This is a genomic window from Cobetia sp. MMG027 (assembly GCF_027947415.1).
Taxonomy (GTDB): Bacteria; Pseudomonadota; Gammaproteobacteria; order Pseudomonadales; family Halomonadaceae; genus Cobetia; species Cobetia marina.
The window spans coordinates 1-57550 of record NZ_JAQJIO010000005.1 but is presented as its reverse complement, the minus strand read 5'-3'; the positions used below and the strand labels follow the sequence as shown (position 1 = coordinate 57550).

The 57550-nt window shown below is 63.6% G+C and carries 51 protein-coding genes (1 of these 51 cut by a window edge); 28 read left to right on the top strand and 23 right to left on the bottom strand.

The annotated features are described in order from the left end of the window. The 6 genes from ugpA to PJK54_RS07700 form a co-directional block, all read left to right on the top strand. A protein-coding gene (gene ugpA / locus PJK54_RS07725) for a sn-glycerol-3-phosphate ABC transporter permease UgpA (RefSeq protein ID WP_077371440.1) crosses the window boundary here: on the top strand, nt 1-189 show its 3' portion. Its footprint begins 687 nt before the window's first position; only the last 189 of its 876 coding nucleotides appear in the window; the start codon falls outside the window, past its left edge; the stop codon is at nt 187-189. Continuing rightward, entirely contained in the window at nt 189-1034 is an 846-nt protein-coding gene (ugpE, locus tag PJK54_RS07720) for a sn-glycerol-3-phosphate ABC transporter permease UgpE (protein WP_077371437.1), read from the top strand. The genes ugpA and ugpE overlap by 1 nt, the downstream gene beginning before the upstream one ends. Before the next feature lie 131 nt (nt 1035-1165). Continuing rightward, nucleotides 1166-2275 carry a sn-glycerol-3-phosphate import ATP-binding protein UgpC gene (locus tag PJK54_RS07715; RefSeq protein WP_077371434.1) on the top strand — a complete coding sequence of 370 codons (1110 nt, stop codon included), beginning with the start codon at nt 1166-1168 and terminating at the stop codon, nt 2273-2275. A gap of 192 nt (nt 2276-2467) precedes the next feature. After that, nucleotides 2468-3259 carry a glycerophosphoryl diester phosphodiesterase gene (locus tag PJK54_RS07710; protein WP_077371431.1) on the top strand — a complete coding sequence of 264 codons (792 nt, stop codon included), beginning with the start codon at nt 2468-2470 and terminating at the stop codon, nt 3257-3259. A gap of 7 nt (nt 3260-3266) precedes the next feature. Continuing rightward, nucleotides 3267-4052 (top strand): DeoR/GlpR family DNA-binding transcription regulator, encoded by a 786-nt coding sequence (locus PJK54_RS07705; RefSeq protein WP_170877338.1) that lies wholly within the window; start codon nt 3267-3269, stop codon nt 4050-4052. A 55-nt stretch (nt 4053-4107) separates the two neighbouring features. Continuing rightward, complete coding sequence (locus PJK54_RS07700) at nt 4108-4917, top strand: HAD-IIB family hydrolase (protein ID WP_077373084.1); 810 nt, start codon at nt 4108-4110, stop codon at nt 4915-4917. A gap of 189 nt (nt 4918-5106) precedes the next feature. Here the strand turns inward: PJK54_RS07700 and trpC are convergent, their stop codons facing one another. From trpC to PJK54_RS07675, 5 genes are all read right to left on the bottom strand, one after another. Next, nucleotides 5107-5934: an indole-3-glycerol phosphate synthase TrpC gene (gene trpC / locus PJK54_RS07695; RefSeq protein WP_077371425.1), complete on the bottom strand. Its 828-nt coding sequence runs from the start codon at nt 5932-5934 to the stop codon at nt 5107-5109. Next, a complete protein-coding gene (gene trpD / locus PJK54_RS07690) occupies nt 5934-6980 on the bottom strand; it encodes an anthranilate phosphoribosyltransferase (protein ID WP_077371422.1) in 1047 nt (348 codons plus the stop codon). Before trpD ends, trpC begins: the two co-directional genes overlap by 1 nt. Before the next feature lie 75 nt (nt 6981-7055). Further along, on the bottom strand, nt 7056-7691 hold the full coding sequence (locus tag PJK54_RS07685; RefSeq protein WP_077371419.1) for an anthranilate synthase component II: 636 nt from the start codon (nt 7689-7691) through the stop codon (nt 7056-7058). A 322-nt stretch (nt 7692-8013) separates the two neighbouring features. After that, complete coding sequence (gene trpE, locus PJK54_RS07680) at nt 8014-9501, bottom strand: anthranilate synthase component I (RefSeq protein WP_077373081.1); 1488 nt, start codon at nt 9499-9501, stop codon at nt 8014-8016. 107 nt (nt 9502-9608) lie between these two features. After that, nucleotides 9609-10256 (bottom strand): phosphoglycolate phosphatase, encoded by a 648-nt coding sequence (locus PJK54_RS07675; RefSeq protein ID WP_077373077.1) that lies wholly within the window; start codon nt 10254-10256, stop codon nt 9609-9611. Between the two features lie 466 nt (nt 10257-10722). Between PJK54_RS07675 and PJK54_RS07670 the strand changes: the two genes are divergently transcribed. Next, nucleotides 10723-12024, top strand: coding sequence for an NAD(P)/FAD-dependent oxidoreductase (locus PJK54_RS07670; RefSeq protein WP_077371416.1), 1302 nt, complete (start codon nt 10723-10725; stop codon nt 12022-12024). A 79-nt stretch (nt 12025-12103) separates the two neighbouring features. Here PJK54_RS07670 and PJK54_RS07665 read toward each other — a convergent pair whose 3' ends face one another. Further along, nucleotides 12104-12460, bottom strand: a complete 357-nt coding sequence (locus PJK54_RS07665; RefSeq protein ID WP_077371413.1) for a GIY-YIG nuclease family protein — start codon at nt 12458-12460, stop codon at nt 12104-12106. A 7-nt stretch (nt 12461-12467) separates the two neighbouring features. Beyond that, a complete protein-coding gene (gene rpe / locus PJK54_RS07660; protein WP_077373074.1) occupies nt 12468-13175 on the bottom strand; it encodes a ribulose-phosphate 3-epimerase in 708 nt (235 codons plus the stop codon). A gap of 368 nt (nt 13176-13543) precedes the next feature. Here rpe and ggt point away from each other — a divergent pair, with 368 nt between their 5' ends. The 3 genes from ggt (at nt 13544) to PJK54_RS07645 (ending at nt 17372) form a co-directional block, all read left to right on the top strand. Further along, the gene (gene ggt / locus PJK54_RS07655) at nt 13544-15214 is read left to right on the top strand and encodes a gamma-glutamyltransferase (protein ID WP_254696590.1); all 1671 of its coding nucleotides are present in this window, start codon (nt 13544-13546) and stop codon (nt 15212-15214) included. Nucleotides 15215-15346: 132 nt separating this feature from the next. Beyond that, nucleotides 15347-16612 (top strand): MFS transporter, encoded by a 1266-nt coding sequence (locus tag PJK54_RS07650; protein ID WP_258038144.1) that lies wholly within the window; start codon nt 15347-15349, stop codon nt 16610-16612. A 157-nt stretch (nt 16613-16769) separates the two neighbouring features. Continuing rightward, nucleotides 16770-17372, top strand: coding sequence for a YajG family lipoprotein (locus PJK54_RS07645; RefSeq protein ID WP_077371405.1), 603 nt, complete (start codon nt 16770-16772; stop codon nt 17370-17372). 139 nt (nt 17373-17511) lie between these two features. Here PJK54_RS07645 and tmpT read toward each other — a convergent pair whose 3' ends face one another. Both tmpT and PJK54_RS07635 read right to left on the bottom strand, forming a co-directional pair. After that, entirely contained in the window at nt 17512-18195 is a 684-nt protein-coding gene (gene tmpT, locus PJK54_RS07640) for a thiopurine S-methyltransferase (protein ID WP_077371402.1), read from the bottom strand. 70 nt (nt 18196-18265) lie between these two features. Beyond that, the gene (locus PJK54_RS07635; RefSeq protein WP_307722825.1) at nt 18266-18952 is read right to left on the bottom strand and encodes a TIGR04211 family SH3 domain-containing protein; all 687 of its coding nucleotides are present in this window, start codon (nt 18950-18952) and stop codon (nt 18266-18268) included. A gap of 810 nt (nt 18953-19762) precedes the next feature. On the opposite strand from PJK54_RS07635, the gene miaB reads away from it, so the two are divergent. The 6 genes from miaB (at nt 19763) to PJK54_RS07605 (ending at nt 26656) form a co-directional block, all read left to right on the top strand. Continuing rightward, on the top strand, nt 19763-21112 hold the full coding sequence (gene miaB / locus PJK54_RS07630; RefSeq protein ID WP_077373068.1) for a tRNA (N6-isopentenyl adenosine(37)-C2)-methylthiotransferase MiaB: 1350 nt from the start codon (nt 19763-19765) through the stop codon (nt 21110-21112). Nucleotides 21113-21313: 201 nt separating this feature from the next. Continuing rightward, the gene (locus PJK54_RS07625) at nt 21314-22447 is read left to right on the top strand and encodes a PhoH family protein (protein ID WP_373996114.1); all 1134 of its coding nucleotides are present in this window, start codon (nt 21314-21316) and stop codon (nt 22445-22447) included. A 122-nt stretch (nt 22448-22569) separates the two neighbouring features. Then, nucleotides 22570-23184 carry an rRNA maturation RNase YbeY gene (gene ybeY, locus PJK54_RS07620; protein ID WP_181013916.1) on the top strand — a complete coding sequence of 205 codons (615 nt, stop codon included), beginning with the start codon at nt 22570-22572 and terminating at the stop codon, nt 23182-23184. A gap of 128 nt (nt 23185-23312) precedes the next feature. Beyond that, the gene (locus PJK54_RS07615; protein WP_077371396.1) at nt 23313-24221 is read left to right on the top strand and encodes an HlyC/CorC family transporter; all 909 of its coding nucleotides are present in this window, start codon (nt 23313-23315) and stop codon (nt 24219-24221) included. Between the two features lie 87 nt (nt 24222-24308). Continuing rightward, the gene (gene lnt, locus PJK54_RS07610) at nt 24309-25838 is read left to right on the top strand and encodes an apolipoprotein N-acyltransferase (protein WP_077371393.1); all 1530 of its coding nucleotides are present in this window, start codon (nt 24309-24311) and stop codon (nt 25836-25838) included. Nucleotides 25839-25903: 65 nt separating this feature from the next. Beyond that, nucleotides 25904-26656: a YdcF family protein gene (locus PJK54_RS07605; RefSeq protein WP_077371390.1), complete on the top strand. Its 753-nt coding sequence runs from the start codon at nt 25904-25906 to the stop codon at nt 26654-26656. A gap of 95 nt (nt 26657-26751) precedes the next feature. On the opposite strand, the gene PJK54_RS07600 is transcribed toward PJK54_RS07605, so the two are convergent. Further along, a complete protein-coding gene (locus PJK54_RS07600) occupies nt 26752-27966 on the bottom strand; it encodes a tetratricopeptide repeat protein (RefSeq protein WP_077371387.1) in 1215 nt (404 codons plus the stop codon). Beyond that, nucleotides 27966-28520, bottom strand: a complete 555-nt coding sequence (locus PJK54_RS07595) for a zinc ribbon-containing protein (protein WP_077373062.1) — start codon at nt 28518-28520, stop codon at nt 27966-27968. Before PJK54_RS07595 ends, PJK54_RS07600 begins: the two co-directional genes overlap by 1 nt. Before the next feature lie 416 nt (nt 28521-28936). On the opposite strand from PJK54_RS07595, the gene leuS reads away from it, so the two are divergent. The 4 genes from leuS (at nt 28937) to PJK54_RS07575 (ending at nt 33886) form a co-directional block, all read left to right on the top strand. Next, nucleotides 28937-31537 carry a leucine--tRNA ligase gene (gene leuS, locus PJK54_RS07590; RefSeq protein WP_271302609.1) on the top strand — a complete coding sequence of 867 codons (2601 nt, stop codon included), beginning with the start codon at nt 28937-28939 and terminating at the stop codon, nt 31535-31537. A gap of 182 nt (nt 31538-31719) precedes the next feature. Beyond that, the gene (locus tag PJK54_RS07585) at nt 31720-32289 is read left to right on the top strand and encodes an LPS-assembly lipoprotein LptE (RefSeq protein WP_077371380.1); all 570 of its coding nucleotides are present in this window, start codon (nt 31720-31722) and stop codon (nt 32287-32289) included. 145 nt (nt 32290-32434) lie between these two features. Further along, nucleotides 32435-33493: a DNA polymerase III subunit delta gene (gene holA / locus PJK54_RS07580; RefSeq protein ID WP_271302608.1), complete on the top strand. Its 1059-nt coding sequence runs from the start codon at nt 32435-32437 to the stop codon at nt 33491-33493. 42 nt (nt 33494-33535) lie between these two features. Next, the gene (locus tag PJK54_RS07575) at nt 33536-33886 is read left to right on the top strand and encodes a DUF6482 family protein (RefSeq protein ID WP_271302607.1); all 351 of its coding nucleotides are present in this window, start codon (nt 33536-33538) and stop codon (nt 33884-33886) included. Nucleotides 33887-33974: 88 nt separating this feature from the next. On the opposite strand, the gene PJK54_RS07570 is transcribed toward PJK54_RS07575, so the two are convergent. From PJK54_RS07570 to fadB, 3 genes are all read right to left on the bottom strand, one after another. Next, nucleotides 33975-34907 carry an amidohydrolase family protein gene (locus PJK54_RS07570; RefSeq protein ID WP_077371374.1) on the bottom strand — a complete coding sequence of 311 codons (933 nt, stop codon included), beginning with the start codon at nt 34905-34907 and terminating at the stop codon, nt 33975-33977. Between the two features lie 193 nt (nt 34908-35100). Then, nucleotides 35101-36279 (bottom strand): acetyl-CoA C-acyltransferase FadA, encoded by a 1179-nt coding sequence (fadA, locus tag PJK54_RS07565; protein ID WP_136938374.1) that lies wholly within the window; start codon nt 36277-36279, stop codon nt 35101-35103. A 94-nt stretch (nt 36280-36373) separates the two neighbouring features. Then, nucleotides 36374-38524 (bottom strand): fatty acid oxidation complex subunit alpha FadB, encoded by a 2151-nt coding sequence (fadB, locus tag PJK54_RS07560; RefSeq protein ID WP_077371369.1) that lies wholly within the window; start codon nt 38522-38524, stop codon nt 36374-36376. A gap of 410 nt (nt 38525-38934) precedes the next feature. Here fadB and PJK54_RS07555 point away from each other — a divergent pair, with 410 nt between their 5' ends. Both PJK54_RS07555 and slyA read left to right on the top strand, forming a co-directional pair. Beyond that, nucleotides 38935-40047 carry a DUF5924 family protein gene (locus PJK54_RS07555; RefSeq protein ID WP_271302606.1) on the top strand — a complete coding sequence of 371 codons (1113 nt, stop codon included), beginning with the start codon at nt 38935-38937 and terminating at the stop codon, nt 40045-40047. Nucleotides 40048-40225: 178 nt separating this feature from the next. After that, a complete protein-coding gene (slyA, locus tag PJK54_RS07550; RefSeq protein WP_077371363.1) occupies nt 40226-40672 on the top strand; it encodes a transcriptional regulator SlyA in 447 nt (148 codons plus the stop codon). 143 nt (nt 40673-40815) lie between these two features. On the opposite strand, the gene PJK54_RS07545 is transcribed toward slyA, so the two are convergent. Beyond that, entirely contained in the window at nt 40816-41364 is a 549-nt protein-coding gene (locus PJK54_RS07545) for a hypothetical protein (protein ID WP_077371360.1), read from the bottom strand. Between the two features lie 247 nt (nt 41365-41611). Here PJK54_RS07545 and PJK54_RS07540 point away from each other — a divergent pair, with 247 nt between their 5' ends. After that, nucleotides 41612-42064 (top strand): universal stress protein, encoded by a 453-nt coding sequence (locus PJK54_RS07540; protein ID WP_077371357.1) that lies wholly within the window; start codon nt 41612-41614, stop codon nt 42062-42064. A gap of 88 nt (nt 42065-42152) precedes the next feature. Here PJK54_RS07540 and PJK54_RS07535 read toward each other — a convergent pair whose 3' ends face one another. Further along, the gene (locus tag PJK54_RS07535) at nt 42153-44090 is read right to left on the bottom strand and encodes an ATP-binding cassette domain-containing protein (RefSeq protein ID WP_077371354.1); all 1938 of its coding nucleotides are present in this window, start codon (nt 44088-44090) and stop codon (nt 42153-42155) included. Nucleotides 44091-44420: 330 nt separating this feature from the next. On the opposite strand from PJK54_RS07535, the gene PJK54_RS07530 reads away from it, so the two are divergent. Both PJK54_RS07530 and PJK54_RS07525 read left to right on the top strand, forming a co-directional pair. Beyond that, a complete protein-coding gene (locus tag PJK54_RS07530) occupies nt 44421-45380 on the top strand; it encodes a TatD family hydrolase (protein WP_077371351.1) in 960 nt (319 codons plus the stop codon). A gap of 59 nt (nt 45381-45439) precedes the next feature. Continuing rightward, the gene (locus PJK54_RS07525) at nt 45440-46006 is read left to right on the top strand and encodes a hypothetical protein (RefSeq protein ID WP_240704190.1); all 567 of its coding nucleotides are present in this window, start codon (nt 45440-45442) and stop codon (nt 46004-46006) included. 92 nt (nt 46007-46098) lie between these two features. On the opposite strand, the gene PJK54_RS07520 is transcribed toward PJK54_RS07525, so the two are convergent. The 5 genes from PJK54_RS07520 to PJK54_RS07500 form a co-directional block, all read right to left on the bottom strand. Further along, nucleotides 46099-47835, bottom strand: coding sequence for a DEAD/DEAH box helicase (locus PJK54_RS07520; RefSeq protein ID WP_442870674.1), 1737 nt, complete (start codon nt 47833-47835; stop codon nt 46099-46101). A 228-nt stretch (nt 47836-48063) separates the two neighbouring features. After that, nucleotides 48064-48600: an HPP family protein gene (locus tag PJK54_RS07515; protein ID WP_169477178.1), complete on the bottom strand. Its 537-nt coding sequence runs from the start codon at nt 48598-48600 to the stop codon at nt 48064-48066. Nucleotides 48601-48755: 155 nt separating this feature from the next. Further along, the gene (locus PJK54_RS07510; protein ID WP_240499590.1) at nt 48756-50558 is read right to left on the bottom strand and encodes an ABC transporter permease; all 1803 of its coding nucleotides are present in this window, start codon (nt 50556-50558) and stop codon (nt 48756-48758) included. Nucleotides 50559-50697: 139 nt separating this feature from the next. Further along, nucleotides 50698-51744 (bottom strand): Fe(3+) ABC transporter substrate-binding protein, encoded by a 1047-nt coding sequence (locus PJK54_RS07505; RefSeq protein ID WP_077371346.1) that lies wholly within the window; start codon nt 51742-51744, stop codon nt 50698-50700. Nucleotides 51745-51984: 240 nt separating this feature from the next. Next, complete coding sequence (locus PJK54_RS07500; protein ID WP_077373049.1) at nt 51985-52602, bottom strand: elongation factor P hydroxylase; 618 nt, start codon at nt 52600-52602, stop codon at nt 51985-51987. Between the two features lie 461 nt (nt 52603-53063). Here PJK54_RS07500 and PJK54_RS07495 point away from each other — a divergent pair, with 461 nt between their 5' ends. Continuing rightward, a complete protein-coding gene (locus tag PJK54_RS07495) occupies nt 53064-54467 on the top strand; it encodes an MATE family efflux transporter (protein WP_240499759.1) in 1404 nt (467 codons plus the stop codon). Between the two features lie 322 nt (nt 54468-54789). Continuing rightward, the gene (locus PJK54_RS07490; RefSeq protein WP_077371340.1) at nt 54790-55524 is read left to right on the top strand and encodes a hypothetical protein; all 735 of its coding nucleotides are present in this window, start codon (nt 54790-54792) and stop codon (nt 55522-55524) included. 11 nt (nt 55525-55535) lie between these two features. On the opposite strand, the gene tusA is transcribed toward PJK54_RS07490, so the two are convergent. Further along, complete coding sequence (gene tusA, locus PJK54_RS07485; protein ID WP_077371338.1) at nt 55536-55781, bottom strand: sulfurtransferase TusA; 246 nt, start codon at nt 55779-55781, stop codon at nt 55536-55538. A gap of 59 nt (nt 55782-55840) precedes the next feature. Here tusA and PJK54_RS07480 point away from each other — a divergent pair, with 59 nt between their 5' ends. Next, on the top strand, nt 55841-56125 hold the full coding sequence (locus PJK54_RS07480) for an antibiotic biosynthesis monooxygenase family protein (protein ID WP_077371336.1): 285 nt from the start codon (nt 55841-55843) through the stop codon (nt 56123-56125). Between the two features lie 139 nt (nt 56126-56264). On the opposite strand, the gene rlmM is transcribed toward PJK54_RS07480, so the two are convergent. Further along, nucleotides 56265-57338 (bottom strand): 23S rRNA (cytidine(2498)-2'-O)-methyltransferase RlmM, encoded by a 1074-nt coding sequence (rlmM, locus tag PJK54_RS07475; RefSeq protein WP_103751373.1) that lies wholly within the window; start codon nt 57336-57338, stop codon nt 56265-56267. Nucleotides 57339-57550: the final 212 nt, after the last annotated feature.

The following is a 57550-nucleotide window of genomic DNA, read 5'->3' as shown; positions in this document are numbered from 1 at the left end:
ACCATCGATGCCACCACCTCGGGTGGTCCGGGCGGCTCGACGCGCACCCTGGTCTACAAGGTGTATGAAGACGGTTTCGTCGGTCAGGATCTGGGGTCGAGTGCCGCCCAGTCGGTGTTGTTGATGGTCATCGTCGGCGTGCTGACGCTGATCCAGTTCAAGTATGTCGAGAAGAAGGTGCAGTACTGATGCGCTACAACCGTCCCGGGCTTGATATCGCAAGCCATGCGCTCTTGATCGTCGGCTGCGCGCTGTTCTTCCTGCCGGTGTGGATCGCCTTCAGCGCCAGCACCCACGAGATGGGCGACCTCTACTCCAACGTCGCCCCCATCTGGATAGGCGAGGCAGGATTCGACAACTACCGCCACCTGCTGGAAGACCCCGTCAGCAGTCTCGGCGCCGACGTGATGACCCTGCTGTTCAATTCGATGCTGATGGCACTGGGCATCGCCATCGGCAAGATCATCATCTCGGTACTGGCGGCCTATGCGATCGTGTTCTTCGAGTTCCGCTTCCGCAAGCTGTGCTTCTGGCTGATCTTCATCACCCTGATGTTGCCGGTGGAGGTGCGCATCCTGCCGACCTTCAAGGTGGTGGCCGACCTCAACATGCTGGACAGCTATGCAGGCCTGATCCTGCCGCTGATCGCCAGCGCTACAGCGACCTTCCTGCTGCGCCAGTTTTATCTGACCATCCCGGCCGAACTGGTCGAGGCGGCACGCATCGATGGCGCCGGGCCGTGGCGCTTCCTCAAGGACATCCTGCTGCCGCTGTCGAAGACCAACATCGCGGCACTGTTCGTGATCATGTTCATCTACGGCTGGAATCAGTACCTGTGGCCGCTGCTGATCACCACGGATGCCGACTACCTGACCATCGTCGTCAGCCTCAAGCGCATGCTGACCACCGGCGACGGCCTGGTGCCGTGGCAGGACGTCACCGCCACCACGCTGCTGGCCATGGGGCCGCCGGTGCTGGTGATCCTGTTCATGCAGCGCTACTTCATCAAGGGGCTGGTGGACAGCGAGAAGTGACCTCCTCTCGCCCCGGCACCTCGTGATTCGCGCCCATTTTACCTGACGCCTTGCGCCCGGCCACCTGATTCCGTTCCGCCGTGATGGGCCGCTCTCACGCCTGTCACGGCACCGCTTTGGATATTCATCTCATGGCAACACTGACACTCAAGCAGCTCAAGAAGCAGTACCCCAATGGCTACCAGGCCCTGCACGGCATCGACCTGGAGTTCGGTGAGGGCGAGCTGATCGTCATCGTCGGCCCTTCCGGGTGCGGCAAGTCCACCCTGCTGCGCACCCTGGCGGGGCTCGAGGATATCTCCGAAGGCGATCTGGAGATCAACGGCAAGCGCGTCAATGACCTGGAGCCCGCCGAGCGCGATATCGCGATGGTGTTCCAGAACTATGCGCTCTACCCGCACATGAGCGTGTTCGACAACATGGCCTACGGCCTCAGGAACCGTCGCACGCCCAAGGACGAGATCCAGCGTCGCGTCAGCGAGGCCGCCGAACTGCTGGGTCTGACCGAACTGCTCGACCGTCGTCCCAAGCAGCTCTCCGGCGGTCAGCGTCAGCGTGTCGCCATGGGGCGCGCCATCGTGCGCAAGCCGCAGGTATTCCTGTTCGATGAGCCACTCTCGAATCTCGATGCCAAGCTGCGCGTGCAGATGCGCCTCGAGATCCGCCGCCTGCAAAAACGCCTCAAGGTCACCTCCGTCTATGTCACCCATGACCAGACCGAGGCCATGACCCTGGCAGACCGCCTGGTGGTGATGAATGGCGGCCACGTCGAACAGTTCGGCACGCCGATGGCGCTCTATGACCGACCCGCCAGCCAGTTCGTCGCCGGCTTCATCGGCTCGCCTGCCATGAACTTCCTGAGCGCCACCCGTACGGAGGCAGGCCTCTCGCTGCCCTGCGGCGCGCGCCTGGCATTGCGACCGGCGGCCAGAGAACACGAGGCGACTCCCATGGACGCCGCACTGACGTTGGGCATCCGCCCGGAACATCTCGAGGTTCTGCAGCCGGACAGCCCGCTGCCACCGGGTGCCGCGGAGCTTGTGGCCCGCATCGAGCTGGTCGAGCCACTGGGCGCGGACACCCTGGCGTACTGCCGACTGGACGGCCAGGCGGAGCCGCTGGTGGTGAGACTGGACGGCGAGCATGCCGTCGCCGAGGAGCAATGCCTGCGCCTGGCCATTCCGCCTGCACGCGCGCATCTGTTCGGTGCGGATGGCAAGCGCCTGACAACTCACGAGTGATGGAGCACCTGGCCTGCGCACGAGTCGCCACAGCGAAACCTGCAGCAGGACCTGGAGCGGAACCTGTCGCGAAAGGCACATGCACACAAAAGTGATTGCCCCCGTAGCGTCATCATCGGATGGTAACAAGGACACGCCGGGTGCTCGTCCTGACGCGTCGAGCCTGACACCATCCACCAACGAGGTTCATCGATGTCATCATCTTTCTCCCACGGCACATCACTTGCATTGCCAATGACCATCGCTCACCGCGGGTTGTCCGCCTATGCGCCGGAAAACACGCTCAGCGCCATTCGCGCCGCCCACGAGGCCGGCCACCAATGGGTGGAGCTGGATGTCCAGCTGCTCAAGGATGGCACTCCTGTCATCTGGCACGATGCCAGCGTCAATCGTTGCTCCGATGGGCGTGGGCGGCTGAGAAACCTGGATCTGGCAGCGGCCCGGGCGCTGGATGTGGGCAGCTGGTTCAGTGCCCGCTTTGCCGGGGAACGCATGGCGACACTCGAGGAAGCCCTGGCATTGATCGCCTCGCTGGGCATGGGGCTCAATCTCGAGCTCAAGCTGAGTCCGGGGCACGACACTCGAGCACTGGTCGAGAAAGTCGTGCCCCTGGCGGTCGAGGCGCTGCCCGTCGGGCGACTGATTCTCTCGTCATTCGACCCGCAAGCCCTGCGCATGAGCCGGGAACGTGACGGCAAGGTGATGATCGGGCTGCTCTACGACGCCATTCCCGATGACTGGGAGGCATTGGCCGAGGACGTGCAGGCAGTCACCGTACATGCGGACTGGCGTGCACTGACACGTGTCGCGGCAAGTCGCGTCACGGCCACCCAGCGCAAGCTGCTCTGCTACACGCCCAACGATGCCGCGGCCTTCTCCCCTCGCTGGGCCTGGGGGGTCAGTGCCGTCATCAGCGATGACCCCGGTATCTTCTCCGAGCAGGACCTTGCGCAATCTCCCTGTACCGAACGCACCTTGTCGTGAGATCGCCATGAGCCAGTCACTGGAGACATTGAGCCCGCGCCAACTGCGCATTCTCGAGCGCCTGGCGCGGGACGGCCAATTGAGCGTCGAGCCGCTGGCCGTGGACTTCGAGGTCACACCGCAGACCATACGCCGCGATCTCGGCGTGCTGTGTGATCTCGGACTGGCGCGACGGCGTCATGGCGGCATCGAACGTCCGCTGGGTGGACACAATCTGGGCCACACCCAGCGCAGCATGCTGGCAAGACCGGCCAAGCAGGCCATGGCGGCCCAGGTCGTCGCCGAGATACCCGATGGCGCCTCGCTGGCACTGGGAATCGGCACCAGCGTGGTGGCTGTCGCCGAGGCACTGATCGCCCGGCGCGGCCTGCGCGTGATCACCAACAACCTGCAGGTGGCACAAGCGCTTTCCAGCCACCCGGATGTCAGCGTGCAGCTTGCCGAGGGCCAGCTTCGCTCTCGGGATCTCGATGTGGTCGGCAGCGCCACCGTGGCCTTCTTCACCCGACATCAGGTGGACATCGCCGTGCTGGGATGTGGCGGGCTGGATGCCGAGGGGCTGCTGGATTTCGACCCTGAAGAGGCCGCCGTCAGTCGCGCCCTGCTCAGGCATGCCAGACGCCGCATCCTGGTCACCGATGCCAGCAAGTGGGGGCGTGCCGCCATGTGCCGGATCGGCCCGCTCACCGATATCGATCTGCTGATCACCGACAGCCCCCCACACGCCAGCGAGCACCAGATGGCGTTGACCGAGGCGGAGGCTCACTCACTGCAGGTGATGTACCGCCAATGAATCACCCAGCCCCCGCCCCTGTGGCCCACCGCTCACGAGGATGATCGGAATCACCATGCAAGCCTTCGCTCACTGCCCAGCCACCACCCTGTCCGGCATTCGCTACCTGCTGACCGACATCGATGACACCCTCACCCGGGAAGGGCGACTCAATGCCTCGACATTGGCGGCACTCGAGCGTCTGGAAGCAGCCGGCATCAAGGTCATTCCGGTCACGGGCGGCTGTGCCGGCTGGTGCGATCATATCGCCAGGGCCTGGCCAGTGGCCGCCGTGATCGGGGAGAACGGCGCCTTCGCCTTTCAGCGCCAGGGGCAGCGGATACTCACGACCTGGTGGGAGGACGAAGCACGCCTGCGCGCGCGTCAACGCCATGTGATGACGGTGGCGCGCCAGCTGCTGCTCAATCACCCCCAGGCCGCGCTGGCCCAGGACCAGCCCTTCCGCTACGCGGATGTCGCGGTGGACCACTGTCAGGCCGTCAGCCCGCTGTCGCAGGCACAGATCCACGCCATCATCGCCGGCTTCACGGCCGCCGGCATTCAGGCGCGTGCCAGCTCCATCCATATCAATGCCTGGCAGGGTGACTTCGATAAGGCACGCATGGCCGTGCGTGTCCTGACCGAGACCTTCGGACTGGACCGCATGCAACTGGAACAGGAGGTGATGTACGTCGGCGATGCTCCCAATGACGCGCCGATGTTCGCTACCTTCCGGCATACCGTGGGCGTCGCCAATATCCTCAAGCATCGTGCAGCGCTGGGCTGGGAGCCCGCCTGGCTGACCCGCCACGGTCATGGCGCCGGGGTCGAGGAAATCGCCGATGCCCTGCTCGGGTCACATGCGGCCATCGACAGCGGACACTGAGACTGCCGAGCGGCTGCACTGGTCGTACTGAGCCTGTCAGACCGAGTCCTTCGAGCTGAGCCCGTCGAACTGTGCCCGTCGGACTGAGCTCACCAAGCTTGACCTGGTGACATAAAAAAGCCCGTCTCGGCATACCGAGACGGGCTTTTGTTATCTTCAAGATAACAATGTCAACAAAGAACAGACTGCCTACTGTGGAAAGAACAGCCCACGCAAGCCTTCACCTGGGTCTTCGAAGCGCATGAAGGCCTCGCCCACCAGGAAGCCGTGGACACCACGGTCACGCATCTTCGCCACATTTTCACGGGTGTGGATACCTGATTCGGTCACGACGCGCACTCCCGATGGCATGTCGGTCAACAGGTCCAGCGTCGTCTCCAGTGAGGTCTCGAAGCTACGCAGATCACGGTTGTTGATTCCGACCAGCTCGATCCCCAGCGCCAGCGCACGCTTGAGCTCATCGCCATCATGCACCTCGACCAGCACATCCATGCCCAGCTCTCGTGCCTGATCATGCAGAGCACTCAGGCGTGCATCGTCCAGTGCCGCGACGATCAGCAGAATACAGTCGGCACCGATGGCACGCGCCTCGAGCACCTGATAGGGATGAATGATGAAGTCCTTGCGGATCACCGGGATCGAGACGGCGTCGCGCGCCTCGATCATGAAGTCCTCATGCCCCTGGAAGAAGTCGGCATCGGTCAGCACCGACAGGCAGGCAGCGCCGGCCTGCTCATATGCCACGGCGATCTCGGCCGGCGCGAAGTCTTCACGAATCACGCCCTTGGAGGGAGAGGCCTTCTTCACCTCGGCGATGATGGCCGGCTCACCGCGATCGATCCGAGATGTCAGCGCCTTGATGAAACCACGCGGCGCGCTCTGCTTCTCGATCAGCGCCTGAAGATCCGCCTCGCCCACCGCCGCACTGCGCTCGGCGATCTCCTCTTCCTTGCGCGCCAGAATTCTGGCCAGGATGGTCGGCAGCGCCTTGTCAGTCGTCTGTTGCTCGGTACTCATCAGCGGGTCGCTCCTTCATCATTGACCTGGGCGTAGACACGGGTGAAATCGGCAAGCTCCTTCATCTTCTCGAAGGGCAGCTTGCTGGCCTGCACGTCCTCGGCAATATTGACGCCTTCCTTGAGACTGTCTGCGATACCGGCCACGTACAGGGCCGCGCCGGCATTGAGCGCCACGATATCGCTGGCCGGCCCCTCGTCTCCGCGCAGTGCCTGCTGCACCAGCTTCAAGCTGTCGGCAGACGTCGCGACTGCCAGCGAATCCAGCGACTGGCGCGCGATACCGAAGTCTTCCGGCGCGATGCGGTATTCGCGGATCTCGCCATCCTTGAGCTCATTGACCAGGGTCGGCGCCGCCAGCGAGATCTCGTCCAGACCGTCATCGCTGTGCACCACCAGCACATGCTCGGCCCCGAGACGCTTGAGCACCTCGGCCATCAGCGGCACCAGCGCGGGGTCATACACGCCGAGCACCTGACGGGTAGCGCCAGCCGGATTGGTCAGCGGACCCAGGATGTTGAACATGGTGCGCACCCCCATCTCGCGACGCGGACCGATCACATGCTTCATGGCAGCATGATGATTGGGCGCGAACATGAAGCCGACCCCGATATCATCGATGCAGCGCGCGACCTGTTCGGCATTCAGTGCCAGATGGATGCCAGCCGATTCGAGCAGATCCGCACTGCCGGACGACGAGGAGACACTGCGGTTGCCATGCTTGGCCACATGCCCACCGGCCGCTGCCACGACGAAACTTGCGGCAGTGGAGACATTGAACAGATTGGCCCCATCTCCGCCGGTACCCACGATGTCCACCGCATCGGTGGCGCGCACCGTGACTCGCGCCATCAATTCACGCATCACCTGCGCGGCAGCGGCCAGCTCATCGACCGTCTCGCCTTTCATCGACAGGGCCATCAACAGTGCCCCTATCTGCGCCTGGGTTGCCTCGCCGGTCATGATGGCCGTCATGACCGCATGAGTGTCGTCGTAGCTCAGGTGCTGGCGGCGCATCACGGCGCCAATCGCCTCACGCATCTGCATGTTGTGTCTCCGCAGACGCCAGCCTCGGCGGCTGACGCATGAAAATGAAATATGACTCTTGCGATCTGCATCCGCTCAAGCGGCTTTCTCGACCTCGCCGCGACGCAGGAAGTTAGCCAGAAGCTCATGACCCTGCAATGTGAGGATCGACTCGGGGTGGAACTGCACACCCTCGACATCCAGCTCGCGGTGGCGCAGCCCCATGATCAGCTGCGGGGTGACATCGTCATCTCCCGTCCAGCTGGTGACGACAAGACACTCAGGCAGGCTGTCGCGCTCGACGACCAGCGAGTGATAACGCGTGACTTCCAGCGGCTCGGCCAACGCGGCGAAGACGCCACTGTTGTCGTGATGGACGGCGGAGGTCTTGCCATGCATCACCTGAGGGGCACGCACCACCTTGCCACCGTAGACCTGACCGATGGCCTGATGGCCGAGACAGACCCCCAGGATCGGCAGCTTGCCGGCAAAGTGACGGATGACGTCCAGGGTAATCCCGGCCTCATTGGGCGTGCACGGCCCCGGCCCCAGCACCAGATGCGTGGCACCGAGCGCCTCGATCTGCTCGAGCGTGATGGCGTCATTGCGCACGGTCAGCACTTCGGCCCCAAGCTCGCTCAGATACTGGACGATGTTGTAGGTGAAGCTGTCAAAGTTGTCGATCATCAGCACGCGTGGCGCGCTGGCGTCCTGCGAAGTGAATGCCTGCATGGTCAGTGTCCATTCTCGGGAGCGGATCCGTGCCGTGATTCACCGGCCTGCCCGCCCTCCTTTGGTGTCGTTCCCGCCGTCCAGCAACAAAAATGCCGCCCTGGTCGGCGGCATTCTTCTGGTCGTACGTCCTCGAACTTCAGACATGCGAAAGCCGCCCCGTTTTCAGGAGCGCCACCACTGCTGGCTGAGGTCGTGCGGGTTACGTAGCGTCATGGGTCAATAGTGCGTTGAGCCGTTGGGAGTGTCAATCACATGCGACATTGCAGGGAGCGGCCCCGCAAGGCCGCCGGGCCACTCCCTGTCGTGCATGGCGCGGCATTCAGTCCAGGTTGTCCAGGCCACGCTCCGCCATCGCCACGGCACGGAACAGCGCACGCCCCTTGTTGAGGGTCTCGTCCCACTCGGACTGCGGGACGGAATCCGCGACCACCCCGGCACCGGCCTGGACGTGAAGCACCTGATCCTTGAGCACGGCGGTACGGATCGCGATCGCGGTATCCATGTTGCCGTGCCAGGAGAGATAGCCCACCGCACCCGAGTAGATGCCACGCTTGACCGGCTCCAGCTCGTCGATGATCTCCATGGCGCGAATCTTCGGCGCGCCGGACAGCGTGCCCGCCGGGAAGGTGGCACGCAGCACGTCCATCGGCCCCAGCCCTTCCTTCAGCTTGCCGGTGACGTTGGAGACGATGTGCATGACGTGGGAGTAGCGTTCCACCACCATCTGGTCCGTCACCTTGACGCTACCGGTCTGACTGATGCGCCCGGCATCGTTGCGGCCCAGGTCGATCAGCATCAGGTGCTCGGCGATTTCCTTGGGGTCCGAGAGCAGATCCTTCTCGAGCGCCAGATCCTCCTCTTCGGTGGCACCGCGTACGCGCGTCCCGGCAATGGGACGCACCGCGACTTCACCATCCTCGAGACGCGAGAGAATCTCGGGCGACGAGCCGATGACGTGATGGTCATCCAGATTGAAGAAGAACATGTACGGCGAGGGATTCAGACTGCGCAGCGCACGATAGAGATCCAACGGCGCGGCACGGTAGGGAATCGACATGCGCTGGGACGGCACGCACTGCATGACATCACCGGCCAGCACGTATTCCTTGATTTTCTCGACCGCGCCCTTGAAGCCTTCCTCGGTGAAGCCGGAAGTGAAATCGGTCTCCTGGACCGGATCACCGCCGGTGCCGGGGCTGACGGTATTCAGCGTGGCGCTGCGCAGCTGGATCTCGAGGCGCTCGAGACGCTCGCAGGCTGCCTCGAAGGCATTGGGTGTCTCGGGGTCGGCATGGGTCAGCAACGTCAGGCGGCCAGAGAGATTGTCGAAGATCACCAGCTCGTCGGCCACCATCAACAGGATATCCGGCACGCCCAGCGGGTCCGGCTTCTCGACGCCCCGCAGGCGCGGTTCGATGTAGCGCACGGTGTCATAGCCGAAGTAGCCGACCAGCCCGCCATTGAAGCGCGGTGCGCCCTCGATGACCGGCACCCGGAAGCGCGTCTGGAACTGCTCGATCCACTCGAGCGGATCTTCCACCTCGGTCATGCCGGTCTGCTCGCCATTGACCAGATGCGCCACGACCTGACCACGCACCTCGATGCGCTCACGGCACGGCAAGCCGATGATCGAATAGCGCCCCCACTTCTCGCCGCCCTGCACGGACTCCAGCAGGAAGGTCCACGGCATGTCAGCCAGCTTGAGATAGGTGGACAGCGGTGTGTCGAGGTCCGCCAGCACGTCACGAGTAACGGGAATGCGGTTGTAGCCTGCCTCGGCCAGTTCAGCGAAGTGTTGTGGGGTCATCATGACCTGCAGTTCCTTCCACGGAGGGGGCGTTGCCGGTACGCGACCGGCTTGTCTGGCGTCAGTCTATCATCGCGTGCCGGTGGCGGCAGCGCTGTCTGGCAGGCTCAGCCTGCGACGACCAGCTCGGCCAGGGACTCGACGATGTGATCCGGATGACTGCGCGCGATCGGCTCACCGTGGTTGTAGCCGTAGGGCACCGCCAGCGTCCGGAAACCGGCGGCGCGACCTGCCGCGATATCGTGACGTGAATCCCCGACCATCAACGCCTCCCGCGGCGCGACCCCCAGGCGCTCGGCCGCGAACAGCAACGGCGCGGGGTCCGGCTTGCGCGTCGGCAGGCTGTCGCCGCCCAACGCCAGCGCGAAGTGTTCCGCCAGCGAGAAATGCGAGAGCAGCGGTTCGATGAAGGTTTCCGGCTTGTTGGTGATCAGCACCACGACCACACCGGCCTGGTGCAACCCCTCCAGACAGTCACGCGCACCCGGATATAGCCGTGTACGCGAGCTGGGGTCCGCGGCGTAATGCGCCAGGAAGCACTGATGCGCGCGCTCGACCCGCGTCAGATCATCCGTCGCCAGACCATGCGCCTCAAGCGCTCGCTCCACCAGCACCCGCGCGCCATTGCCGACGAAGTCGCGCACGCGGTCTTCCCCGAGTGCCGACAAGCCTTCATCGACCAGCATCCTGTCGATCGCGTTGGCAAGATCCGGCACCGAGTCGATCAAGGTGCCATCCAGATCGAAGGCCACCATCTTGATGCCCCGCAATGCCGGATGCGCCAGCCCGTGATCGAGGCTCTGTACCTGCTCGGGTCGGGGCCCGAGAGCGTCCCCGCCACGCGCGGTATCGCAGGGCGTGGAAGTGGAATGAGACGCGGTCTGGACAGACGCCTCGTCGGAAGTCTGCATTACCGTCTTTTCGCTCACCTGGCCTCCTGAGATCACTCGCTGAATCCGGCTGTCACGGGACGAGAATCGTCCGCCATTCATCCACGCAACGCATGGTTTCATCTGTTTTGTTGGAAAAATCCGTAAAAAAATTACATTCCTTCACCCTGCCACTATTAGCACGCCAGCGGTCACGTTACCATAGCGCCATTCAGTCGACCGTCCCTCCGGGTGTGGCGCCAGTGACAACGAAAAAACGCGCAACCCGACGCTCCGGCGACAGCCAGTTTCTGCTTGTCCTTTTCGATCTTGTCACTCTCAGGAGCTCTCCATGGCTATTCCCCGCATCGTGGTTGTCGGCGGTGGCGCCGGCGGTCTGGAACTTGTCACCAAGCTTGGCCACAAGCTGGGTCGCAAGAAGAAAGCCGAAATCATCCTCATCGATCGCAATTCCACGCATATCTGGAAGCCTCTGCTGCACGAAGTGGCCACCGGCGTGCTGGATTCCGGTCTTGATGAGGTGTCCTACCAGGGCCATTCCAAGGCCCACGGCTACAAGTTCCAACGCGGGACTCTCGAAAGCCTGGAGCGCGAAGAGAAGCAGCTGACACTGGCGGCCATCCACGATGCCAACGGCACCGTACTGCTGCCCTCGCGCACCCTGAGCTATGACTATCTGGTGCTGTCGCTGGGCAGCGTGTCCAACGACTTCGGTACCCAGGGCGTCGCCGAGCACTGTCACTTCCTGGACAGCCCGCAGCAGGCCGAGAAGTTCCGTCGCGACATGCTCGACACCTTCCTGCGCTTCAGCGCCAATGGCGACAAGTGTGAGCGACAGCAGCTCAACGTCGCCATCATCGGCGCCGGCGCGACCGGGGTCGAACTGTCCGCCGAGCTGTTCGATGCCTCAAAGATGCTGCACAGCTATGGCTTCTCCTCGCTGGAGGATCGTCAGGTCAAGGTGCATCTGATCGAGGCCGCTCCCCGCATCCTGCCGGCCCTGCCGGAGCGCATCGGCAAGCCGGTCGCCAAGGAGCTGACCCGCCTCGGTGTGGACATCCACACTGACACCCGCGTGACCTGTGCCGACGAACGCGGCATCACCACGGCCGATGGCACTCTGATCGAGGCGGATCTGAGCGTATGGGCCGCCGGTATCCGGGCGCCGTCCTTCCTGTCGGAGCTGGGCCTGTCCACCGAGCGCAACCACCAGGTCAAGGTCCACCAGACCATGCAGAGCATCGACGATGACGCCATCTTCGCGCTCGGCGATTGCGCCAGCTGCCCGCAGCCGGATGACAAGCGCGTGCCGCCACGCGCCCAGGCCGCTCACCAGCAGGCCAGTCTGATGGTCAAGAACCTGCGTGCGGCAATGGACAACAAGCCGCTGAAGGAATTCGTGTTCAAGGATCACGGCTCGCTGATCTCGCTGGCGCACTTCGATGCCGTCGGCTCGCTGATGCGCGGCGCCTCCGCGCGCTCGCTGTTCATCGAAGGCCGCCTGGCCAAGTTCTTCTACGCCTCGCTGTATCGCATGCACCAGATGGCGATCCACGGCGTGATCAAGACCGGCATGACCGTGATCGTGGATGGCCTGAATCGCTACCTGCGTCCGAAGATGAAGCTGCACTGATCACCTGTTCAGAACGAAAAACGCCCCCGACGGTCTCCGTCGGGGGCGTTTTCATTCAGGCACTTGTGCGTTCAGGCACTTACCCGAGCAGGCTCTCAAGCGTCAGTTCGCCGGCAATCAGGCGCCGCTTGGCGGAGACACTCAGCTGCTTGACGCGGTACTCGAGCTTGAGCGCCCGCGAGCGATCCCCGACCGCCTGTTGATAACACAACGTCAAGGGCCCCTTGCCACGCAGGGCACGCGCGCCCCGCTTGCCGCCGGCATGCTCGCTCAGGCGACGCGTCACATCGGTACTGATGCCGGTATAGAGGCGCCCCTGGGCCGTCTCGAGGACATACAGCCACCACTCGGATGACGTCTCGCCCGTCTGCGCCGCCGCGTCCGCGACACGCGGTTCTCCCGGCACAGTCGCTTCCGGCACAGTCGCTTCCGGCATGGCCGGATCAGCCACGCACGCTGGCAAGCTCGGCACGCAGTTTCGCCAGCACGCTGTCATAGCGGTTGGCATCGCTGTCGCTGCGCGCATTGAAGATGGCGGAACCCGCGACGAAGGTGTCAGCCCCGGCACGCGCGATCTCGGCGATGTTGTCGACCTTCACGCCACCATCGATCTCGAGACGGATGTTGTAGCCGGAGGCATCGATGCGCCGGCGCGCTTCACGCAGCTTGTCCAGCGTTCCGGGGATGAAGGACTGCCCGCCGAAGCCCGGATTGACGCTCATCAGAAGGATCATGTCGACCTTGTCCATCACGTAATCGAGATAGGACAGCGGCGTGGCCGGATTGAACACCAGGCCGGACTTGCAGCCCGCGTCACGGATCAGTTGCAGCGAGCGATCGACGTGATCGGAGGCTTCCGGATGGAAGGTGATGAAGCTGGCGCCTGCCTCGGCGAAGTCGCCGATCATGCGATCCACCGGGGTGACCATCAGGTGCGCATCGATCTCTGCCGTGATGCCATAGTCGCGCAGCGCCTTGCACACCATCGGACCGATGGTGAGGTTGGGCACGTAATGATTGTCCATCACGTCGAAGTGCACGATATCCGCACCGGACGCCAGCACATCCTCGACTTCCTGCCCCAGGCGGGCGAAGTCGGCAGACAGGATCGACGGGGCAATCTTGAAATCATTCGGCAGTAGATCAGACATGTCATCAGGCGCCATCAGCAAGTGGAAGAGGCATTTTACGTCACCCTCTCACAAAAGACAGGCACTGTGTGAAGCGTCAGGCTGTCCCGGCACCAGCGCTTGCGTTCCCCTCTGCGCGACGGACGCCGTCGTCATCGAGGTTGAAATTGGTGCATTAGCATCTGATAGTAAAACGGTTCGTCTGGGTAGCCACTCCCGATGCGACTCACGACAGCACGTGGCGCACGCGTCACCGACGCCATGCAGCGACTCCAATAACGATAAAGGGACTACCACTCATGTTCGACACCCCTTGTGCAGCACGCAAGCGTCTGAAGACCTTCGCCGCGGCGGCACTACTGCCTCTGGCAGGTCTGCTGCCCGCCGCGATGCCGGCCGCCTTCGCGGACAGCAGCGCGATTCTGGAAGGCGAGCGTTTCCATCCGGTGGAAGGCAAGCATGGCATGGTCGCCACCAGCCATTACCTGGCCTCACAGGTCGCACGTGATGTTCTGGCGGAAGGCGGCAATGCCGTCGATGCCGCCGTGGTGGCCGGCTTCGCGCTGGCCGTGACCCAACCCCGCTCCGGCAACATCGGGGGCGGCGGTTTCATGCTGGTGTCCGATGAGAAGACCGGCAAGGTGGTCGCCATCGATTACCGTGAGAAAGCTCCGGCCGCGGCCAGCGAGACGATGTTCCAGGACGAGAATGGCGAAGCCGTGGCCGAGTGGTCTCGCTTCACGCATCGCGCTGCGGGCGTCCCCGGCACCGTGGCCGGTCTTGCCAAGGCATTGGAGGACTACGGCACCCTGACGCTCGAGCAAGCACTGGCTCCGGCCATCAAGCTGGCAGAAGACGGTTTCGTCATCCCGACCCGCTTCGCCAAGGGGCTGAGCGATGCCAAGGACCGCCTCGCCAAGTGGGACAGCACCGCCAAGGTGTTCTACAAGGCAGACGGCAGCAATTACGAGGCGGGTGAGCTGTTCAAGCAGCCGGAACTGGCCGCGACGCTCAAGCGTATCGCCGCCAATGGCCCGCGCGAGTTCTACGAGGGTGAGACCGCCAGGCTGATCGTCGCCGAGATGGATCGCCATGACGGCATCATGACGATGGATGACCTGAAGGCCTACGAGCCGGAAATCCGTGAGCCGGTCCATGGCACCTATCGTGGGTATGACATCTTCTCGATGAGCCCGCCCTCCTCCGGCGGTGCGCACATCGTCCAGATTCTCAACATGCTCGAGGGTGACGACATCCAGGCGATGGGCTTCAATTCCGCCGCCACCATCCACGTGATGGCCGAGGCGATGCGCCGCGCCTACGCCGATCGCTCCGAGTATCTGGGCGACACCGACTTCGTCGATGTGCCGCTGGCCGGCATCACCTCCAAGGACTACGCCAAGGAGCTGCGCGGCCAGTTCGACATGAACCAGGCCACGCCGTCCAGCGAGATCAAGCCCGGCAAGCCGCAGCCCTATGAATCCAATCAGACCACCCACTTCTCGATCGCCGATGGCAATGGCCTGGCCGTCTCCAATACCTACACCATCAATTTCAGCTATGGCTCCGGCATCGTGGTGGATGGCGCAGGCTTTTTGCTCAACAACGAGATGGATGACTTCTCCGCCAAGCCGGGCGTGCCGAATGCCTATGGTCTGATCGGTGGCGTCGCCAACAAGATCGAGCCGGGCAAGCGCATGCTGTCCTCCATGAGCCCGACCATCGTGATGAAGGATGGCAAGAACTTCCTCGTCACCGGCAGCCCCGGCGGCTCGCGCATCATCACCACCACGCTTCAGGTGCTGATGAACGTGATCGATCACGGCATGAACATCCAGTCGGCGGTCAGCGCTCCGCGCATCCACCACCAGTGGCTGCCGGATGAGATCCGCATCGAGGCGGGCATCAGTCAGGACACCATCCGCCTGCTCGAGGCGATGGGCCACAAGGTCGTCACCAAGGACGCCATGGGGGCCATCCAGTCCGTGATGATCCAGGACGGCACCTTCTATGGCGGTGCCGACCCGCGCCGCTCCACCTCCTCGGCCATGGGGCTTTGAGCGAGGCCACTCGCGCTGCGCCTGACGCTCTGAGCGATGCGTCATCTGCCTGACTGGTCAGGACCTGCGATACGGGCGACACTCCACGGTGTCGCCCGTTTTCATGTCGCTCGCGCTCAACCAGGTGCTCTCTTGTCCTCCTCAAAGTCTCTTTCCTCGGCCGATGCCCGTTGGCGGCAACTGGCCAGCCGTTACCCCGTCGCCCTCATCGCGCTGGCTCAGCTGTTCGGCACCAGCCTGTGGTTCACGCCCAATGCCGTGCTGACGCCAATGCTGGCGAGCTGGAACTTTGCCGGCGAGAGCGCTGGCGCTCTGGGGCAACTGACCTCCTCGGTACAGGGCGGCTTCATCGTCGGCACCCTGACCCTGGGGCTGGCGGGACTGGCAGACCGCTTCGCGGCACGCCACCTGTTCATGGCTTCGTGCCTGCTGGGGGCGCTGACCAACCTGGCGCTCATCCTCGCGCCGGGGCTGTTGAGTGCCTCGGCGCTGCGCGTGCTGACCGGCCTGGCGCTGGCCGGCATCTATCCCATCGGACTCAAGCTGATGGTACAGACGGCCCCGGACCGCGCCGGAGCTGCACTGGCCTGGCTGGTCGGCATGCTGGTGCTGGGCACCTCGCTGCCACATGGCCTGGCTGCCCTGCAACTCAGTGGCAGTTTCTCGCTCCCCTGGGGGGCGGCGATCGGCATGGCCTCGCTGCTGGCCGTGGCCGGGGCCGGACTGGTGGCCTTGCTGCCCGCTGTCGCCCCGCCCGCACCAGCGCCTGCCTCGACGCAGACATCCTTGCTTGCCCGCGCGACACGAGGGCTGGCCGCCTGGCGTCATCCCGGTTTCGTGCGCGGCGCGCTGGGCTACTTCGGCCACATGTGGGAGCTCTATACGCTGTGGGCATTGGTGCCGCTATTGCTGACGACCATGGCCAGACTCAACGGCCTCTCGCTCTCGGCCACGCAACTGGCGCTGCACAGCTTCATGGTGATCGCGGTGGGCGGGCCCGGTTGCGTGGTCGGAGGCTGGCTGTCGCGCACCCGCGGGAGTCTGTGGGTCGCGCGCCTGGGATTGGCGGGCTCGATGATCCTCACCCTGCTGTTCGTCGGTGCCATGCAACTCGAGGCCGGCTATGGCCTGCTGCTGGGCCTGCTGGCGCTCTGGAGTCTGATGGCCGTGATCGATTCCCCGCAATTCTCCGCGCTGGCGGCCGGCGGCACGCCCGTCGAGCTGCAGGCCAGTGCGCTGGCCTTGATGAATGCCATCGGTTTCAGCCTGTCACTGGTCTCGATCGCCCTGCTGACCCCGCTAATCGCCGCACAGGGCAGCCTGTTGCTGCTGAGCATTCTGCCCGGCCCCTTGCTGGGGCTGCTGGCATTGACGCGCCGGGTGCCGCCCGGCCAGTGAGCGTCGCCGAACGGGAACAGCCATGAGCCAGAATTTCCACTACTCACCCGGCGCGATCTGACCCTATACTCGCGCCCATCAATCCGGGAGCCTGCCATTCAGCCGGCTCTCGTGATCCTTCCACTGTTGACCGGCCACCGGCCCGGGAGCCCGAACGATGATGCGACACCTGCGTATTACCTGCATGAGCGTGGCCTTGATGGCCACGACCGCGCTACTCAGCGCCTGCGGCACCAGCCCGCAACGCCTGTACGTCAACCCGCAGGTTGGCGAGATGGGGGTGGTCGGCCATGGCCAGCAGGTGGTGGTGGAAGTGCGCGACGAGCGACCCTCTGAGCGCATCGGCACCCGTGATGGTGCCACCAACGCCTCCAGCTATCTGGTGGTCCCGACCGGCGATCTGACGCCCAAGCTGGAGGCACAGGCCATCAGCGCCCTGCGCCGTATGGGCTTCGTGCCGGTGACCGCCGAGCAGGCCAATGCCGGTGCCACCGAACTGACCCTCTCGCTGACCGAGCTGGCCTATGGCGTGAAGCGCGGCGGTCTGCTCACCGACACCGCGGCACTCAACGGAGTGATCCAGGCGGTCGCGGTCTCCGGCAAGCAGCGCTACACCGGCAGCTATACCGCCACGCGTGATCAGGGCTACGCCCTCAAGCCCAGCCAGGAGAAGAATACCGAACTGGTCTCTCTGGTGATCGGGGATGCCCTGACACGCGCCTTCCAGGACACCACCCTGATCCGCCAGCTGGACCAGTAAGTCCACTCGGGAGACGCGTCCAGCAGCCCCGCACCACCTGCTCGTCCAACGAAAACGCCACCGCCGCCCAATGGGCGGCGGTGGCGTTTCACGAGATGAGGCAGACCCGCCAGGCATCGCGGCGAGGTGGATCAGTCAATCACTCTCTGGGCCCCTTGCGCACCAGCGCCCAGACCGTCTCGCGCAAACCACGATCATCCGGCGCACGGCGCTCCAGCACCTCCAGCGTGAAATTGGCGCCCAACAGCCGCCGAATCTCCGCCTCCGAGACATGAAACGGCGGCCCTTGTTCACGTTCCGTGTCACGCTCGAGACTGATCAACAGGCCGCGAGCGCCGGGCGGCAACAGCTGAGCCAGATGGAAGGCATAACGCTGGCGAGTCGCCTCGGGCAGTGCAATCAACGCCGCACGGTCATAGAAGGCATCGAGATGATCGACATGATCGATGTGGAAGTGGAAGAAGTCTCCGCACCACAGCTCGACCGGCCCCTGACGGAAGCATTCGAAGTGATCCAGTCGATAGCGCGAGACATCCCCGACTCCCTCGGCCACGAAGGCCTCACAGGCCTGACGCGCAAGCTCGATCCCCAGCACCGGATGCCCCTGAGTCGCCAGCCAGCGCATGTCCAGACTCTTGCCACACAGCGGCACCAGCACCTTGGCCTGGGGCGCGACGTCGAGACGCGGCCACCAGCGCTCCAGCGCCGGATGGGGCGCCGGCAGATGAAACCCGATCCGGCCTTCGGCCCAACGCGCAAGCCAGGGGTCACTGGCCGGGGCATTGCCTGACACCAACGCTGACACGGGGTCATCTGCTGACATGGGAGAGCCCTCCTGGAATCTGGAGATGCCCGAGTGCGGCGACACTCGGGCGAGTGGAGACCTTCACGAATTACAGGAAACCGTGACGCTTCTTCTTGCGGCGCGGCAGGTGCGGCACGATCAGGCCGACCAGCAGTCCGGCACCGGCCACACCACCGCCATACATGAAGTAACGCATCAGCAGGTCCTGCTTCTGGGTGTCCAGCAGCGCCTGCATCTTGCGCATCTTGCTGCGGGCCTGCTCAAGCTCCGCGGACTGGCTGTTGCTGGAGGCTTCCAGCTCCTCGATGCGCGCCTGACGCGTCTCGAGGCCAGCCTTCATGTCCGAGACCCGGGTTTCCCACTCGTCATTGATGCCATCGAGCCTGGCCGTAAGCTCCTTGACCTTGCTGCTGAGGGCCGGCACTCGCGCATTGACGCTGCGCGTGTCCTGAAGGTCGGCGGAAGGCAGCCAGACCACGTCACCGCTGGCGGTGCGGATCTTGCTGTAGTCATTCTGGACGTCGAGCAGCTCGACCGGCTGCCCGGCCTCCACCGTGCCCACGATACGGTAACCATCGGTGGGGCCGCTGCGCACGAAGGTGGTGAGATTGTCAGAGACCCAACGCTCGCTCGCGGCATTGGCCAGCGGTGCAGACAGTCCCAGCATCAGGCTGCCGGTGACGCCAAGCCCAAGCAAGGCACGGCGCAATGAGCGCAGGCTCACGCTGCCGAGTGAACGAAGGGAAAAGGTGCTGAGAGTGAGTGATCGCATCATGTCGCGTTCTTCATGGGTGTCTGAGGGCGGTGGTCGCCGCTGACGAGCAGGCATCGGAATCGAGGCTTCCGAACGCATCTGCCGAACACCGTCGACCGCTTGTCGGCATGCCGTGGCATGCCTTGATCTGCCCATGCGCTGTCTGACAGGTTGCGTGACGCGAGGCTTCCTGCCTGACATCACTATACCGCTGGGACGTAGTAGATATTTCGCTGTCATCAGACATCCACACTTTCTGTGGATAAGTCTTGGGACAACGTGACGATGGAAGGTCCGCGCACGGCGAAATGCCTGCCTCGCCAACAAATCGTTTATTTTTTGACCAGCACCAGTGCCGCCACTGTCGGCATGAAAACCTCAATAAATCAAGCTATTGACAGCTGCCTGTTTGCCCTGCAACACGGGCTTGAGACGGATATCACACGCGGACGTCGCCAATCTGCCCGTGAGGATACCACAGCCACCCTCAGCCTGAAGCCATGCGTGCAAGCCTCTCGCCACTCCCGTCCCGCCCCCGACATTTCCATGAGAAACCCCAGAGCTTGCAGGGGCCGCCACGGTCTGAGGGCTGGCCGCATGCCCGTCAGACTCCTATACTATGCCGTCCTGATTTCGGCTCAGGCACGCATTGAGCATCACGTCTCAAGGCTGCCACGCCCTCGATTCCCGCCAGGCTCAGGCCTCGGGGCTCATTCATCACAAGTCGCGCCCCTTCTCCTGACCGCTTCTCAAGCCCTCCGCCACCCAAGGTGTCGAGAGCCGGGAGTGAACGAAGGTTCGGCGCGCAGCTCAGAGCGTTCACACAAGGCAATGGCGAAGAAACTCTTCATCAAGACCCACGGCTGCCAGATGAACGAGTATGACTCCGCGCGCATGGCGGATCTGCTCGGCGAATCGCACCAGATGGAAGTCACCAGCGACGAATCCGAGGCAGACGTCATCCTGCTCAACACCTGCTCCATCCGCGAGAAGGCGCAGGAGAAGGTGTTCCATCAGCTGGGACGCTGGAAGAAGCTCAAGGAGAAGAATCCGGACCTGGTGATCGGTGTCGGCGGCTGCGTGGCCAGTCAGGAAGGCGACAACCTGCGCAAGCGCGCGCCACATGTGGACATGGTCTTCGGCCCGCAGACCCTGCACCGCGTGCCGAAGATGCTCAATACGCGTCGCGAGAGCCTCAAGCAGATCTCCGTGGTCGACGTGACCTTCCCGGAGATCGAGAAGTTCGACAACCTGCCCGCACCCAAGAGCGACGGCGCCAGCGCCTTCGTCTCGGTGATGGAAGGCTGCTCCAAGTACTGCACCTTCTGCGTGGTGCCCTACACCCGTGGTGAGGAAGTCTCCCGTCCCTTCGAGAAGGTGATGGATGAAGTCATCCATCTGGCCGACCAAGGTGTGCGCGAAATCAATCTGCTGGGCCAGAACGTCAATGCCTACGCCGGCCTCAACCTGCTGGGCGAGGAGATCGACCTGGCCGAGCTGATCAGCTGCGTGGCGCAGGTCGAGGGGATCGACCGCATCCGCTTCACCACCTCGCATCCGCTGGAGTTCAAGGACTCGCTGATCGAGGCCTTCGGCGAGATCCCCGAGCTGGTCAGCCACCTGCACCTGCCGGTGCAGTCAGGCTCCAACCGCATTCTGGCGGCGATGAAGCGTGGCCACGAGCGTGATCTCTACATCGACAAGCTCGAGCGCATCCGTGCGCTGCGTCCGGACATCAGCTTCTCTTCCGACTTCATCGTCGGCTTCCCGGGCGAGACGGATCAGGACTTCATGGACACCATGGACCTGATCGGCCAGATCGGCTTCGATCACTCCTTCAGCTTCATCTACTCGGCACGCCCCGGCACCCCGGCGGCCAGCCTCGAGGATGATACGCCCGAGGAGGTGAAGAAGGAGCGCCTGATGATCCTGCAGGAGCGCATCAATCAGCAGGCGATGCAGATCGGGCGCAAGATGGTCGGCACCACCCAGCGCATTCTGGTCTCCGGGTTCTCGCCGCGCGATCCGGGCCTGCTGTCCGGGCGTACCGAGAACAATCGCGTGGTCAACTTCCGCGCCGCCAACCCGACCGAGCTGATCGGCTACCTGGTGGATGTCGAGATCACGGAGGCCTATCCCAATTCGCTGCGTGGCGAGCTCGCCTCTCCCTATCGCTATTGATCACTCGTCGCCCCAGGGATTGACGAGGCGCCATCAGCCCCCACTATCAAGCGGATAGCCACGTTGGCCGTACAGGACAATTGCCCTGTACGGCCATCGCGCATTAAGCTCTTCTCAACGACGTGGCAGCCGGGTTTCACTCAGGTGAATTCCTTGCCCACCGCGACTCACGCATTCACCTGCATCAGGACATTCGACGCCTTGAGCCACCAGCCCCAGCAAGCCAATCGCATTCTCAACATGACGCTCGAGCCGGCAGACCCACAGCGTCTGGCCAGCCTGACCGGTCAGCGCGACGAGCATCTCAAGCTGATCGAATCCCGACTCGGTGTCACCCTGCGCAACCGCGGCAACGACTTCCAGATCGCCGGTCCCTCGGCTGCCGTCAAGGCCGCAGCCAACGTGCTGGAGCACCTCTATCGCGAGACCGGTGCCGGGGAAGTCGATGCCGAGACCGTCCATCTCTTCCTGCAGGAATCCGGTGTCGAGGCACTGGTGGAAGCCGCGGAAGACCAGGACGTCAGCTACGGCGACGTGGTGATTCGTACTCCCAAGGTGCTGGTCCGCCCGCGCGGCTTCAACCAGCAGGGTTACGTCACCGAGATGCGCAACCACGACATCAACTTCGGCATCGGCCCGGCCGGTACCGGCAAGACCTATCTGGCCGTCGCCGCTGCGGTGGAAGCGCTCAACAATCAGGAAGTGCGCCGCATCCTGCTGGTGCGCCCGGCGGTCGAGGCCGGCGAGAAGCTCGGCTTCCTGCCCGGTGATCTGGCCCAGAAGATCGACCCCTACCTGCGCCCGCTCTATGACGCCCTCTACGAGATGCTCGGCTTCGAGCACGTCAACAAGATGATCGAGCGCCAGATCATCGAGATCGCCCCGCTGGCCTACATGCGTGGCCGGACGCTCAACAATGCCTACATCATTCTCGATGAGTCCCAGAACACCACGCGCGAACAGATGAAGATGTTCCTGACGCGCATCGGTTTCGGCTCCACCGCCGTCATCACCGGGGATGTCTCGCAGGTCGACCTGCCGCGTGGTACCCAGTCGGGCCTTGCGCACGTGCTGGAAGTGCTCAAGGACACTCCCGGGATCAGCATCACCCGCTTCCTCGCCAAGGACGTGGTGCGTCACCCGCTGGTGCAGCGCATCGTCGAAGCCTACGACAGCTTCGAGGCCGAGGAAGAGAAGCAGGAAGGCGAGCGTCGCGAGAAGCGCCAGGCCGAGCGCGAGGCGCGCATGGCGGCACTCAATGCCCAGGGCAGCACGCCGCCCTTCGAGAACAGCTCGTCCAGTGACAGACCCTCCGGCAATGGGGGTGCTCAGTGAGCCAGGCACCTGCCGTGGTCGTGGACCTGCAACTCGCTGTCACCGAGAGCGAGATCGATGGCCAGCCGTTGCCGGCGAGCCATCAGCTCGAGGCCTGGGTGGCCGCGGCGCTGGCAGGGGCCATGGCTGATGACGCCCTGCAGAGTGACGGCGAGGTGGATGACACCCCCTACGAGCTGACCGTGCGCCTGGTGGAAGAGGAAGAAAGCCGCGGGCTCAACCGCGACTATCGCGGCAAGGACTCCTCCACCAATGTGCTGTCCTTCCCGCATGAGCCACTGGATCTCGACGACTTCGCCCTGCCAGCCGAACTGGCGGAGCGTTTCGCCGAGGAAGCTCCGAGATTCGATGACGGTGAAGACGTCGGCCTCGACGGCCAGCCTCAGGGCGACGCCGCTGACGACGATGTCATGCTGGAGTCAGGTGGCGTGGGGGATGCTGAGGCGCCGCAGACCCCGGAACTGATGACGGCTGAGGATGAGGCCGCGGATGAGGCGGACGACGCCTCGCGCTTTCTCGGCGACCTCGTCATCAGCGTACACGTCGTGGCGCGGGAAGCGGCCGCTCAGGGCAAGTCCCTCGAGGACCATTTTGCCCATATGCTCGTGCATGGCACCTTGCACTTGCTAGGTTATGACCATATCGAGGACGATGACGCCGAGCATATGGAAGCCCTCGAGCGTGACGTGCTGGCAGGGCTGGGCATTGCCGACCCCTACCGGGAAGAGAATCAATGATGCCGATGCCCTTTCGCATCGGCAGCACCCGCCGTCGGGTAATGCCTGGTTCGTCCAGGCGTCACCCGGCAGCCCCGATACCCCCACGACGATGGGGTATCGCCACCGAGGAAAAGAGAAACTAACGCATGAGCGAAGACCGATCGGGAAGCCATTCGAAATCCTGGCTCGATAAGCTGTTCGGCGCCTTCTCAAGCGACACCGACGAACCCAGCTCCCGCAGTGAGCTGCTTCAGTTCCTGACCGAGGTAGGCCCACGCCTCAATCTCGATCAGGACGCGATTGCCATCATCGAGGGCGCGCTGGAAATCAGTGACCAGCAAGTCCGCGAGGTGATGATCCCCCGCTCCCAGATGCAGGCTATCCAGGTCGATCAGCGTCCTGAGGAGTACCTGCCGCTGATCCTCGAATCGGCGCATTCCCGCTATCCCGTCATCGACGAGAACCTCGACGAGGTGCTCGGCATCCTGCTGGCCAAGGACCTGCTGCCGCTGATCCTGCAGAACGACAGCGAGCGCAAGCGCTTCGATCTACGCGAAGCCATCCGTCCGGCCATGTTCATCCCGGAGTCCAAGCGCCTCAACAGCTTGCTCAAGGAATTCCGCGAGACCCGCAATCACATGGCGGTGGTCATCGATGAATACGGCGGCACCGCAGGCCTGATCACCATCGAGGACATTCTCGAGCAGATCGTCGGCGACATCGAGGATGAGCACGACACCGATGAGGATGAGGATATCCGTGAGCTGGGCGACGGCCAGTTCGCCGTCAGCGCCCTGACCACCATCGAGGACTTCAACGAGCACTTCGCCACCGACTTCCCGGATGAAGAGTTCGATACCATCGGCGGTCTGATGATCCAGCGCTTCGGTCACATGCCACGTCGCCAGGAGTCGACCGACTTCGCCGGCTGGCGCTTCACCGTGCTCAATGCCGACAACCGTCGCATTCGCCAGGTGCAGGTCTGCCGCCTGGAAGATGCCACCGGTGATGCCCCGCCCTCCGCTGAGCATCGCGCGCACATCAGCGGTGAGTGACGCATGGCGCTGATGCCAGGCTGAATCGATAGAGGACAATGCCAGACATGCCCGACGGTGTGTCTGGCATTTTACAAGGAGAGCGGCATGTCCGAATCACCTCACCCGGCGGCCTTCAGGGGCACGTCGTCGTTGAGCAATGCGCTGGGCCACCTGCTGGCTCTGATCGCCGGTGTCTTGATCACCCTGAGTTTCGCCCCCTTCGAGCAATGGTGGCTGGGCCCGGTGGGTGCGGGGCTGCTCTACGGCGCCCTGCGCATGCCGAGCGGTGGCTTCCTGCGCGCCTGGTGGTATGGCGTCGGTCTGTTCGGCAGTGGCGCCAGCTGGGTCTATGTCTCGATCCATGACTACGGCTATACCGGCATGCCGCTGGCCGTGCTGCTGACGATGCTGTTCGTCGCCACCATGGCGCTGTTCCCGATGCTGTGGATGGGGCTGTGGCAACGCTTCTGCTCACGCCAGCTGGACGTGCTGTCGTTCGCTGCCGTCTTCGTCATCAGTGAGCTGTTTCGCACCTGGGCCTTCACCGGCTTCCCGTGGCTGCTGCTGGGCAACAGTGCGGTGGGGTCGCCGCTGGCCAATTGGGTGCCGATACTCGGGGTCTACGGCGTCTCGCTGATCATCGCGCTGTCCGGTGCGTTGCTGTGGAACCTGGCGCTCAGGCGGCGCTGGCTGACCCTCGTGCCATTGGTGGTGCTGTGGGGGGCGGGTCTGCTGCTGCCGACCAGCTGGACGCATCCCGGCGGAGAGCCGGCACGCGTCGCGCTGCTGCAGGGCAACCTGCCGCAGCTGATCAAGTGGAGCGCCGAGGGCCAGCGACGCGCGGCCAATACCTATGCCGCGATGACCCGTGCCGTGCAGGACGATGCCGACCTGATCGTGTGGCCGGAAACCGCACTGCCGATGCTGCGCGATCAGGCCGAGCCCTTCCTGGAACGCATCCAGGCGACGCTGCCTCCCAAGACCGGGCTGATCACCGGCATCGTCGAGCGCGACGCCGACAACCGCTTCTACAACAGCGTGATTCCCATCGATGACCCTTCGGCCCAGTATCGCAAGGAACATCTGGTGCCCTTCGGAGAATATGTGCCGCTGGAGAGCTGGTTGCGTGGCATCATCGGCTTCTTAGACCTGCCGATGTCGAGCATGCAATCAGGCGACAGTCAGCAGGAACCGCTGTTCGTGAGCGGGCTGCGTATCGGGGTCGCCATCTGCTACGAGATCGTCTATCCGGAGCTGGTTCGCCAGCGGGCGCTGAGCTCGACCGTGCTGCTGACCGTGTCCAATGACACCTGGTTCGGTCACTCCATCGGGCCACTCCAGCACCTGCAGATGGCACAGATTCGCGCACTGGAAAACGGACGTTTCCTGCTGCGCGCGACCAGCAACGGGGTGACGGCGATCATCTCGCCACAGGGGGAGATCATTGCCCGCGCCCCGCAGTTCGAGGAGGCGACCGTCACCGGCGACATCCGCCTGCAGCTGGGCATGACGCCCTGGATGCGCTTCGGACTGCTGCCGATATGGATTCTGGTGGGCCTGCTGCTGGCACCGAGCCTGATGCTGGGCATCGGTGAACGTCTGGCGGCACGCCGTGGCATGAAGGCGTCCAGCTGATACGCTGCTCCCCCTATCCGCTGCCGGGAGATGCCCGGCAGCGCCTCTGAACAAGCGAGACCATCATGGGCTTCACCGAGTTTCTCGGCATCATCAAGGACCTGATACTGCCACCCGGCGGCCCGCTGCTGCTGCTGATCCTGACCATGCTGATCCTCAAGCGCTGGCCGACTCTGGCGCGGGCGTTGATGGCACTGGCCATTCTGGGCATGTGGCTCCTGGCGTCGCCGGTCGTCTCCACACGCCTGATGGCCGGGCTTGAGCGCATTCAGCCCAGTGCACCGGCGGAATGGATTCAGGCTCAGGCGGTGGTCGTGCTGTCCGGTGGCCGTTACTACAATGCGCCGGAGCTGCAGGGACGGGACCGGATCAACGGCGAGACGCTCAGCCGGCTGGACGAAGGCGTGCGGGTCGCGCGCAATGCCGAGCTGCCGATCCTGCTGACCGGCGGCAAGGTCTCGTCATCGGACGATGGCACCCTGGCGGAACTGATGCAGCGCTCGCTGATCGATGAATTCGATTACCCGGCGCGCTGGCTTGAGAACCGCAGCGAGAATACCCAGCAGAATGCGCGCTACACTCGCGAGATGCTCAAGGAAGACGACATCAACAAGATCGTGCTGGTCACCAGTGCCTGGCACATGCCGCGCGCGATGCGCAACTTCCAGAATCAGGGCTTCCGCACCATCATTCCGGCCCCGGTGGGATACACCACCGTCTCCGGGCTGGGAATCGATGCCTGGATTCCCAACAGCTCCGCGCTGACCCAGTCACGCTGGGCACTGCACGAGTGGATCGGCTGGCTGGTGGGTCGCTAGACGCATCGAGGCCACCGACCAGAGACACGACGGGCTGCCCATGGGCAGCCCGTCGTGTCTCTGGTCATCAATGCCACCCTGCCACGCTCACGCTCTCAGGTGACCTCCTGCATCCAGCTGGCCTGCCTGAGCCAGGGCCCCAGCTGGCGACGCTGGAAAGCCGGGTCCCGCGTCCATTCATCGCATCCGACATGGGCATTGCCCGCGGGAAGCTCACCCAGCACATCATCGGGAAACGCCAGGCTGGCGCGCGAGTTCACCTTCAGCGAATAACAGCGGTCATGGCTCATGAGGCTGGTACGCAGATAGCGCCAGACGCGCTCCTTGAGAAACCATTGATCGATGTTCGGGGTTTCCACCTGCCGGGGACTCCAGTCCGCCAGCATCCCCTCCATCGAGGGCAGCACCCCGGCGACACCTCCCCAGAGTCCCGCCAGCACGAGATCGGTATGCGTCCACCAATCGCGCATCACATGGAAGAAGCGCCCGGAAGTCAGCCACATCTGCACGGCTCGTACCTCGCGAAGACTGATGACACTGTCGCAGTCCCGCACCAGGAAATAGCCAACGCCGGGATCATCCGCGACCGCAAATCGCCAGCACAGCCGCTGTCTGAGTGAGTCGGTCTTCGGACGTTCCACCAGCTCGGCGTCCAGCTGCCGGGCGATGTCCAGAAAATCCTCTGGCACACTGTCGTCGTGATACAGCCGCACCTGCCAGCCCGGGTAGAGCACCGGTGCCAGCAACAGGTTATGCAACATGCCATTCAGATAACGCGGCCCCTGGCCCCAGAGACCATAGGACAGCACTCGCCGCTTGCCGGCTGCCACCGCCGATGGGGCACTGGAGGGCAATGCCCAGTCCTTGGCAAGCGGCTGGTCTCCGTACGCGACATCCTTGAGCTCCAATGCGCGACTGCCGAAGCCACGTGCCTGAGCATGGCGCCCCAGGCGTGCACAGCAGGAGGCCAATGCATCGAACAGTACCGGATTGCGGCTTCCTCCATCGACCAGCCTCTGCCCAGCGGCGATGGCCCCTGACGCATCACCCGCCCGCGACAGGCATACCACCCGATTGAGGGCGATTTCTTCATCCTCGGGGCATTCATCACAACCCTGGCCGAGTATCTGACCGGCAGCGCGATAATCCCCCAGCAGGAACAGGTAGTAGGACACCTGCTTGAAGAGGCCCGCGGCACGCGGGCGAGCCTGTTGATTGAAATGCGCGATCATGCACTGGACGGCTCGGGCGCGATGCCCTGCCGTCCACTCCTGATGCGCTGGCAGGAACCAGTCGTGCGGTGTCGCCATCAGTCCCGGGGGTCCGCATCGGTTGATGACGCGGGTTGCGGCGCCCCGCGTGCGAAGAAACGGTGCCCACAGGCATGGCAGGGCTCCAGTACGCTGGGGCGCGTCAAGGTCGTGATGGCCTCGCAATGCACGCAGTGCAGCAGCCCCGGCGCGATGACTTCTCCACTGGTGTAGTCGGCGCGAGCGGCCTCGAGGTCTTCCTCGAAGTGCGCGCGGTCCACCACGGTGCGATCCGCGATGGACATCAGCGCGGAACTGACGCTGCGCGACAGCACGTCGAGATCAATCCCCAGCCAGCTGGCGACCCCTTCGCCACCGGCCGCCAGGTGGCGACGGAATTCCTGCATGTCCCGCTCGACCCAGGCACGCAGCAGCGCCAGCTCGTCACGGGTGAACTCCTCGACCTCGGCCTCGAACTTCACCGCTTCATCCAGCTCGGCCTTGAGCCCTTCCCAGGACAACTCGCCGCTGCTGTCTTCCAGACGCGTCAGGATTCGCCCATAGGCATCGCCGAGACGTCCTTCCCCTTCGCCCTGCGGCTGGCGGGAGGGCATCGGGGTATCTTCAAAGCCGCTGTCATGCGAGGACGTAGTGGCACTGGCGGGATCGTGCGGATCACGGGGTTCACGTGGTTGGCTCATGGACTCTCCTTGTATCATCAGCGTCTCCCGGTCTGCGGGAGGCATGGGGCGCTCTCTCAAGCATGGTGGTGTTGGCGTTGCTTCACAAGCCACACCCACTCGTGGCCGCCTGCAGGACGTGACGCAGGTCAGGATATCGCGTCACCCTGTCAAGACCGGTCTCACGGCGGGCCATGGCAGTCGCCTCCCCTACCTGAGGCCTGGCGTCTGGGGTAGACTTGACCCCATCGCTGACAGTGGCGGCCTTGCCAAGCGGACCGCCCATCTCTTCACGCCCTGCCTGCCCGCTTGGACAGGTACAGGCCAACGCCAAGGTAGCAACGGACCCGATGGACTCACAGGATACGTCTCAACAGTACGCTCCCGACCAGATCGAACAGGCTGCCCAGCAGTACTGGGAGAAAAATCAGTGCTTCAAGGCGGTGGAAGATGCCAACCGCGAGAAGTTCTACTGCCTGTCGATGTTCCCCTACCCCAGCGGCAAGCTGCACATGGGGCACGTGCGTAACTACACCATCGGTGACGTGATCTCGCGCTTCCAGCGCATGCAGGGCAAGAACGTGATGCAGCCGATGGGCTGGGATGCCTTCGGCCTGCCGGCGGAAAATGCCGCGATGAAGAACAACGTCGCGCCGGGCAAGTGGACCCACGAGAACATCGCCTACATGCGCGATCAGCTCAAGGCGCTGGGCTTCGCCTACGACTGGAGCCGTGAGTTCGCGACCTGTGATCTCGAATACTACCGCTGGGAACAATGGTTCTTCGCCAAGCTGGTCGAGAAGGGAGTCGTCTACAAGAAGAGCTCCATCGTCAACTGGGACCCGGCGGACCAGACCGTGCTCGCCAATGAGCAGGTCATCGACGGCCGTGGCTGGCGCTCCGGCGCGCTGATCGAGCGCAAGGAAATCCCGCAGTGGTTCCTGCGCATCACCGACTATGCCGAAGAGCTGCTGGCCGACCTCGACAAGGTCGAGTGGCCGGAACAGGTCAAGACCATGCAGCGCAACTGGATCGGCAAGTCGCGCGGTGTCGAGCTGAGCTTCGGCCTCGATGCCAAGGCAAGCCAGGTGCAGGAATCCCTGACCGTCTTCACCACGCGTCCGGATACCCTGATGGGCGTGACCTACGTCGGTGTCGCCGCCGCTCACCCGCTGGCCAAGGCCGCGGCAGAGCACAATGCCGAGCTTGCCGAGTTCAACGCCGAATGCGCGCGTGGCGGCACCAGCGAAGCCGACATGGCAACCATGGAAAAACGCGGCATGGATACCGGCTTCAAGGCCATCCATCCGCTGACGGGCCGTGAAGTGCCGGTCTACGTCGCCAACTTCGTGCTGATGGAATACGGCACCGGTGCCGTGATGGCCGTGCCGGCCCACGACGAGCGCGACCACGAATTCGCCACCAAGTACGGCCTGCCCATCGAAGCCGTGATCGCCGATGCCGACGGCAACGCGCCTGACGTCAGCGACGCCGCCTTCACCGAGCACGGCGTGCTGATCAACTCCGGCGACTTCAATGGGCTCGACTTCGAGAGCGCCTTCGATGCCATCGCCGCACGTCTGGTCGAGCAGGGCCGTGGTGAGGTCAAGACCAACTTCCGCCTGCGCGACTGGGGCGTCTCGCGTCAGCGCTACTGGGGCGCGCCGATTCCGGTCAAGAATGGTCCGAATGGCGAATCCATCCCGCTGACCGACGACGAGCTGCCGGTCGAGCTGCCACTGGAAGTCGAATTCGACGCCTCCGGCGGTTCGCCGATCAAGAAGATGCCGTCCTTCAGTGACCTGGGCGATGGCTGGCAGCGCGAGACCGACACCTTCGACACCTTCATGGAGTCCTCCTGGTACTACGCGCGCTTCTGCTGCGCGGACAATGCCGAGGCCATGCTGGACGAGCGCGCCAACTACTGGCTGCCGGTCGACTACTACATCGGCGGCATCGAGCACGCCATCCTGCACCTGCTCTACTCGCGCTTCTTCCACAAGCTGATGCGGGACTTCGGCCTGGTCGACAGCGATGAGCCGTTCAAGCAGCTGCTGACCCAGGGCATGGTGGTCGCGGATACCTACTACCGCATCAACGAGAAAGGCGGCCGCGACTGGTTCAACCCGCTGGACGTGGACGTCGAGACCGACGACAAGGGCCGTGCCATCAAGGCCGTGCTGAAGTCCGATGGCCTGCCGGTGGAGATCGGTGGCACCGAGAAGATGTCCAAGTCCAAGAACAACGGCGTGGACCCGCAGTCAATGATCGACCGCTTCGGCGCCGACACCGTACGTCTGTTCATGATGTTTGCCGCACCGCCCGAGCAGTCGCTGGAGTGGTCCGATTCCGGTGTCGAGGGCGCGCATCGCTTCGTCAAGCGCGTCTGGCGCCTGGTTCACGAGCACGTCGCTGCCGGCACCCCGGCCGCGTTGGACGTGGCAGGCCTGAACGATGACCAGAAGGCGCTGCGTCGCAAGACGCACGAGACCATCGCCAAGTGCAGCGATGACATCGGCCGCCGTACCACCTTCAACACCGCCATCGCGGCCGTGATGGAGCTGGTCAACGCCATCAGCCGCTTCGAGGACGCCTCCGAGCGGGGCCTGGCCGTCAGCCGTGAAGCCGTCGAGGCCTGCGTGCTGCTGCTGTCACCGATCATCCCGCATGCCAGCCACTCGCTGTGGGCGACACTGGGCCACGAGGAAGCCGTGATCGACGCCAGCTGGCCGGTCGCGGACAGGGATGCGATGAAGAAGGACAGCATCGAGCTGGTCGTGCAGGTCAACGGCAAGCTGCGGGCGCGTCTGTCCTTCGCCGCCGATGCCGACCGTGATGCCATCGAGGCTGCTGCCCTGGCAGATGCCAACGTCACCAAGCACACCGATGGCAAGACGGTGCGCAAGGTCATCGTGGTACCGGGCAAGCTGGTCAACATCGTCGCCAACTGAGGCGATACCGGGGCACGCCCCGCACCCGGCGCCTTGGCGCGTCGGGCTCCTGCCAGCCATCCGCATCCTCTTGCGGATGGCTGGCAGCCAAATTTCGTGCGCGGCATGACTTGCGGGAATCTCCGGAGCATGCAGCGCTCTCGCAGGACATTCATGACACTCGTTCATGACAGGAGGTCACGGTGACGCAGGCGAATTCCAACAGTGCATCAGTGGACGCATCACGCAGCCCCGGCGAGACCGCAGCGTCAGCTGCCCCGCGCCGGTCGGCTCCTCGCCGCCTGATGGCGGCCATTGGCGTCGGCGTCGCGCTGACGTTGAGCGGCTGTGGCTTCCAGCTGCGCGATTACGACGCCACGCCGATGGCCATCACCGAACTCGATGTCCATGCACCGAACACCGATACCCACGACGCGCTGCGCGAAGCGCTCAAGCAGGCCGACATCCGCCTGAGCGATGATGCACCACTGCGCCTGAATCTGGGCAAGCTGAATGAAGACGTCCATCAGATCACCTTTGGTGATGCAGGCAGCATCAAGCGCGAGCTGACCTATCGTGTCGTCTACTCGCTGCAACGCAAGTCGGACGGCGCCTACCTGGCCAACCAGCAGGAGCTGGAAGCCAGCAGCGACTACTACACCAACGACGACAACCTGCTCAACACCGATGACGTGCGTGAACGTGCCGGTGAGCAGAATGATCGTGAGCTGAGTCGTCAGCTGATGGACCGCCTGCGCGCCATCACCCCCTGAACTCTCTGACCTGGCGAGACGCTCACCAGTAGACCGCACCACCATCACGGCTCCGCGCTATCGGGCAACCGACCACCGCGGAGCCGTGTGCGTCTGCCGCCATCCAGCGTCACCGCCCTCTCCCGTGCAGGATCGAAGGACACTCATGAAGGTCTATCCCGACAAGCTGGAAGAGCAACTCAACAAGCGCCTGTCTCCGGTCTATATCGTGGCGGGCGACGAGCCTCTGATCCATCAGGAAAGCTGCGACGCCATCCGGCGCGCGGCGCGTGCGGCCGGCGTCGAGGAGCGGGAAGTCCTTCACGTCGAGAACGGTTTCCAGTGGGGTCGTCTGACCGAATCCGCCGCCAGCATGTCACTGTTCGCCTCGCGCAAGCTGATCGAGCTGCGCCTGGGCACCCAGAGCGCCGGCCAGGAAGGCAGCAAGGTGCTCAAGGCCTATGCCGAGCGCATCGAGAAGGATGGCGACATCCTGCTGATCACCGCCGCACGCCTCGACCGCAAGGTGCAGCAGACGGCGTGGTTCAAGGCGCTCGAGAAGGTGGGAGTGTTCATCGCGATCTGGCCGGTGGATCATTCCCGCCTCGGATTCTGGATTCGTGATCGCGCCCGCCTGCATGGCCTGGAACTGAATCAGGACGCCGCCCGGCTGCTGGCCGAGCGCATCGAGGGCAATCTGCTGGCCGCGGATCAGGAGCTGCAGAAGCTGGCGCTGCTGCACCCGCCGGGCGCACGCCTGGATGGCAATGCCATCGCCCAGGGGGTCGAGGACAATGCCCGCTATGATGTCTTCACGCTGGCGGATGCCTGCCTGAAGGGCGAGATCGAGCGCAGCGGGCGTATCGTGCTGGGTCTGCGGGGAGAAGGGGTCGAGCCGCCGGTGATCCTGTGGGCCTTGACGCGCGAGCTGCGCACCCTGCTCTCGCTGCGTCAGCACCTCGATCAAGGCCAGAGCTTCGAGCATGCCTGCAAGGCGCAGAAACCGATGATCTTCGACAAGCGGCGTCCCTTCTATCAACAGGCGCTCAATCGTCTGCCCCACAAGCGTCTGCACAAGCTGCTGCTGTTCTCGCAGCGACTCGACATGGCAATCAAGGGCGGAATGACGCTGCCTATCTGGGACGGGATGGTGGATCTCGCCCTGACGCTCGCCGGTGGACGCGGCCCGCTGGCCGAGCTGCCTCACGCCTACAAGGTGGGGTGATCCTGGCACGGTCCGACGTGCCTCTGACACGAGGGAGATCCCATGCAGATGACACCCCCGTTGCTTGGCGAAGGCGTCAGTGTCGAGACCTTGCGTCGATGGCTCGCCGAAGGCAACACGCTGACCGTGGAGATCCAGACGCTGGATCAGGGGCTGTATCTGGTGCGCCTGCATCATGCCGACGGCATCAGTCGTCTGGTCGATGAAGATGGCCAGTCCCTGCGCTTCACCGGCACGCAGTGGGTCAGTCGCCTGTTGCTGCCACTGGGGCTGACGCATGGCGTGCAGACCTGGGCGGAAGTGCAGGATGAGATGATCGGCCTCCCCACGACTCCGGTCGACAATGCCACCCTGCTGGCCCATGGCACGCGTGTGGCGTTCAAGACGCTGTAGCCATGACAGAAGCCCCCGCCAGTTCACTGACGGGGGCTTCTGTCATGGCGGCACGCCCCTGAGACTCAGGTGGGCGCTCGATCTGCGCTCAGTGCGCCTCCTCGACCTTCGACTTCACGAAGGCGGGATATCCATAGAGCTTGCGTGGATTGTCGCGGAAGATCTTCTCGCGCATCTCGCGCTCCGGCAACCAGCGCTGCATCAATTCCGCGAGCGTGTCCTCCTCCGGCATCTCGACCCCGATATGCGGATGCGGCCAGTCACTGCCCCACACCACGCGTTCGGGATTGGCAGAAACCAGTGCCCGCGCCAGTGCCGTGACATCGGAATACGGCAGGCGTCCCCGGGTGGTGAGTCGATATGGCGCCGACAGCTTGGCCCAGGTACGTCCCTGCTTGAGCATCCGACACAGCGCGGTGAAACCGGGACATTCCGGCCCCCGTGAAGCCGCGAGGTGGCCCATGTGGTCGATCACCACCGGCACCGGCAGACTGCCGAGCCGTGCCTCCATGTCACGGAAGGTCGAGACATCGATCAGGCATTCCAGATGCCAGTCGAAGCGGGCCAGACGGTCCGCCAGCAGCACGACATCACGCCAGCGCAGCCCGCCGGAGAAGATCAGATTGAGGCGCACCCCGCAGACGCCCAGCCTGGAGAGCCGCTCAAGCTCTGCATCACTGATCTCGGGCGAGACCACGGCGATGCCACGATAATCCAGCCCGCGCTCACGACAGTTCTCGAGGCTGTCGCACAGCAGGCGATTGTCATAGCCATAGACACTTGGCTGGATCAGGACGCCATGACGGGCGCCAAGCGCGTGGTGCATTTCCAGCGCGTCCTTGAGCCCGAATTCGGCAGGGTTGTAGGTCCTGTCTTCCGCCAGCGGATAACGCACCGGATCGCCGAACACATGAAGATGGCAATCAATGCTGCCCGGAGGCAGCCGGAACGTCAGGGGATGCGGCAGGGGGCGTGGCGGTGCCGCACACGGCAGATCCTGCTCGACATGGTTCCAATCCATCGATGCGACTCCCTCGCGTAACCTCGATCATCAAGCTCTGGGCGACTTCGCGTTTCAGTGCCCTGTGTCACGATACTGCGCCCCCTCTCTCGTTTCCAGACAAAAGCACGCATACGAAAAAGCGGCATGTCCGAAGACATGCCGCTTGAAGATACTCTGCCGGTGCGTGATCGCCATCTCAGGCGAAGTACAGTCAGTCGAGACGCTCGAAGACCGTCGCGACCCCCTGCCCCATGCCGATGCACATGGTCGCCAGACCCAGGCGCGTGTTCTGCTGCTTCATGACGTTGAGCAACGTGGTGCAGATACGCGAGCCGGAACAGCCCAGCGGGTGCCCCAGCGCGATGGCGCCGCCGTTGAGGTTGACCGCCGTGTCGGCGCGTTCCAGCAGGCCGAGGTCCTTGAGCACGGGAATCGACTGCGCCGCGAAGGCCTCATTGAGCTCGACGGTCTGGATATCGTCGATGGTCAGCCCCGCTGCCTTGAGTGCCTGCTTGGAGGCCGGCACCGGGCCGTAGCCCATGATGGAGGCATCGCACCCGGCCACACCGGTGGACAGTACGCGGGCGATGGGCTTGAGACCCAGCGCTTCGGCGCGCTCGGCGCTCATCACCGCCATGCCCGAGGCACCCACGGACAGCGCGGAAGAGGTGCCCGCCGTCACGGTGCCGCCCTTGGGATCGAACACCGGCTTGAGGTTGCCCATGGATTCCATGCTGGCATCGCCACGGATGACCTCATCACGGGTCACCATCACGCGGCGCCCCTCGGCATCATGGCCCTCGACGCCGATGATCTCGTCATCGAAACGACCTTCATCGGCGGCCGCCTGGGCACGCTGGTGAGAGCGCACGCCGAACTCATCCTGCTGCTCACGACTCACGCCGTGCATCTTGCCGAGCAGTTCTGCGGTCAGGCCCATCATCATCGCGGCCTTGGCCGCGTGCTTGCTGGCCGCCGGGTTGACGTCGACCCCATGCGCCATCGGCACGTGCTCCATGTGCTCGACACCCCCGATGATGTAGAAGTCGCCCATGCCGGCCTTGATGTTGGCGGTGGCGATATGCAGCGCGCTCATCGAGGAGCCACACAGCCGGTTGACCGTCTGCGCCGGCACGCTGCGCGGGATGCCGGTCATGATGGCGGCATTGCGCGCGATGTTCATGGCCTGTTCCAGAGTCTGGTTGACGCAGCCCCAGATAACGTCATCGACCTCTGCCGGCACCAGGCCGGGGTTGCGGTCGAACAGCGCCTGCATCACCGCGGCGGACAGGTTCTCGGCGCGCACGTGGCGGAAGGCCCCATTCTTGGCCTTGGCCATGGCAGTGCGCACGCCATCGACGATTACCACATCTCTCGGATTCAGATTCATTGTCTGGCTCCCTCATGGCCCTCGCTGTCGCGAGAGCCGAAAATTCTGGTCGGATAGTGCTGGCCCCACTTGGGTGTGCTCAGCAATCAAAGGCTCAGGCGTAGAAGGCGTCGCCGCGCTTGGCACGCTCACGCAGTGCCTCGGTCGGGCGATACAGCGGCCCCAGCTCATCGGCCAGGCTGTCGGCCAGCGCGACGAACTCTGCCACGCCCATGGCATCGACGTAGCGCAGTGCGCCACCACGGAACGGCGGGAAACCGATGCCGTAGATCAAGGCCATGTCCGCCTCGGCCGGCGTACCGACAATGTCATCTTCCAGACACCGGATGGTTTCCATGCACAGCGGCACCATCATGCGCGCGATGATGTCGTCATCGGAGAATTCGCGCGTCTCGCTGACCACTTCACTGACCAGTGCCTGCGCCGCTTCATCAGGCAGCTTCTTCGGCTTGCCCTTGCGGTCTTCCTCATAGCGATAGAAGCCCAGGTCATTCTTCTGCCCCAGTCGCTTGTTGTCGTACATCACCTGAATGGCGGTCTTGCCCTCACGCGCCATGCGATCCGGGAAGCCTTCGGCCATCACCGCATTGGCGTGGACCGCAGTGTCCATGCCGACCACATCCAGCAGGTAGGCCGGGCCCATCGGCCAGCCGAACTTCTCCATCACCTTGTCGACGCGCTGATAGTCGGCGCCCTTCTCGACCAGCAGGCTGAAGCCACCGAAGTAGGGGAACAGCACGCGGTTGACCAGGAACCCCGGGCAGTCGTTGACGACGATCGGTGTCTTGCCCATCTGACGGGCGTAGGCGACGGTCGCGGCGATCGCCGCGTCACTGGATTTCTCACCACGGATGACTTCCACCAACGGCATGCGATGCACCGGGTTGAAGAAGTGCATGCCGCAGAAGTTCTCGGGGCGCTTGAGCGATTCGGCCAGACGCGTGATGGAAATGGTCGAGGTGTTGGACGTCAGGATGGTGGTATCCGCCACGTTGTCCTCGAGCTCGGCCAGCACCGACGCCTTGACCTTGGGGTTCTCGACCACCGCCTCGACGACCAGATCCACGTTGCCGAAATCGCCATAGGACAGCGTCGGGCGAATGTTGGACAGCCCCTGCGCCATCTTCTCGGTGGTCAGCTTGCCCCGCTCGACGCCCTTGCCGAACAGCTTGCGCGCTTCCTTCAGGCCAAGCTCGATGGCCTCGCCATTGATGTCCTTCATCAGGATCGGCGTGCCCTTGCTGGCGCTCTGATAGGCGATGCCACCGCCCATGATACCGGCACCCAGTACGGCAGCCTGCTGGATCTTGCTCGCCTGCTTCTCGTATCCCTTGGCTTTCTTCTTGACCACCTGATCGTTCATGAACAGGCCGACCAGATTGAAGGCCACGTCGGTCAGCGCCATCCGGGCGAAGGTCTTGGCCTCGATGGCCTGGGCGCGCTCACGCGATTCGCCCGCGCCCTTCTGGATGACCTTGATGGCCTCCACCGGCGCCGGATAGTGCGGGCCAGCCTTGCCTGCCACGAAGCCCTTGGCGGTCTCGAAGGCCATCATCTGCTCGATGGCATTGAGCTTGAGCGGAGAGGTCTTCTCGAGACGCCGTGCCATGTAGTCCAGCTCACCCGCATTGGCGCGCGCCAGAATGTCGAGTGCCGCCGCGTCCAGCTCGGCCACCGGCAGCACGGCATCGACGGCGCCGACTGCCAGGGCCTTGTCGGCGCGATTCTCGGTGCCCCCACAGATCCATTCGATGGCATTGTCCGCCCCGATCAGGCGCGGCAGACGTACGCAGCCCGCCCAGCCCGGAATGATGCCGAGCTTGGTCTCCGGCAGGCCGATCTTCGCGCTGTCCGCCATGACGCGGAAGTCGGTGGTCAGGGTGATCTCGCAGCCGCCGCCCAGCGCCAGCCCATTGATGGCGGTGACGGTGGGGAACGGCAGGTCCTCGATGGCATTGAAGATGCCATGGACGGTCATGTTCATGTCGATGAGGAAGGCTTCATCCTTCTCGAACATCTGATGGAACTCGGTGATATCGGCACCGACCACGAACGCTTCCTTGGCGGAGCGGATGACCAGCCCCTTCAGGTCGGCCGTCGCCTTGATGGCCTCCACCGCCTCCCCCAGCTCCTTGAGTACGTAGCTGGCCAGCTTGTTGACCGATTCGCCTTCAAGGTCGAGCGTCAACAGGGCGATGGCGTCCTGATTGGCCTCGACGGATAGCGTTTTGCCTGAATAGATCATCCACGGATCTCCACAAGAGAAAGGGGTGAAGGGGCTGTCAGGCGCAGGATGGTCTCTGCCATGGGTGCGCTGGCAACCGGCCTCGCCGGACTCGAAGCTTCCAGAGGCGCCGCAGGAGAGTCATCTCTCGCCACAGCGCTTCATACAAGCGTTTGAATACAGCCAGCTTGGGCCAGAGACGGGCAAAGATCAAGCCTGCGGACATTAGCGAAAGGTCGGGGGTCCGGGGCAGTCTCCATGCCGGTTCCTGTCTCTGGCGCCTGACATCGACAGCGGGTGTGGGCAAAGATCGACGCTACACCCGGAAAGGCAGTCGCGTTACTCTTGGCGCTTTCCCGACACGCAGGCTGGCAGCGGCATATCCTTGCCCTCCAGCAGGCTCTCAAAGGCCACACCGATACCATGCTTTCATGAGCAGCACTCTCACCGCCCTGTATCTGCGCCTGACCGGCATCGTCGAACGCACCAAGCGCTGGCACTGGCTATGGCCTCCCATCGGCTTCGCTGCGGGCATCTGCAGTTTCTTCCTCGTCAATCGTCAGCAATGGCTGGGTGGCATGCTGGCGCTGGGCATGATGCTGGCCTGGTTGATCCTGATCGCCGAAGGCCTGTGGAGCCGTCTGCGCCGTCATCGCGGCCAGAATGCCCTGCCCCGCAAGCTGGCCACCTTCGTGGCGCAGCTGATCCAGCAGGAGACCCTGTGCTTCACGTTGCCGTTCTTTCTGGCGACGACCGACTGGGCCAGTGGCCAGGCAGGCTTCACCTTGCTGCTGTGCGGCGCGACTCTGCTGTCGATACTCGACCCCTTCTACTACCGACTGGCCGAGCGCCATCGCTGGCTGTACTTCGGCTTCCACGCCCTGTGCGTATTCGTCGTGGTACTGGTCACCCTGCCCCTGCTGCTGGAACTGACCACCGGCGAGAGTCTGTTGGCTGCCTGTGCCGCGATGAGCCTGTTCGCGCTGCCCAGTGTCGCCAACCTGCGGATTGCCCGCGGGCTGGTCGGTGGCCTGGCGATGATCGGCATCAGCGTGATGCTGGGGGTGGGCGCATGGGGGGCACGCGCCTGGATTCCGCCTGCCACGCTCTGGATCAACGCCAGCAGCCTCTCGCCGGACTTCGACACCGCGGCGCGGACACCGCGGGGCGAGATGCATCTGACCCCAGCGCAACTCTCCGCCAGAGGCCTCTACGCCTACACGGCCATTCGCGCCCCACGCGGGTTGTCGGAGAAGGTCTATCACGTCTGGCGACATGACGGAGAAGTGGTGGATCGCATCGCCTTGAACATCAACGGCGGTCGCAAGGAAGGTTATCGGGCATGGACACACAAGACGGCCTTCCCCAAGGGCAGCGAGGGGGAATGGGAAATCGATGTCGAGACCATGAACGGGCAGCGCATCGGCAGTCTGCGCTTCCTCGTCAGTGATGATCCGCATGTGGCCACCTTCGCGGACAGCAGCCTGGCACGGCCGGCGGGCATCCCCGGCTGGCGGATCACCAACCTGATTCCGGGCCTGTGACGCTTCGCGACGTGAGTGACCCTGAAGCGTGAACCCTCGGTTACTCGACCTTGGGCGTAAAATTCGTTCGCAGGCTTGTAATTATCCAGGCTGCCTAGCATGCTGAAGACAAGGGCGGCACCGAGGGGTGCCAGGATAAAAGCCCACTCATCCTTTGCACTCTGTGGACGACATACCCATGCATGAAGATATCGGGCTAAAGCTTTCCCGCCTGCCGCGCCTATGGCGCGCCATCCTGGACCAGCGACTGTCCCCGCTTGGGCTGACACAAACCCGCTGGATGACGCTGGTACACCTGTGGCGACTCGGAGACGGCCAGCCACAATGTGATCTGGCACGCTCCATCGGCATCGAGGCACCGTCTCTGGTACGCACGCTGGATCAGCTCAGCGAGCAGGGGCTGGTGGAACGCCGCGCCTGTGAGGAAGACCGCCGCACCAAGCGCATCTTCCTGACACACAAGGCACTGCCGCTGATCGAGAAGATCGATGCCATCGCCGAGCAGACCCGCATCGAGATGCTCGAGGGGCTCACGCCGGAGCAGGTCGACCAATTCTGCGAATGCCTGCGCGTCATGGAACGCAATGGCCTGGAAATCTCCGAGAAGGTGCCGGAAAGCGCCTGAGCGAGCGTGTCCGGATACGCCAGCGGGAAAGGAAAAAGCCCCCATCGAGTGACTCGACGGGGGCTTTTTTGCAAGACGTTCAAGGCAAGCTCAGGTCACGCGCCGGCCCTGCTCGCGGCCGAGGGCGGCCCGAAATATCACGCTCACCCGCCCGGCATTCTGGGCTCTGTCCCCACCAACGGACGGCGGCGATGGGCAATGGGGGCCTTGGCGATCAACAGGGCATGCAATACCTCGAACTCCCGGCGCCACGCCTCGCAGTCTTCCAGTGCCAGGCTCTCCCCCCACCACAGCGTCAAGCCGGACAGTGAGGACTCCAGCATCAGGGCATCCTCCGGCAACGCCCGCGTGAGATGTTCCAGAGCGGCCGCGAAGTCGGGGTCCTCCGCCAGGCGACTCTCTTCACGCCAACGATATCCGGGCACGGCCTCACGCAGTGCATCGCTGGCCCACTCGTCGTGGACGAGGATGAAGGGGGTGACATCGCGCTCGGTGGGCCAGGGACGACGATAGCCGACGATCCCCTTGGGGGCATCCGAAAGCGGTGCTGCCTTCAGGTCAACCCGCATGCCGTCCGCGATCACGGCCTTGCGCACCAGTGACGTGCGTGTCTCACGCTTGCTGGGGCGTAACCATGTCAGCGGCGACAACATCGCCAGCACCACGAAAATGATGATCAGAGCTGTCGTCATGAAATGTCCTGCCAGGAAGTGTCAGTAAGAAATTCGCGTCATCATCGAACGACTGCGGAAAACGCCGCCGTGCGGACAACCAGAAACGTGCCCAGAGCCCGAGCCATCCAACCGCGTACGGGGGTTGCGCCTGGCGCACTGGCAATACGTTGATGCAAGTCATTGTCTTCCGAGGGGCAGCAAGCCTAGCATGGAAGCAGGTGCACGACGCCACTCGAATGGCCCACCTCTACGGGAGGAATTCAGGATGAGCAACGAATACAAGCATGTACTGGTCGCTGTCGATCTGACCAAGGATTCCCACCTGGTACTGGAACGCGCACTGCCCATCGCCAAGCGCAATGGTGCCAAGGTGTCCATCATGCATACCCTCGAGCCACTGGGCTTTGCCTATGGCGGGGACATCCCGATGGATCTGACCAGCATTCAGGATCAGCTGGATTCCCATGCCCGTGAGCGACTGGGGGATATCGCCACGCCACACGGTATCGCGCCTGAAGATCAGCATGTCGTGGTCGGCATGCCGGACAGCGAGATTCATCGCTTTGCCGCAGAACATGACGTGGATCTGATCGTGGTCGGCTCACATGGTCGCCATGGCTTCGCCCTGCTGCTGGGCTCCACTTCCACTGGTGTCCTGCATGGTGCCCAGTGTGATGTGCTGGCCGTCCGAGTGGGGGCAGATGACAGCGAAGAATGACGCCGGCGGTCAGTGAGCCGAGATGACACGAGGGCAGCCAATGGCTGCCCTCGTGTCATTCCGCACCCGGGGAGACGAGAAAAGAGACTCAGCCTTCCTGCATGGCCTCAAGCTCCATCCAGCGCTCCATCGTCTCTTCCAGCACCTGCTGCTTGTGGCTGAGCTTCTCGAGCGTATTCTTCACGGCCTTGGCATCCCCCGTGTAGAACTCGGGCGCCGCGATCTCGGCTTCCAGCGTCGCGATCTCCGCTTCCAGCGTCTCGATGGTCGCCGGAATCAGATCCAGCTCGCGCTGGAACTTGTAGGGCAGCTTGACCTTCTTGGGGGCCTGCTGCGCCTGGGCGGCCTCACGCTTGCGACGCTCATCCTCGGCCTGCGCCTCACGACGGTGCTTTTCCTCGCGCTCACGCTCGACTTCCCACGGTGCCGGCGGCAGATGCCCGCCCTGACGTATCCAATCGCTGTAGCCCCCGACATACGGCTTGACGATCCCGTCGCCCTCAAAGGCCAGGATATTGGTGACCACGTTGTCCATGAAGGCACGGTCGTGGGAGACCAGCAGCACGGTACCGTCGAAGTCGAGCAGCAGCTCCTCGAGCAGCTCCAGCGTCTCGACATCCAGGTCGTTGGTCGGCTCATCGAGCACCAGCACGTTGGCCGGCATGGTGAACAGACGCGCCAGCAGCAGGCGATTGGACTCGCCCCCTGACAGCGAACGCACCGGCTGACGCGCGCGGTCCGGCGTGAACAGGAAGTTCTGCAGGTAGCTCATCACGTGCATGTCACGCCCGCCGACCGTGACACGGTCGCTGCCGCGCGCCACGTTGTCGTAGACGGTGGCTTCCATGTCCAGGCCCTTGCGCAGCTGATCGAAGTAGGCGATCTGAAGCTTGGTGCCTTCGATGCGCTTGCCTTCACTGGCCTCGAGCTGACCCAGCAGGATATGCAGCAGCGTCGTCTTGCCCGCGCCGTTGCGCCCCAGCAGGCCGACCTTGTCGCCGCGCTGGATCTCGACGCTCAGGTCACGGATGACCCACTTGTCCTGCGCCTCGTCGTAGCGATAGCTGACATTTTCCAGCTCCACGACGCGCTTGCCGCTGCGCTCGGCAGAATCGACGGCGATACGCGCACGGCCCTGCACCTCACGACGCTGTCCACGCTCATCACGCATCTTCTCCAGCGCGCGCACGCGACCTTCGTTACGGGTGCGGCGCGCCTTGATGCCCTGGCGGATCCAGGTCTCTTCCTGGGCCAGTTTCTTGTCGAATTCGGCGTTTTCCTTGGCCTCGACATCCATCTCGTGCTGCTTCTGGGCCTGATAGGCCGCGTAATCGCCCGGATAACGGCCGAGGCGGCCACGATCCAGCTCCAGAATCTGGGTCGCCAGGCGCTTGAGGAAGGCCCTGTCGTGGGTGATGAACAGCACGGCGCCGGAGAAGGCCGCGACCTGCTCTTCCAGCCAGGCGATGGTATCGAGATCCAGATGGTTGGTCGGCTCATCGAGCAGCAGCAGGTCCGGGTCGGATACCAGCGCACGCGCCAGCGCGACACGCCGACGCCAGCCACCGGAGAGATCTTCCATCATGGTGTCTTCCGGCAGGCCCAGGCGGGTCAGCACGGTATCGATACGCTGCTGGAACTGCCAGCCATCGACGCTTTCCAGCGCGACCTGCACGTGCTCGAGACGCTTGAGGTCCGGTTCCGGATCACTGATCAGGTGATGGTATTCCGCCAGCAGCGCACCTGCCTGCGGCAGGCCTTCGGCAACGATATCGAAGATCGTGCGACCTTCCGCCGCCGGCAGGTCCTGAGAGAGCACGCCGATCTTGAGGCCCGGCGCCTTCCACAGCTCACCGGCATCGGCCTGGAACTCGCCGGTGATCAGCTTGAGCAGGGTCGACTTGCCGGTACCATTGCGGCCGACGAGCGCCAGGCGCTCGCCGCGCTCGACGACAAGATCCGCCCCATTGAGCAGAACGTGATGGCCATAGGCCAGCTGTAGATTTTCCAGTCGTAACAATGCCATGTGCAGCAGCAACTCGTGACGGGTCCGGGGCCGGGAAGGCCGCGGAGGAAGTGGGAGTCAGGCGGACAGGCCGCCGCCAGCGACGCGCGCCGGAGAATGACGCCATTCTACCCGAGGCGCAGCGTACAGGCGATGGAAGACACCGCAAGGGCTGAAAGACATCGGCGGCTTGGGTAGAATGGCCGACCACTTGAAAGCACGTCGTGCGCCTGGCATTGCCAACGAGCCGATCGCCCGGTGCCGGACTCTCGAGTGCCAGGCCAGCAGACGACCTGGTACGCCTTTCACTGCCGTGTTCCTTCTCCCTCCCCCGTGACTCAAGGGTGTTCGATGTCCGCGCTTCCTCCCCATGCCGATCCCTCAGCGCTGCCCTGCTATGACCCGGAGCAACTGAGCGAGACCTCGCTTGCCGACCTGTGCGCCGACCTGTCCCTCGATGACAGCGATCGCCAGACGGCCCTGACTCGGCTGGCGCCGGCGCTGCGCTTCGCAAGCCCGACGCCGCTGATCGACATCGGCGTCAACCTGACCCATGAAAGCTATGCTCAGGACATCGAGGGCACCTTGCTGCGAGCTCGCGCGGCGGGCGTCAGCCAGCAGATCCTGACCGGCACCAGCCTGGACGGCTCGCGTGAGGCTCAGGCGCTGGCGGCGCGCTATCGTGGCCTTTCTGCCACCGCCGGTGTGCATCCGCATGATGCCAGCCAGTGGAACGATGGTGTCGAGCGCGGTATCCGGGAGCTGCTGGCCCAGCAGGAAGTGGTCGCGGTGGGCGAATGCGGCCTGGATTTCAATCGCAACTTTTCCACGCCCGCCGAGCAGGCTCGCGCCTTCGAGGCCCAGCTGACCCTTGCCGCCGAGACAGGATTGCCACTGTTTCTGCATGAACGTGACGCCGGCCGACGGATGCTCGAGATGCTCAAGCACTGGCGGGATGACATCAGCCACGCGGTCGTGCACTGCTTCACCGGCGAGCGTGAGACACTATATGGCTATCTGGATCTCGACCTGCATATCGGGCTGACCGGCTGGCTGTGCGATGAACGCCGCGGCGAGCACCTGCGCAGCCTGTGTCGCGAGATTCCGCTGGAACGCCTGATGCTGGAAACCGACTGCCCCTATCTGGTGCCACGCAATCTGCCCGCCAAGCTCAAGGGACGCCGCCACGAACCCTCGCTGCTGGTCTGGATTCTGGCCGAGGTCGCTGCCCTGCGCGGCATGGAGATGGAAGCGCTGGCGCAGGCCACCACGGCGACTGCCACCCGCTTCTTCCGCCTGCCCGCGGCCTGACACGGCACGCCTTCCCTTGCACGCCCTTCTTTGCACGCTTCCCTGCTCTGGACACGACAATGCACGAATACGAACCTGAAACAGGCGACTTCCCCGCCTTCATCGCCGTCGAGACAGGCGAGGACTCAAGCCTGCCCCTGGCCATCGCCTGGGCCCTGCCCGATGGGCAGATGAAGCATGTCCTGATTCAGCCTGACGATGAATGGCTGGATGGGGAAATGCTGGAACTGGGCGACTACAGCCTGGATGACCTGAGAAGTTTCGGCGTCAGCCCTCTCGACGTGCTCAAGGAGCTGGAGCAGGACTACTACCAGACCACGCTCTATACCACCGGCGTCATGGATGACGAACAGGCGCTGGCGCGTCTGTTCGATGCCTACAACATGGACCCCTTCATCGAGTTTGCTCCTGCCGAGGGCCTCTATCCGGAACTATCCCCCGGCGACTGGGCACGCGAGCGCAACAACATGCTGTTCGAGCAGGGGCTGCAGCCCTTCCGACCGGACAACGAGGTGATGGTGATGCTGGCCATCCACACCCGCCTGCGCGGTGACGGTGTGCGTGGCGATGAAGACATCCGGGGCACAGGCCCGGACTATGAGATCGACTGGGAAGAAGACGTCTGATTTCCTTCCGCCATCTCTGAAACGCAGAACGCCCCGACAACCGGTAGTTGTCGGGGCGTTCTGGTTCACGACTTCAGTCTGTCCCGCAAGGCTCAGCCGTTGGAGCGGCCACCACCGCCATTGCCACCGCTGGAGCGATTGCGGCCACCACGCGAACGACGACGCGGACGCTCTTCACTGGACGGTGCCTCCGGCGCGCGATTGCCGTTCACTTCCGGGCGCGGCGCGACGCGGTTGCCATCCACCTCACGCGGAGCGGGAGCACGATTGCCGCGATTGTCGTCGTCGTGATTGGCACCGCCACCTTGCTGGCGCTGGCCGCCAGTGCGCTGGCCGTCAGAGCGCTGACCGCCATTGCCACGGCCCTCACCGGCAGGCTTGCCACCAGTGCGCTGACCATCCGAACGAGCGCCGCCAGTGCGCTGACCGCCCGAACGAGCGCCGCCAGTGCGCTGGCCGTCAGAGCGCTGACCGCCATTGCCACGGCCTTCACCGGCAGGCTTGCCACCAGTGCGCTGACCATCCGAACGAGCGCCACCGGTGCGCTGGCCACCATTGCCACGACCTTCACCGGCAGGCTTGCCGCCAGTGCGCTGGCCGCCAGAGCGCTGGCCGCCAGTGCGCTGGCCGCCCCGCGGCTGACGCGGCTCACGTTCCGGTTCGACGTCGACTTCCGGCACGAAACCTTCCACTTCGACACGCTTGAGCTTGCCCTTGAGCAGACGTTCGATACCGCCGAGCTCCTTGCGCTCATCGCTGGAAACCAGCGAGATGGCACGCCCGCTGGCACCGGCGCGACCGGTACGTCCGATCCGGTGAACGTAGTCTTCCGGGACATTGGGCAGTTCGTAGTTCACGACCTGCGGCAGCTGCTCGATATCCAGGCCACGTGCCGCGATATCGGTGGCAACCAGCACGCGCACTTCGCCGTTCTTGAAACCGGCCAATGCCTTGGTACGGGCATTCTGGCTCTTGTTGCCATGAATCGCCGCGGCGCTGATGCCGGACTTCTCGAGCTTGGTCGCCAGACGGTTGGCCCCATGCTTGGTACGCGTGAAGACCAGCACCTGATGCCAGTTTTCCTTGAGGATCAGATGCTTGAGCAGCGAAGGCTTGTGGCTCTTCTCCACGGTATGGATATGCTGCTCGACCTTCTCGGCCGTGGTGTTGCGCGGGCTGGCTTCCACGGCGACCGGATCATTGAGCAGCTTGTTGGCCATGCCGCGAATCTCGTCCGAGAAGGTCGCGGAGAACAGCAGCGTCTGCCGCTTGGTCGGCAGCAGCTTGAGCAGGCGGCGGATGTCGTGGATGAAGCCCATGTCCAGCATGCGGTCCGCTTCGTCCAGCACCAGCGTCTCGAGATCCGAGAAATCGATGGCCTTCTGGGAGTGCAGGTCCAGCAGGCGACCCGGTGTGGCGGTCAGGATCTCGACGCCGGAAGACAGGCGGCTGATCTGCGGATTGATCTTCACGCCACCGAACACCACGGCATTGCGCAGCTTCAGGTGACGGGAGTAGGCAGTGACGTTCTCGTCGATCTGCGCGGCCAGTTCACGCGTCGGCGTGACGATCAGGGCCTTGATCTTGCGGGCGCCTGCAGGGGCGCCGTTTGAGAGGCGCTCGACCAGCGGCAAGGCGAAACCGGCAGTCTTGCCGGTACCGGTGCGCGCGGCAGCCATCACGTCACGACCTTCCAGCACGGCAGGAATCGCACCCGCCTGCACCGGGGACGGCGTGGAATAGCCCATCTCGGCAATCGCTTTCAGAACAGGAGCGGACAGCCCCAGGGCGGCAAAAGCCGGGATGGAGTTGGCAGTAGTCTCAGTCATCAATATCTCTTCGGCTGACCGGCCACGTGCTGGTCGATCATTAAGGAATGGCGCCTGGCCGGGCACGTGCCGGGAGAGAGAGCGAGGCGTATCAGGCACAGTGAAGAAGGCGTTGGTCTGGGGGACCTCGGCGGACTGCTGCCAGTCGCTCGCGTCAGGCGATGACCCAGTCTATCACCTTCCGCCGGCGACTGCAGAAGCACGCGCCCGGTGGTGGCACCTGATGACTCAATGCCAGTGCAGCGGATAGCGACGATGACGCGCCAGGTTGTTGATCAATACCGCCAGCACCAGCATGGCCAGGCACCCCAGACCGACGGGAAGCAAGGCATACCAGTAGCCGAGCGCATGCAGGGGCTCACCGCCGATCACCGCGATCAAGGCCGTGGCACCGCCCGGCGGGTGCAGGGTATGCGTCAGCTGCATCACCAGCAGTGCCACCGAGACTGCCATGGCGGCTGCCAGCCAGCCGTCGCCCAGCCAGTGATAGCAGGCCACGCCGACCAGCGCCGACAACAGGTTGCCGCCCAGTACGTTGCGCGGCTGCGCCAGCGGACTATGCGGCGCACCGTAGAGCAGTACCGAGGTCGCCCCGAAGGAGCCGACCAGCAGCAAGGTGCTGACCGCCAGATAATGTGATGACATCCAGCCGATCAACGCCATGCCGAGAAAGGCCCCCAGCCAGGACCACAGGGCATCGGCAACATGCGGCTTGCCACGCTTGAGCGGGCCTCCGCGCATCTTGGTCAGATAAGGCTTGATCATCGTGCGAGTCGTCTCCGGGAGTGTCCTTGCGTCATCAAGCGCTGCACCCTAGGCGATCTCAAGGGCAGGGACAACTACCGTATGGCAATAAGCTGATGCCCGCTCGGCACCGGTCACTCCCGTCACGCACGCCGGCTCTCGTCTCTCTTGCTCGTTCACGCTTCGCTGCGTGAGGCGACGATGGTGCGCGAGATCACGATCACCGGCAGGATACCGACCAGCACGATCACCAGTGCCGGCAGCGCCGCCTGCTCGAGCATTTCATCGGAGGCGTACTGATAGACGTGAGTGGCGAGCGTATCGAAGTTGAAGGGGCGCAGCAGCAAGGTGGCCGGCAGCTCCTTCATGGCATCCACGAACACCACCAGCGCCGCGGTCAGAAGCCCCGGACGAATCAGCGGCAGATGCACACGACGCAGGGTCGAGAAGGTGTTCTCGCCCAGCGAGCGTGCCGCCATGTCCATCGAGGGCGTGACCTTGTCGAGGCTCGACTCGATGGAGCCCGCGGCAATCGCCAAGAAGCGCACCACATAGGCGATGATGATCGCGCCCATCGTTCCCGTCAGCAGCAATCCGCTGGAGATGCCGAAATTGGCCCGCAGGAAGCTGTCCAGTGCATTGTCGAAGCCGGATAGCGGTACCAGAACGCCCAACCCCAGCACGGCACCCGGCATGGCGTAGCCCAGACTCGAAAGCTTGAGTGCCTGCTGTACGCTGGCGGTGCGATCCAGCCGCTTGGCATAGGCCAGCAGCACCCCGATGATCAGGGTCAGTACCGCAGCGCTCACCGCCAGTATCAGGCTGTTCACGGCATAGCCTGCGAAGTCCGGTGTCCAGGATTCCTCGAAATACAGGATGGCGTGCCGCGTGAGCAAGCCCACCGGCAGCAGGAAACCGAAGAACAGCGGCAGGAAACAGGCCAGTGACGCCACTGATGCCCGCCATCCCGTCAGGGTCGGACGTTGATAGCGACGGTAGCGATCGCCCTTGCCGAACTGGCGCTGACGACGCCGAGCATGCCGCTCGAGCCAGATCAGCGTGACCACGAAGATCATCAGGCACAGCGCGATCTGCGCCGCACCGCGCAGGCTGCCCATGTTGAGCCAGACATTGAAGATGCCGGCGGTCAGCGAGCGTACCGCGAAGTAGTCCACAGTTCCGAAGTCGTTGAGCGCCTCCATCATCGCCAGTGCAAGGCCGACGGCAATCGCCGGTCGGGCGCTGGGCAGTGCCACGCGCCAGAAGCTTTGCCACCCGTTGCAGCCCAGCGTTCTGCTGGCATCGCGCAGTGAGGGCGACTGATCGAGAAATGCCGAGCGTGCCAGCATGAAGACATAGGGAAACAGCACCAGGGACAGCATCAGGATGGCGCCCCCCAGGCTGCGGATCTCCGGGAAGTAGTAATCCTGGGGCGAATCCCAGCCAAACAGGGCACGCAGCGCGCCCTGGAAGGGGCCGGCATACTCAAAGACGTCGGTATAGATATAGGCGATGACGTTGGCGGGAATCGCGAACGGCAACAGCAGCGACCACTCGAAGGTGCGTCGCAGCGGAAACTGATACATGGTGGTCAACCAGGCCGAGACGACCCCCATGCTGCCACTGAGGACCGCCACTCCCGCCACCAGCGCCAGACTGGTCATGACGTAATCGGGAAGCACGGTGGAGACGAGATGCGGCCAGATGCCCTCCCCGGCCTGATCACTGCCATCGTCACCGAAGACAGCCAGCCAGACGACGGCCAGCACCGGCATGACCACCAGTGCGGCCACGCCCCAGGCGCTGACGAACCAGCCCATGTGGGTTCCGAGACGCCGCTGACGACGCCGGATGGCCGCTGCATCGTAGTGCGCCATTTCTTGGGCGGCCGGCGATCGCCCGGTGCCGCTCATGGCGGCCACCGCCTCTCCTTCAAAGCTCGCACCTTGCTCAGCCAACAGCCGCTTGCCCTGGGTCATCTGACGTCCTCGTTATCCCGCAACTGCAATTGCGTCTATTTTACATGCTTTGCGCAAACGAAGAGGGGCTGTCGCATCGCGACAGCCCCTCTTCGTTCATGACAGCTCGCTCGGTAGCCTCTGGCTCCGGCGAGTGCCCTTACTGGTTGAAGCCGACTTCATTGACCATCTGCGCGGCGCGCTTGCGAAGCTTGGCGACTTCGGTCAGCGGCAGGTCATCCTGCTTGAACTCGCCCCATGAGGTCAGCAGCTCGGAGCTCTCGGCTTCCGGGTTGGCCGGATACTCGAAGTTGACCTCGGCATACATGTGCTGGGCGGTCTTCTCGGTGAGGAAGCGCATCAACTTGAGGGCATTCTCTTCGTGCGGCGCATACTTGGTCATCGCCATGCCGGAGATGTTCATGTGCGTGCCGACGCCGTTCTGATCCGGGAACTCGATACGTGCCTTCTCGGCCCACGGGCGCTGCTCGTCATTGTCGAGCATCTTGCCGTAGTAATAGCTGTTGCCGATGGCCACATCACAGACGTTGTCGCGGATCGCCTTGATCTGATCACGATCGCCACCCTGAGGCTTGCGCGCCAGATTGGCCTTGAAGCCTTCCAGCCACTCACGCGTGGCCTCTTCACCGTTGTGCGCGATGCGTGAGGCGATCAGCGCGACGTTGTAGGGGTGATCACCGGCGCGTGAGCAGACGCGCCCCTTCAGGCTCGGATCCGCCAGGTCGTCATAGCTTGCCACCTGACCGGCCTCGAGACGCTCGACACTGGTGTAGAGCACCCGTGCGCGCGTGGTGATGCCGAACCACTGATTGTCGGGGCCGTGGTACTGCTCGGGCAGATTGGCCTCGATGACCTCGTCATTGACGCTCTTGACCAGCTCCTCGTCGACCAGCTCCTGCAGACGTCCCACATCCACGGTCAGCAGCACGTCAGCCGGGGTGTTGCGCCCTTCCCGCTTGAGACGCTCGGCCAGGCCCTGCTTGGCGAAGACCACATTGACCTTGACGCCGGTCTCCTCGGTGAACTCCTTGAGGAACGGCTCGATCAGATAGGCCTGACGATAGGAATAGACGTTGACCTCTTCCTGGGCTTGAGCCGGCAGCGCCGTGGCGGCGGTAACGCCAGCCAGTGCGCCCAGCAGCAGCTTGCGGACGGAGGATGCAGAAATCTTGGTGGAAGCTGTCATCGAATACCCCTGTTCGAAGGTCCCCGCTTCTGGCCTGCTGGTGCAGGGGAAGCAGAATGATCGTAGCAATGCGAATCATTCTAATCACAAAGGGTTTCCGATCGCAACGCTCGTGCAACGCTGACTTGCAGTTTTCGCAATCCGTGCTAGCAGTTCATGCCTGAAAATCCGGCGATTCCACGGCGGGATATCTCGAGGCGCGCGGAACAGACAATGTCCTGCGTCGGCATGGCGGGCGCATCAGGCCACGCGGCCATCCTCCCCGACGGCGGGCAATAGCGTCATCGCCTCCTGGATGGCTTGCGTGTGTGAAAGCTTGCGCTGCCAGACAGCGTGCAGCGCATGTCGGAAGGCATTGGCGCGTGCTGGCAGGCCGCACCTTTCGTATTCAGCGGCCCGCTCGTCGACACGCTGTGCGAAGGCATCGCGATCCACCTCAAGCTCCAGATTATCGACGCTGACATGAAACGGCTTGGCGACTGCACGGTGGAACAATTGCTCCAGCGCCTGCGGGGCTACCTCGACACTTTCAAAGGCCTTCTGCTGGTGTGCATCACGTCCGTCCGGTGCATACCAGTAACCGTAATCCTCCTTGAGGCGTCGCTCAGGGCCCGCGATGCACCAGTGACTGACTTCGTGCAGAGCGCTGGAGAAGAAGCCGCGCGCCAGATAGAGACGATGAAAGCCGAGCTCATCGCCTGGAGAGTCGCCGCTGGCGACCCCATCCTGCACCTCATCCGTCGTCATGCCGGCGGGCAGATAGAGAGGTTCGTGGGGGGCGCGCCGCAACAAGGTGTTGTAAGACGTGGCAAACAGTCCATCGAAGAGGGAAGTCAACGCCGTCAGCTCAGGGTCCATCGACTCTTGATCCGTCAGGGCCTGCCCCCCCGCCAGGGCATGATCAGGCATGGCATCGCCGTCTGCGCTGCACGCCTCATGACGTGATGACAGGGTGCGAGGCACGCGGGAAAGTTCTGAAGAAAGCAACACAGGCAAGTCTCGACGATCGTGTGAATCAGCAGCGATATCAGTACCCGGAGATAGGGACGGTACTGCATGACGATGTCGAGCATTGTACGTGGCTCGTTCGTATCACGTCATTCCACCTGACAGGTGAGTACCAAGCGCTGATAATTCACTCTCTTGCGCCCCGCAGGCAGGCCTTATCTGCTAGGATGGCGCGCCAAGCAAGAATGATTCTCGATTACCAGCAGGAGCCTGCCGTGCCCCCCGCCGAACCCTCCCATTCATCCGCCTCCACGCCTGCAGCCTCTTCTCAGGCGCCATTCGCCAGCCGGGTACGCGCCGAGACCTCACGCCTGGTCACGCTGGCACTGCCAATCTGCGGTGCTCAGCTGGCTCAGGCAGGCATGAGCGCCGTGGATGTCCTGATGACCGGTCGCTCCAGCGCGACGGACCTGGCAGCCGTCTCGGTGGGGTCCAGCCTCTGGGTGCCTCTGCTGCTGTTGATGGCTGGCACCTTGATGGGGCTGACACCCGTCGTGGCACAGCTGATGGGGGGTAACCGCAGCGGTGAGGTACGTGACAACGTTCACCAGTCACTGTGGATCTCATTGGTGCTCGGCAGTCTGTCAGGATTGGCACTGTGGTTCCTGGCGGCGCCAATCTTCACGCTGATGGAGGTGCCCGGCGCGGTGGCAGAACAGGCCACGCTTTATCTGATGGCCATTGCCTGGGGCATGCCGGGCGCCGCCTTCTATCAAGTGCTACGCGCGTATTCCGATGGCATGAATCATACTCGTCCGGCGCTGATCATCAGCTTGATCGGCCTGTTGTCGAACATTCCGCTCAACTACCTGCTGATCTATGGCTCTGCAGGCGTGGATGACTTGCTGGGGATCACGTTGCCGGGACTGCTGGGCGATATCCCGGCCATGGGCGCTGCAGGCTGCGGTATCGCGACAGGGCTTGCCATGTGGATCATGTGTCTGAGCATGTTTCTCTACACCCGTCGCAGCAGCGCCTACCAGGCAGTCGCCCTCTGGTGCCAACCCAGCGCGCCTCAGCTCAAGAAGATCTCGGAACTGCTCAAGGTCGGCCTGCCGATCGGCATCGCCATCTTCTTCGAGGTCACGCTGTTCACCGTCATCGCGCTGTTCGTGGCAAGCTTCGGTGAGATCAAGGTGGCAGCCCACCAGGTCGCGCTCAACTTCACCTCATTGCTGTTCATGCTCCCTCTGTCACTGGCCATGGCACTCACCGTACGAGTGGGGCATACCATCGGCCGTGGTGACATGAACGAGGCGCGCTTCGTGGCGTGGAATGGCGTGGCCTTCTCACTGGTGGTCGCTCTGATCAATGATCTGGTGATCTGGGTACTGGCAGAGCCTGCCGTGGCGCTCTACACCAGCAACCTCAAGGTGCAGGCGCTGGCGCTTTCCCTGATCACGCTGGCGATGCTCTATCAGGTCTCCGACTCCTTGCAGGTTGCCATGGCGGGGGCTCTGCGCGGCTTCAAGGACACTCGCATCATCATGTTGATCACCATGTTCGCCTACTGGATCATCGGTCTTGGTGGCGGGCATCTGCTGGGGGTGGGCAGTGAGCAGTTCCCCGTCTGGCCCTGGGCTGTCGAGAGCATGGGTGTCTATGGCTACTGGATTGGCATGGTGGCCGGCCTGACCGTGGCGGCTCTGCTGCTTGGCTGGCGTCTGTGGGTCATCGCGCGCCGCGCCATTCAGGAGGGCAGCCTGCCCGGCTGAGCGAAGCCCCCTGCCAACGCTGGCCGCGAGCTCGTGATACCGACGGCGGCCAGTGTTCCATCCCTTTTCCCACTCGCTCAAGCACTCGCCTCAGACGCCCCGCCACCGGCCTTTTCCCCGGTCGCGGGGCGTTTGCGTTTAATCCTTCATCTGCGCATGGACGGTCATTTCGTCCAAGGAGGGGTTACCGTCAGGGCTCAGGCTGTGCTAATGGTTATTCAAGGCAGTGCATTCATATGCAGTGCGCCATCTTGCAAGCGGCGGCTGTTTGCACACCCGCACACGCCGAGGACGATCGACAAGCTGCTGAGGAGGGTTCGTCATGGGCGTACCAGTTTCTTCCCCCCGCTCCGCCAAGGTCATCGACCTGAATGTCATGCGTGACAGGATGCGTGCACGACGTCGTATTCTCCGGCTTGCGCCGGAACACGATGGGTTGGAAATGCTCTATCAGCTCGAAAGCGACCCGGAGAGCTACTACAGCCTTCCCGTGTTGGCCTGGGGTCTGCGCGAGGATGGTGAGGTGGTCGGCCTGGTGCCATGGATGGAGGGGCTGATGCCCTGCCATGAGCTGGAAGATCCGCAGCAGGGCCACTTCGTCGGCTACCGAGACCCGGAAACCGACGAGGTCTTCATGCTGGCTCCGGACCACAAGGTCTATGAGCTCGAGCATGCCGCGGCCTATTACGACTATGAGGTGTCGGAGAAGACCACCTTGCTGCAGCAGCTACCGGATACGCTCGGGACTCATGCCCTGTGCATGACCAATGGCGAGTCTGCGTGGCAGCTCAAGCAGGTGTTCGGCTGGCGTCTATACAGCGATGGCAACATCGAGGCACTGCTGGTCGATGAGACACGCGTCACCCAGACACCGGTGCTGGCTGGAGATGACTGCCTCTACCCCGGTCGCAGTCGTCATGACGTGGTCTATTTCTTCCAGCGCGCCGTCGCCAACCAGATTCGTGAGCAGGACCCGGCCACCCTGGAAGCTCTCGCGCTGATGATGACCGGCGAAAGTGATCAGGTCAGTGTGGAAGTGCACGACCGCGAAGCCTGAGACGACTGACGTCAACTGATGCGAATGTCATAAAGGAAGTGATCCGGCGTTTCGTCACTGCGCTCCAGTGTGTGCCCAAGAAATGCACAGAACTTGGGCACATCACGTGTCGTCGCCGGATCGGTCGCCACGACACGCAGCAGGTCTCCGCTCGCGAGCTCACGCACCTTGTTGTGCAGCATCATGATGGGTTCGGGGCAATACAGACCGCTGGTATCCAGCTCTGCATCGGCAACGGGCAAGGGGGTATCGGTCATCAATGACTCCTGAGGTCCTGCCACTGACAAGGCAGAATGTATGAAGACGGGAGACGGGCATGATCAAGGTAATGATCGAGCGGCATATCATGCCGGGACTCGAACAGGATTACGAGCAGGCCTCACGCGAGGTCGTGCGTGAAGCCATGCATGCACAGGGCTTCATCTCGGGCGAGAATCTGGTGGAAAGCGGACGTCCCGGCCACCGAATATTGATCACTTCATGGCGAGACGCAAGAGCCTGGCAGGAGTGGTCGAGCAGTCACGCGCGCGAACGCATGATGGCGCGTCTGGGGCCGATGCTTTCTCAACCGGAACGCATCGTGTTGCTTGAGCACACCTGACCTGCGAGAGATTCAAGCCTCGCGAATGCAGCATCCCTCAGCGAGGCTCCGTCCATCGACCTGACAGCACCGCACAGACAAGCCCCCACGGACCGCTCGGTCCGTGGGGGCTTGTGGTTGCACCAGACAACCCGGTGGCTCAGTGCGTGATACGCACATGCACGGTGACTTCTTCGCGGTCATGGTACAAGTGACGACACCGGATCTCGGCACCGACATTGGAACGCTCAAGGCTGGCCGCCAGATAATCGAGACAGCGGGAGACTTCCTTCCAGCGTTGCTTCATCGGCAGCTTGAGATTGAAGACCGCCTCATTGCACCAGCGCTTCTTCAGCCAGCGCTCGACCATCTCCGTCACGCGGATGGGCTTGTCGACGATGTCACAGACCAGCCAGTCCAGTCGCAGCGGTGGCTCCCAGGTAAAACCATCTTCCTTGAGATGCTCTACCTGTCCTGTCGCCATCAGATCCTTGTTCATGGGGCCATTGTCGATGGCAAACACGAACATGCCCTTCTCGACCAGCTGGAAGGTCCAGCCACCCGGCGCTGCCCCAAGATCCGCTGCCTGCATGCCAACCGCGATGCGACGCTCCCACTGGTCGCGCGGCACGAACTCATGCCAGGCCTCTTCCAGCTTGAGTGTGGAGCGACTGGGGGCACGGCTCGGCGAACGCAGATGACGGATGCCGTTGGCATATTCGCTGCGGTTGCCAGGAAAGCTCATGCCCAGCTGCACTTCGTCACCATCCGTCCAGAAGACGTGCAGCGCCCGCCCACCGGCCTTGCGACGCAGTGCACCACGCTTCTTGAGCGCAGACTCCAACGGGCGGCCGACGGCCTTGCCAAGGCCCGACAGCGCCTTGCCATCATTGGTGTCCGGCATCTCGTGGCGGATCTCCTCGAAGCTCCAGCCAGCGTCGACCACCTGCTGCAGAATCGGCGAGACGCGATTTTCCCGCGACATGCCGACCAATGGCTCCAATGCCACCAGTGTCTGGCGAGCGAAGACCAACGCCTGAAGCGGCATGTCACGATGCAGGCTATTGGCGGGCTCATCACCTGTCACCACATAACGCACGAAGCCACTGTCGCGTGCCGCAATCGGATAACCCGGGGCGCCCAGATAAGCGGCCTTTTCACAGACTTCTGCGGCCAGGTCGGCCTCGAAGCCCGGGCGGCAATACAGCAACAGTTCTTGAGGTTGCATCATCATCTCCATAACGGAAGGCTGGGGAGTCTACCGCCTCGCTCCTGTCCACGACAAGCATGGCGACAATGACTGACTCAGCGAGGAAGCCGCTACTCAGGCCCACCGGGCCTGCCAGCTGACGGGTACCGGCTTTCCGGTTTTTGACCCGCAAAGAGAACCGGCCCGGGGGCGGGGGGGGGGGGGGGGGGGGGGGTTTTTGGGGGGGGGGGGGGGGG

Excerpts from the sequence above, each read along its gene's own strand:
- miaB (WP_077373068.1), top strand. The coding sequence starts at position 19,763 with ATGGCGAAGAAACTCTTCATCAAGACCCACGGCTGCCAGATGAACGAG.
- PJK54_RS07670 (WP_077371416.1), top strand. The coding sequence starts at position 10,723 with ATGGCTATTCCCCGCATCGTGGTTGTCGGCGGTGGCGCCGGCGGTCTG.
- PJK54_RS07615 (WP_077371396.1), top strand. The coding sequence starts at position 23,313 with ATGAGCGAAGACCGATCGGGAAGCCATTCGAAATCCTGGCTCGATAAG.
- PJK54_RS07575 (WP_271302607.1), top strand. The coding sequence starts at position 33,536 with ATGCAGATGACACCCCCGTTGCTTGGCGAAGGCGTCAGTGTCGAGACC.
- PJK54_RS07530 (WP_077371351.1), top strand. The coding sequence starts at position 44,421 with ATGTCCGCGCTTCCTCCCCATGCCGATCCCTCAGCGCTGCCCTGCTAT.
- tusA (WP_077371338.1), bottom strand. The coding sequence starts at position 55,781 with ATGACCGATACCCCCTTGCCCGTTGCCGATGCAGAGCTGGATACCAGC.
- slyA (WP_077371363.1), top strand. The coding sequence starts at position 40,226 with ATGCATGAAGATATCGGGCTAAAGCTTTCCCGCCTGCCGCGCCTATGG.
- PJK54_RS07595 (WP_077373062.1), bottom strand. The coding sequence starts at position 28,520 with ATGCCCTCCCGCCAGCCGCAGGGCGAAGGGGAAGGACGTCTCGGCGAT.
- ugpE (WP_077371437.1), top strand. The coding sequence starts at position 189 with ATGCGCTACAACCGTCCCGGGCTTGATATCGCAAGCCATGCGCTCTTG.
- PJK54_RS07605 (WP_077371390.1), top strand. The coding sequence starts at position 25,904 with ATGGGCTTCACCGAGTTTCTCGGCATCATCAAGGACCTGATACTGCCA.
- PJK54_RS07500 (WP_077373049.1), bottom strand. The coding sequence starts at position 52,602 with ATGGACCCTGAGCTGACGGCGTTGACTTCCCTCTTCGATGGACTGTTT.
- PJK54_RS07535 (WP_077371354.1), bottom strand. The coding sequence starts at position 44,090 with ATGGCATTGTTACGACTGGAAAATCTACAGCTGGCCTATGGCCATCAC.
- fadB (WP_077371369.1), bottom strand. The coding sequence starts at position 38,524 with ATGATCTATTCAGGCAAAACGCTATCCGTCGAGGCCAATCAGGACGCC.
- PJK54_RS07710 (WP_077371431.1), top strand. The coding sequence starts at position 2,468 with ATGTCATCATCTTTCTCCCACGGCACATCACTTGCATTGCCAATGACC.
- ggt (WP_254696590.1), top strand. The coding sequence starts at position 13,544 with ATGCCGGCCGCCTTCGCGGACAGCAGCGCGATTCTGGAAGGCGAGCGT.
- lnt (WP_077371393.1), top strand. The coding sequence starts at position 24,309 with ATGTCCGAATCACCTCACCCGGCGGCCTTCAGGGGCACGTCGTCGTTG.
- PJK54_RS07525 (WP_240704190.1), top strand. The coding sequence starts at position 45,440 with ATGCACGAATACGAACCTGAAACAGGCGACTTCCCCGCCTTCATCGCC.
- trpD (WP_077371422.1), bottom strand. The coding sequence starts at position 6,980 with ATGCAGATGCGTGAGGCGATTGGCGCCGTGATGCGCCGCCAGCACCTG.
- PJK54_RS07510 (WP_240499590.1), bottom strand. The coding sequence starts at position 50,558 with ATGACCCAGGGCAAGCGGCTGTTGGCTGAGCAAGGTGCGAGCTTTGAA.
- PJK54_RS07700 (WP_077373084.1), top strand. The coding sequence starts at position 4,108 with ATGCAAGCCTTCGCTCACTGCCCAGCCACCACCCTGTCCGGCATTCGC.
- PJK54_RS07480 (WP_077371336.1), top strand. The coding sequence starts at position 55,841 with ATGATCAAGGTAATGATCGAGCGGCATATCATGCCGGGACTCGAACAG.
- PJK54_RS07635 (WP_307722825.1), bottom strand. The coding sequence starts at position 18,952 with ATGATGCGATCACTCACTCTCAGCACCTTTTCCCTTCGTTCACTCGGC.
- PJK54_RS07685 (WP_077371419.1), bottom strand. The coding sequence starts at position 7,691 with ATGCAGGCATTCACTTCGCAGGACGCCAGCGCGCCACGCGTGCTGATG.
- PJK54_RS07540 (WP_077371357.1), top strand. The coding sequence starts at position 41,612 with ATGAGCAACGAATACAAGCATGTACTGGTCGCTGTCGATCTGACCAAG.
- PJK54_RS07705 (WP_170877338.1), top strand. The coding sequence starts at position 3,267 with ATGAGCCAGTCACTGGAGACATTGAGCCCGCGCCAACTGCGCATTCTC.
- PJK54_RS07555 (WP_271302606.1), top strand. The coding sequence starts at position 38,935 with ATGAGCAGCACTCTCACCGCCCTGTATCTGCGCCTGACCGGCATCGTC.
- PJK54_RS07675 (WP_077373077.1), bottom strand. The coding sequence starts at position 10,256 with ATGGTGGCCTTCGATCTGGATGGCACCTTGATCGACTCGGTGCCGGAT.
- trpE (WP_077373081.1), bottom strand. The coding sequence starts at position 9,501 with ATGACCCCACAACACTTCGCTGAACTGGCCGAGGCAGGCTACAACCGC.
- PJK54_RS07490 (WP_077371340.1), top strand. The coding sequence starts at position 54,790 with ATGGGCGTACCAGTTTCTTCCCCCCGCTCCGCCAAGGTCATCGACCTG.
- rpe (WP_077373074.1), bottom strand. The coding sequence starts at position 13,175 with ATGTCTGATCTACTGCCGAATGATTTCAAGATTGCCCCGTCGATCCTG.
- PJK54_RS07545 (WP_077371360.1), bottom strand. The coding sequence starts at position 41,364 with ATGACGACAGCTCTGATCATCATTTTCGTGGTGCTGGCGATGTTGTCG.
- holA (WP_271302608.1), top strand. The coding sequence starts at position 32,435 with ATGAAGGTCTATCCCGACAAGCTGGAAGAGCAACTCAACAAGCGCCTG.
- PJK54_RS07600 (WP_077371387.1), bottom strand. The coding sequence starts at position 27,966 with ATGGCGACACCGCACGACTGGTTCCTGCCAGCGCATCAGGAGTGGACG.
- trpC (WP_077371425.1), bottom strand. The coding sequence starts at position 5,934 with ATGAGTACCGAGCAACAGACGACTGACAAGGCGCTGCCGACCATCCTG.
- ybeY (WP_181013916.1), top strand. The coding sequence starts at position 22,570 with ATGGCTGATGACGCCCTGCAGAGTGACGGCGAGGTGGATGACACCCCC.
- tmpT (WP_077371402.1), bottom strand. The coding sequence starts at position 18,195 with ATGTCAGCAGATGACCCCGTGTCAGCGTTGGTGTCAGGCAATGCCCCG.
- PJK54_RS07520 (WP_442870674.1), bottom strand. The coding sequence starts at position 47,835 with ATGACTGAGACTACTGCCAACTCCATCCCGGCTTTTGCCGCCCTGGGG.
- rlmM (WP_103751373.1), bottom strand. The coding sequence starts at position 57,338 with ATGATGATGCAACCTCAAGAACTGTTGCTGTATTGCCGCCCGGGCTTC.
- fadA (WP_136938374.1), bottom strand. The coding sequence starts at position 36,279 with ATGAATCTGAATCCGAGAGATGTGGTAATCGTCGATGGCGTGCGCACT.
- leuS (WP_271302609.1), top strand. The coding sequence starts at position 28,937 with ATGGACTCACAGGATACGTCTCAACAGTACGCTCCCGACCAGATCGAA.
- PJK54_RS07645 (WP_077371405.1), top strand. The coding sequence starts at position 16,770 with ATGATGCGACACCTGCGTATTACCTGCATGAGCGTGGCCTTGATGGCC.
- PJK54_RS07515 (WP_169477178.1), bottom strand. The coding sequence starts at position 48,600 with ATGATCAAGCCTTATCTGACCAAGATGCGCGGAGGCCCGCTCAAGCGT.
- PJK54_RS07570 (WP_077371374.1), bottom strand. The coding sequence starts at position 34,907 with ATGGATTGGAACCATGTCGAGCAGGATCTGCCGTGTGCGGCACCGCCA.
- PJK54_RS07665 (WP_077371413.1), bottom strand. The coding sequence starts at position 12,460 with ATGCCGGAAGCGACTGTGCCGGAAGCGACTGTGCCGGGAGAACCGCGT.
- PJK54_RS07505 (WP_077371346.1), bottom strand. The coding sequence starts at position 51,744 with ATGACAGCTTCCACCAAGATTTCTGCATCCTCCGTCCGCAAGCTGCTG.
- PJK54_RS07715 (WP_077371434.1), top strand. The coding sequence starts at position 1,166 with ATGGCAACACTGACACTCAAGCAGCTCAAGAAGCAGTACCCCAATGGC.